The following is a 44,264-nucleotide window of genomic DNA, read 5'->3' as shown; positions in this document are numbered from 1 at the left end:
CAACAGCTCGCCGGCGAGGGCCACATCCCGTTGGCGGCCACCCCGCAGCCGGCGTCGGCGGCGCCGATCAGCGGCGGGCCGTAATTGGGGGGCGGGGCGCCGTAATTCGGGGGCTGCGGGTAGCCCGGAGGGTTGTGCTCGCTGCCGTGGGGATCGGCCGGGGTGCCTGGATACTCGGGAGGCTGGCTCATGTCCGTCCTAGCTGTTGACTCAACCTGTGGGCACGCGCACACGGGAACTTAGCAAAGATGAGTGCCCGGCGCCCGGATTCGTTTTCGTGGTATGCCTGAAGCCGTGTCCGACGGTCTTTTTGACCTGCCCGGCGCGCCGCCGACAAGCGATCACGCCCTGGGCGTGTCGGCCGGTGCACCGCTGGCGGTGCGCATGCGGCCGGCCTCGCTGGACGAGGTGGTCGGCCAGGAGCACCTGCTGGCGCCCGGATCGCCGCTGCGCCGCCTGGTCGAGGGATCGGGCGTGGCGTCGGCCATCCTCTACGGCCCGCCCGGCAGTGGCAAGACGACGCTGGCCGCACTGATCTCCCAGGCCACCGGCCGCCGGTTCGAGGCGCTGTCGGCGCTGTCGGCCGGCGTCAAGGACGTGCGCGCCGTCATAGACACGGCACGGCACGCGCTCCTGCGCGGGGAGCAGACGGTGCTGTTCATCGACGAGGTGCACCGCTTCTCCAAGACCCAGCAGGACGCCCTGCTGTCCGCCGTGGAGAACCGGGTGGTGCTGCTGGTGGCGGCGACCACCGAGAACCCGTCGTTCTCGGTCGTCGCGCCGTTGCTGTCCCGGTCGCTGATCCTGCAGTTGCGCCCGCTGGGCGCCGACGACATCCGCACCGTGGTGCAGCGGGCGATCGACGACCCCCGCGGGCTCGACGGTCGGGTCGCGGTTTCGCCCGAGGCCGTCGACCTGCTGGTGCAGCTGGCCGCCGGCGACGCCCGCCGGGCGCTGACCGCGCTGGAGGTCGCGGCCGAATCGGCTCAGGCGGCAGGCGACTCCGTCAGCGTCGAGACCATCGAGCAGTCGCTGGACAAGGCCGCGGTGCGCTACGACCGCGACGGCGACCAGCACTACGACGTCATCAGCGCCTTCATCAAGTCGGTGCGCGGTTCCGACGTCGACGCGGCGCTGCACTACCTGGCCCGCATGCTCGTCGCGGGCGAGGACCCGCGGTTCCTCGCGCGCCGGCTGATGATCCTGGCCAGCGAGGACATCGGCATGGCCGATCCGAGCGCGCTGCAGATCGCGGTGGCGGCCGCCCAGACCGTGCAGCTGATCGGCATGCCCGAGGCGCAGCTGACGCTGGCGCACGCCACCATCCACCTGGCCACCGCGCCCAAGTCGAACTCCGTTACCACCGCGCTGGCGGCCGCGATGGACGACGTCAGGGCGGGCAAAGCCGGCCTGGTGCCGCCCCATCTGCGCGATGGGCACTATTCGGGCGCGGCAGCGCTGGGACACGCGCAGGGCTACCAGTACTCGCACAACGATCCCGACGGCGTCGTCGCCCAGCAGTATCCGCCGGACGAGCTGGTGGGCGTGGACTACTACCGGCCGACCGGCCGCGGCGGCGAGCGGGAGATGGCCGGGCGGCTGGAACGGTTGCGGGCGATCATCCGCAGGAAGCGGGGACGGTGATGAAAACCTTCACTGACGAGGAAATGGGCCGACTGCTGGCCACCACCAAGCCCTACAGCGTCGTCATCCTCAAGCAGGGGCCGCGCTTCGGCGAGGACACCACCCCGGGGACCGTCTGGGAGCACGGGCGCCGCAATTTCGGGCTGCGCGACGACGGCGTCATGCCGATCGTGTTGCCGGTCACCGACGGCTCCGACGTGTGCGGTGTCGCGGTGTTCGCGGCCACGGTGGACGACGCCGCCGCCATCATGGCCGACGACCCGGGTGTGGCGAGCGGCGTCTTCACCTTCGAAGTGCACCCCTGCCGCGGCTTCCCGGGCGACGCCCTGCCGTAGCGCGTCGAGCAAGCTGCGGGCCGCACACTCAGCGCTCGCTGTGCGGCTGGCCGCACACTCGGCGAAAGAGCCGACCCGCGCTAGACCAGCTCGGGCACCCGCAGGTGGGCGATCGCCAGCTCGAATTCGGCGACGTCAACGACCTCGGCGCCCAGCTCCCGCACCCGCCTGCTGCGCAGTTCGGTGGCGCGGTCGCGGTTGCGGGCCATGGCGTCCATCGAGTCGAACGTCGAGCAGGACACCGCCCGCCGGCACGCGGGATGGTCGACCAGCAGGCTGGCGCTGCAGAAGCCGTCGAGATCCTCCATCTCCGGCAGCACCGAGGACCGGTAGAAGTCCAGCGATCGGCTGAGCTGATCCGGCACCACCTTGAGCCAGGTGGCCCGCACGCATGCCCCCGGACGGGACGGATGGTCGCGGTGCAGCAAAGCGATGTCCCACTCCTCGACCCGCGCGCTCCCGTCGAACATCAGCGCGGCCTGATCGCGAATCGGCGCGACCCGTTCGGCGCTGGCGCGCATGGCGTCGATGCTGTCCCACGAGCTGGTGGCGATGCAGGTTCCGGACTGCCGGTCGACCAACAGCGACAGTCCGACACACCCGTCGATCTCCGTGAGGGCCGGCATGACGATGTCGCGAACGTGCGCGATGCCGATGTCTACCGATAAGGGTTGCGCCTGGATGGTGGTGGAGCGTGCGTACACGGCCGACCTCCTCAGTTGGGCTGGTACCAAGGGGCCCGGTGGGCCACCGGCCCCACCAGTTACCTTCCTCCTGCCCGTTGCGCGCCGCAATGCCTTGATGTGGTCGCGATCACAAACGATTGGCTGGTCGCAACAGGTGCGCCGTAGGCTGGTTCGGATGCATACCGATGTGCTCGACGTGGACACGACACGGCGCCGCATCGTCGATCTGACCGAGGCGGTACGGGGCTTCTGCTGGTCGCGGGGCGACGGCTTGTGCAACGTGTTCGTCCCGCACGCGACGGCGGGCGTCGCCATCATCGAGACCGGGGCCGGCTCCGACGACGACCTCGTCGACACGCTGGAGCGGCTGCTGCCGCGCGACGACCGCTACCGGCACTCGCATGGCTCCCCGGGCCACGGCGCCGACCACGTGATGCCGGCGCTGGTCGCGCCGTCGGTGACGGTGCCGGTCTCTGCCGGCGAGCCGATGCTGGGCACGTGGCAAAGCATCGTGCTGGTCGACCTGAACCGGGACAACCCGCACCGCTCGGTGCGGTTGAGCTTTCTGGAGGGTTAGCGGCCCGGTAGCCAGCTATTCCGGCGAATACGCTGGAATAGACGTCCACGCAGAAAAAGCAAACAGGAAGAAGCGGACCAGAAGTGCAGACACACGAGATCAGGAAGCGATTTCTTGATCACTTCGTGAAGGCGGGTCACACCGAGGTGCCCAGCGCATCGGTGATCCTCGACGACCCCAACCTGCTCTTCGTCAACGCCGGCATGGTCCAGTTCGTGCCGTACTTCCTGGGCGCGCGCACACCGCCGTACTCGACGGCCACCAGCATCCAGAAGTGCATCCGCACGCCCGACATCGACGAGGTCGGCATCACCACCCGGCACAACACCTTCTTCCAGATGGCCGGCAACTTCTCGTTCGGCGACTACTTCAAGCGCCGCGCCATCGAGCTGGCGTGGACCCTGCTGACCAATCCGGTGTCCGCGGGCGGCTACGGGCTGGATCCCGAAAGAATATGGACGACGGTCTATTTCGACGACGACGAGGCTGTGCAGCTGTGGCAGGAGATCGCCGGACTGCCGGCCGAGCGGATCCAGCGCCGCGGCATGGAAGACAACTACTGGTCCATGGGCATCCCCGGTCCGTGTGGCCCGTCGTCGGAGATCTACTACGACCGCGGCGAGGAGTTCGGCATCGGCGGCGGCCCGGTGACCAACGAAGACCGTTACATCGAGATCTGGAATCTCGTGTTCATGCAGAACGAACGCGGCGAGGGCACCGGCAAAACCGACTTCGAAATCCTGGGGCCGTTGCCGCGCAAGAACATTGACACCGGCATGGGCGTCGAGCGGGTCGCGTTCATCCTGCAGGGCGTGCACAACGTCTACGAGACCGATCTGCTGAGGCCCGTCATCGATGCCGTGGCCGCCCGCGCCCCGCGCGGGTACGACGCCGGCAACCACGAAGACGACGTGCGTTACCGGGTCATCGCCGACCACAGCCGCACCGCGGCGATCCTGATCGGCGACGGCGTCACTCCCGGCAACGACGGGCGCGGGTACGTGCTGCGCCGGCTGCTGCGCCGGGTGATCCGATCGGCCAAGCTGCTCGACATCGAAGGCCCGATCGTCGGCGAGCTGATGGCCACCGTGCGCGACGCGATGGGGCCGTCGTATCCCGAACTGGTCGCCGACTTCGACCGGATCAGGCGCATCGCCGTCGCCGAGGAGACCGCGTTCAACCGCACGCTGGCGGCCGGCTCGAAGCTGTTCGACGACGTGGCCGGCACCACGAAAGCGTCTGGTAAGAAAGCGATTTCCGGCTCCGACGCCTTTACGCTGCACGACACCTACGGGTTCCCGATCGAGCTGACCCTGGAGATGGCCTCCGAGGCCGGCCTGCAAGTCGACGAGATCGGCTTCCGGGAGCTGATGGCCGAACAGCGCCGCCGGGCGAAGGCGGACGCCGCCGCGCGCAAGCACGCGCACGCGGACCTGAGCGCCTACCGCGAGCTGGTCGACGCCGGCCCCACCGAATTCACCGGCTTCGACGAACTGGCTTCCGAGGCAAGGATTCTGGGTATCTTCGTCGACGGGAAGCGGGTACCGGTGGTCACCCACGGCACCGATGGCTCCCATCAGGTCGAACTCGTGCTGGACCGCACCCCGCTCTACGCCGAATCCGGCGGGCAGATCGCCGACGAGGGCACCATCAGCGGGACGGGAGCCTCAGAGTGCGCCCGGGCGGCGGTCACCGACGTGCAGAAGATCGCCAAAACCCTTTGGGTGCACCGGGTCAACGTCGAATCCGGCGAATTCGTGGAGGGCGACACCGTCGTCGCGGCGGTCGACCCGGAATGGCGCCGTGGCGCCACCCAGGGGCACTCGGGCACCCACATGGTGCACGCCGCGCTGCGACAAGTGCTGGGCCCCAACGCCGTTCAGGCCGGGTCGCTGAACCGCCCGGGTTACCTGCGCTTCGACTTCAACTGGCAGGGTTCGCTGTCCGACGAGCAGCGCACCCAGATCGAAGAGGTCACCAACGAGGCCGTCCAGGCCGACTTCGAGGTGCACACCTTCACCGAGCAACTCGAGAAGGCCAAGGCCATGGGGGCGGTCGCGCTGTTCGGCGAGAGCTACCCGGAACAGGTGCGGGTGGTGGAGATCGGCGGCCCGTTCTCGCTGGAACTCTGCGGTGGGACCCACGTGCACAACTCGGCGCAGATCGGGCCGGTGACCATCCTGGGCGAATCGTCGGTCGGTTCCGGGGTCCGCCGGGTCGAGGCCTACGTCGGGCTGGACTCGTTCCGCCACCTGGCCAAGGAGCGCGCCCTGATGGCGGGGCTGGCGTCGTCGCTGAAGGTGCCGTCCGACGAGGTGCCCGCGCGGGTGGCCGGCCTGGTGGAGCGGCTCAAGGCCGCTGAGAAGGAGCTCGAACGCGCGCGGCTGGCCGGGGCGCGCGCCGCCGCGACCAACGCCGCGGCCGGCGCGGAGCGTATCGGTAACGTCCGTGTGGTGGCGCAACGGATGTCCGCGGGGATGACGGCGGGCGACCTGCGTTCCCTGGTGGGCGACATCCGCGGCAAGCTGGGCAGCGACCCCGCCGTGGTGGCGCTGATCGCGGAGGGCGAGGGCGGCACCGTGCCGTACGCGATCGCCGCCAACCCGGCCGCCCAAGAGCTCGGCATCCGCGCCAACGACCTGATCAAGCAGCTGGCCGCGACCGTCGACGGCCGCGGCGGGGGCAAGCCCGATCTGGCGCAGGGTTCCGGAAAGGACCCGACCCGCATCGACGCCGCGCTCGAGGCCGTCCGCTCTGAGATAGCGCGGGTCGGCTGAGTGGTTTCCACAGAGCATCGCTTGCCCGACCGGCCCGGCGACCCTGGCCGGGGACGGCGTCTCGGCATCGACGTCGGCAGCGTGCGCATCGGCGTCGCCTGCAGCGACCCCGACGGCATCCTGGCCACCCCGGTGGAAACCGTGCGCCGCGACCGCTCCGGCAAACACGTGCGGCGGCTGGCCGAGCTGGCCGCGGAGCTCGGGGTGGTTGAGGTGGTCGTCGGGCTGCCGCGGACACTGGCCGACCGCACCGGCCCGTCGGCGGTCGACGCGATGGAGCTGGCCGGCGAACTGGCCCGGCGCATCGCCCCCATACCGGTGCGGCTGACCGACGAGCGCCTGACCACCGTCAGCGCGCAGCGATCGCTGCGCGCGGCCGGCGTCCGCGCCAGGGAGCAGCGGGCAGTGATCGACCAGGCGGCCGCGGTGGCCATCCTGCAGAGCTGGCTCGACCAACGCCGAGCCACCCTGACCGCGGGGGAGTCCACCGATGGTTGACAGCGCACGGCGTGAACGGGCCGAACCCGAAGCGGTCGGCCCGTCGCGCAAAGGCGGCCGCGTGGCCCGCAATCGGGCCGAGCGGGGGCGCCGCCGGCGGCGGCTCGCCGGCACGATCGTGGTCGCGGTCGTCGCCGTCGTCGTGCTGGTCGGGGTTTTCGTCGGCGCCAAGCTGTGGCACACGATGTTCGGGGCCGACGACGACTACACCGGAAACGGCAAGCGCGACATCGTGATTCAGATCAAGGACGGCGACTCGACCACCATGGTCGGGGAGACGCTGCAGCACGAGCAGGTGACCAAGACGGTCCGGGCATTCGTCAACGCCGCGCACGGCAACACCAAGATCTCGTCGATCCAGCCCGGTTTCTACCGGATGCGCACCGAGATCCCTGCGGCCAACGCCGTCGAGCGGCTGGCCGACCCCAACAGCCGGGTGGGCCGGCTGGTCATCCCGGAGGGCCGCCAACTCGACGACACCACCGACATGAAGACCAACAAGGTGACACCGGGCATCCTGACGCTGATCTCCCGCGCCACCTGCGTCACCCTGGACGGCAACCAGCACTGCGTCGCGGTGGAGGAGCTGCGGGCGGCGGCGACCAACAGCACACCCGCCGCGCTGGCGGTGCCGCCGTGGGCGCTCGAGCCGTTCACCGAGCTCGGCAAGGATCATCGCCGGATCGAGGGGCTGATCGCGCCGGGAACCTTCAACGTCGACCCCTCCACGTCGGCCGAGACGATCCTGTCCGGGCTGATCAGCACCGGCGCCGTGGAATACATGAAGTCGGGGTTGGTGGACACCGCCCAGGCCATGGGCCTGTCGCCCTACGACATCCTGGTGGTGGCGTCGCTGGTGGAGCAGGAATCCAAGTCGCAGGACTTCGCGAAGGTCGCGCAGGTCATCTACAACCGCCTGCACGCACACCACACGCTGGAATTCGACTCGACGGTCAACTATCCGCTGGACCGCCGGGAAGTGGCCACCACCGATGCCGACCGGGCCCAGAAGACGCCGTGGAACACCTACGTGTCGCAGGGGTTGCCGGCGACCGCGATCTGTTCGCCCGGGGTCGACGCCCTGCACGCCGCCGAGCATCCCGAGCCCGGTGACTGGTTGTACTTCGTCACCATCGATGCCCAGGGAACGACGCTGTTCACCAAGGATTATCAGCAGCATCTGGCCAACATCGAGCTGGCTAAGCGCAACGGTGTCCTCGATAGCGCGCGCTGACGGCGCACCCCGAAAAGCGGCGGTGCTCGGCAAGCCGATCGCCCACTCGAAGTCCCCGCAACTGCACCTGGCCGCCTACCGGGCGCTGGGGCTGCACGACTGGACCTACGAGCGCATCGAGTGCGACGCCGGGCAGCTGCCCGCGGTGGTGGGCGGGTTCGGGCCCGAGTGGGTCGGGGTGTCGGTGACCATGCCGGGCAAATTCGCCGCGTTGCGGTTCGCCGACGAGCGCACCGAACGCGCCGAGCGGGTGGGGTCGGCCAACACGCTCGTCCGCACGTCGGCGGGCTGGCGGGCCGACAACACCGACATCGACGGCGTAGCGGGGGCGCTGGCGTCAGAAGTGGAAGCGGCCGGGCCTGCGCTGGTGTGCGGGTCGGGTGGGACCGCGCCGGCGGCCGTGCTGGGGCTGGCCCAGCTGGGTGTCACCGCCATCACCGTCGTCGCGCGCGATCCGGATAAGGCTGCCCGGCTGGTGGATCTCGGCACGGGAATCGGGGTGCGGACGCGGTTCGTGGGGCTGGACAGCGACGAGCTGCCCGCCGCGGTGGCCGGCGCGGGGGTGCTGGTCAGCACGATCCCCGCGGAGGTCGGGGCGCGGTATGCGGACATCTTCGCGGCCATCCCGGTGCTGTTGGACGCCGTCTACGACCCGTGGCCCACGCCGCTGGCCGCCGCGGTGGCCGCCGCCGGCGGCCGCGTGATCAGCGGCCTGCAGATGCTGCTGCATCAGGCCTTCACCCAGGTCGAGCTATTCACAGGCCTGCCGGCGCCGCGAGAGGCCATGGCCGCCGCCTTGGGCTAGCGTCCCGCGGCATGGGGGTGACGGCGGCGGTCGCGGTGCTGGTCTGGCTGGCGGTGTTGAGCGGTTACGACATCCGCGAGCGCCGGTTGCCCAACCTGCTGACGCTGCCCGGGGCGGCGATGATCCTGCTGGCGGCCGCCGTGGCCGGGCGCGGCTGGCCCGCCGTCGCGGGGGCGACGGCGTTGACCGCGGTCTATCTGCTGGTGCACTCCCTGGCCCCGGCGGGAATGGGAGCGGGAGACGTCAAGCTCGCGATCGGCCTGGGCGCGCTGGCCGGCTGCTTCGGCGCCGGGGTGTGGTTCTTGGCGGCGCTCGCGGCGCCGCTGCTGACCGTGTCGTGGGGCCTGCTCGGCCGGCTTCTCGGCCGCGCGTGCTCCGCGCGTGTGCCGCACGGCCCGTCGATGTGCGCGGCCACCGCCGCCGCAATCGGCCTGGCCCTCGGGATTTAAGCCCGCCCGGGCGCACATGGGAAGATGATCGGGTGTTGCGTTGGATCACCGCCGGGGAGTCGCATGGTCGTGCGTTGGTGGCCATGCTCGAGGGCATGGTCGCCGGCGTCGAGGTCAACTCGACCGATATCGGCGACCAGTTGGCCCGCCGGCGGCTCGGTTACGGCCGCGGCGCGCGGATGAAGTTCGAGCGCGACGCGGTGACCGTGCTGTCCGGGGTGCGCCACGGCATCACGCTGGGCGGCCCCATCGCCATCGAGATCGGCAACACCGAGTGGCCCAAGTGGGAGACCGTGATGGCCGCCGACCCGGTCGACCCGGCGGAACTGGCCAATGTCGCGCGCAACGAACCGCTCACCCGGCCGCGGCCCGGCCACGCCGATTACGCGGGCATGCTCAAGTACGGCTTCGACGACGCCCGGCCCGTGCTGGAGCGGGCCAGCGCCCGGGAAACCGCCGCCCGCGTCGCGGTCGGCACCGTCGCGCGGTCCTTCCTGCGCCAGGCGCTGGGTGTCGAGGTGCTTTCGCACGTGATCGCGATCGGTCCGTCGGCGCCCTACGACGGCCCGCCGCCGCGCCCGGAGGACCTGCCCGCGATCGACGACAGCCCGGTGCGCGCCTTCGACAAGGGCGCCGAAGAAGCGATGATCGCCGAGATCGAGGCGGCCAAGAAGGACGGCGACACCCTTGGCGGCGTGGTCGAGGTGGTGGCCGTGGGCCTGCCGGTCGGGCTGGGTTCGTTCACCAGCGGCGACAACCGGCTCGACAGCCAGCTCGCCGCCGCGGTGATGGGCATCCAGGCCATCAAGGGCGTGGAGATCGGCGACGGCTTCGAAACGGCCCGCCGCCGCGGCAGCCGCGCCCACGACGAGATGTATCCCGGACCCGACGGCGTGGTCCGCTCGACCAACCGCGCGGGCGGGCTGGAGGGCGGCATGACCAACGGGCAGCCGCTGCGGGTGCGCGCCGCGATGAAGCCCATCTCCACCGTGCCGCGGGCGCTGGCCACCGTCGACATGGTGACCGGCGACGAGGCCGTCGCCATCCACCAGCGCTCGGACGTGTGCGCGGTCCCGGCCGCCGGCGTCGTCGTCGAGGCCATGGTGGCGCTGGTGCTGGCCCGGGCGGCGCTGGAGAAGTTCGGCGGCGATTCGCTCACCGAAACCCGCCGCAACATCGAGGCGTATCGGCGCGCGGTCGCCGACCGGGAAGCGCCGGCCGCCCGGGGTACCGCCTGATGGCGCCCAGGGCGGTACTCGTCGGGTTGCCGGGATCGGGCAAGTCCACGATCGGGCGGCGCCTGGCCAAGGCGCTGGGCGTCGGGTTCCTGGACACCGATGCGGCGATCGAGCAGCAGACCGGGCGCAGCATCGCCGACATCTTCGCCACGGACGGAGAGCAGGAGTTCCGCCGCATCGAGGAGGGCGCGGTGCGCGCCGCGTTGGCCGACCATGACGGCGTGTTGTCGCTCGGCGGTGGGGCCGTCACCAGCCCGGGGGTCTGCGCGGCGCTCGCCGGCCATACCGTCATCTACTTGGAGATCGGCGCCAACGAGGGCGTGCGGCGCACCGGCGGCAGCGCCGTGCGGCCGCTGCTCGCCGGCCCGGACCGCGCCGAGAAATACAAAGCGCTGATGGCCGAGCGGGTCCCGCTCTACCGGCGCGTTTCGACGATCCGCGTCGACACCAATCGCCGCAATCCCGGGGCGGTCGTGCGCTACATCGTGTCCCGGCTGCAGACCCCGGACAACGCCCACGCGGAGGCGGCGACATGACCCACACCGTGCAGGTGGCCGTCGACCCGCCGTACCCGGTAATCATCGGGACCGACCTGGGCGACCAGCTGGTCGAACTGCTCTGCGACCGGCACCGGGTGGCCGTCGTGCACCAACCGGCGCTCGCGCAAACCGCAGAAGCGATCCGAAGCCGCTTGGCGGACAAGGGCGTCGACGCGCACCGCATCGAAATCCCCGACGCCGAGGCCGGAAAGGACCTACCGGTCGTCGGATTCCTCTGGGAAGTCCTGGGCCGCATCGGGATTGACCGCAAAGACGCGTTGGTCAGCCTCGGCGGCGGCGCCGCCACCGACGTCGCCGGGTTCGCGGCGGCCACCTGGCTGCGCGGCGTCGACATCGTCCACATTCCCACCACGCTGCTCGGCATGGTCGACGCGGCCGTCGGCGGCAAGACGGGCATCAACACCGACGCGGGCAAGAACCTGGTGGGCGCGTTCCATCAGCCGCTGGCGGTGCTGGTCGACCTGGCGACCCTGGAAACGTTGCCGCACAACGAACTCGTCGCGGGGATGGCCGAGGTGGTCAAGGCCGGCTTCATCGCCGACCCGGTGATCCTCGATCTCATCGAGGCCGACCCGCAGGCCGCCGTCGACCCCACCGGCGACGTGCTTCCGGAGCTGATCCGGCGCTCGATCGCCGTCAAGGCGCAGGTCGTCGCCGCCGACGAGAAGGAGTCGGAGCTGCGCGAAATCCTGAACTATGGCCACACATTGGCGCATGCGATCGAGCGCCGGGAGCGCTACGAGTGGCGCCACGGCGCCGCGGTGTCGGTGGGCCTGGTGTTCGCCGCGGAGCTGGCCAGGCTGGCCGGCCGGCTCGACGACGCGACCGCGCAGCGCCACCGCACCGTCCTGTCGGCGCTCGGCCTGCCGGTCGGCTACGACCCCGACGCGTTGCCGCAACTCCTGGAATACATGGCCCAGGACAAGAAGTCGCGCGCCGGGGTGCTGAGGTTCGTGGTGCTCGACGGGCTGGCCAAGCCGGGGCGGCTGGCCGGTCCCGACCCGTCGTTGCTGGCGGCGGCTTACGCGGGGCTGTCCGACGAAGGGGACGCCCGATGACCGGCAACGTCACCGTGCAAGTCATCAACGGCCCGAACCTGGGCCGGCTGGGCCGCCGCGAGCCCGAGGTGTACGGGGACACCACGCACGATCAACTCGCCGCGCTGATCGAGCGGGAGGCCGCCGCGCTCGGCCTGAAAGCCGTTGTGCGCCAGAGCGACAACGAAGCGCAACTGCTGGACTGGATTCATTCGGCCGCCGACGCGGGCGAACCGGTGATCCTCAACGCCGGCGGGCTGACCCACACCTCGGTCGCGCTGCGCGACGCGTGCGCCGAGTTGCGCGCGCCCCTGATCGAGGTGCACATCTCCAACGTGCATGCCCGCGAAGACTTTCGGCGCCACTCGTACCTCAGCCCGGTCGCGACCGGGGTAATCGTCGGGCTGGGAATCCAGGGCTACCTGCTCGCCCTGCGCTACCTGGCGGAAGCCGCCACGGGTTAGCCCTTGCCGGGCTCGTGGCCGGGCGTGGTCGGCTCGTCGCCGGCCTTGCGGATCACCTCGGTTTTGGGCTCGGACTCGCTCTTGGCGATCGTCTCGGTCGGTGCCTCGCGTTCGGTGGTGCCCATCGTTTCGGTCGGGGCGTCCCGCTCGGCCGTGGCGACCGCCGCGGTCCGCTCCTCGTGCTGCGCTCCAGCCGTGGGGATCTCCCCGGTCGGCGCGTCGTCAGCGCGCACCGCGGAGAACACATCCGTGTCGGCCCGCTCCTCGTCCGTTCCCGGCCTGCGGGGCGGCGGATTGCGGTCGACGCGCCAGCGGCCGATGGTGACGCCGATGATCCCGGGCAGGAACACGCACAGGGCGGTGAACGCCGCGAACGTGGTCAACTCGTTGATCAGGCCGCCGGTGTAGAGGCCGTTGTACACCAGCGCGATGAGCCAGGACACGGCTCCGGACAGGACGCCGGCCACCAGGCCGGCCAGCAGCCAGGTCATCGCCAGGTCGCCCCGCCGGTCCGGGTCGGGGTTCGCTTTCGCGTCGGCCCGGCCGTCGAGCACCCCCCACACGGCTACGCCGATGATGAACAAAAGCAGCAGCACCACGCTAAAAAGCCCGGCCTGCGTCTGCCACGCGTTTATCAACGCGCCTTGGAACAAGCGAACGATTACCATCGCCGCGGCGTAGACCAATCCGCGCAGCATCCAGGACCTCATGGGCAATCAGCGTAGCGAGTACCGTCAAGGGTCGTGACACATTCTCAGCGCCGGGACAACCTGAAGGCGCAAATCCGGGCCGGTGGACTCGACGCGATGCTGGTCAGCGACCTGAACAACGTGCGCTACCTGTCCGGTTTCACCGGATCGAACGGCGCGTTGCTGGTTTTCGCCGACGACCGCGGCCCGGTACTGGCCACCGACGGCCGGTATCGCACCCAGGCCGCGGAGCAGGCGCCGGGGATCGAGATCGCCATCGAACGCGCCCTCGGGCGCCACCTGGTCGGCCGGGCCGCCGACGACGGCGTCGGGAAGCTGGGCTTCGAGAGCAACGTGGTCACCGTCGACGCCTTCGACGTCCTGACCAGCGAACTCGGCGAACGCAAGGCCGCCACCGAGCTGGTGCGGGCCGCCGGGACCGTCGAGGCGCTGCGCGAGGTCAAAGACGACGGCGAGGTGGCGCTGCTGCGGCTGGCCTGCGAGGCGGCCGACGCCGCCCTCGCCGAGCTGGTGGAGCGCGGCGGCCTGCGGCCCGGACGAACCGAACGCGAGGTGAGCCGCGAGCTCGAGGCGCTGATGCTCGACCACGGCGCCGACGCGATCTCGTTCGAGACCATCGTCGCCGCCGGGCCGAATTCGGCGATCCCGCATCACCGCCCCACCGACGCCGCGCTCGCGGCCGGGGATTTCGTCAAGATCGACTTCGGCGCGCTGGTGGCCGGCTATCACTCCGACATGACCCGCACCTTCGTGCTCGGCAAGGCCGCCGACTGGCAGCGGGAGATCTACCAGCTGGTCGCCGACGCCCAGCGGGCCGGGCGGGAGGCGTTGCGGGCGGGCGCCAACCTGCGCGACGTCGACGGCGCGGCGCGCCAGCTCATCGTCGACGCGGGCTACGGCGAGCAGTTCGGCCACGGGCTGGGGCACGGAGTGGGGTTGCAGATCCACGAGGCGCCGGGGATCGGGGCCACGTCGACCGGCACGCTGCTGGCCGGCTCGGTGGTGACCGTCGAGCCGGGCGTCTACCTGCCGGGTCGCGGCGGCGTGCGCATCGAGGACACCCTGGTCGTGCCCGGCGAGGCGGCGGCGACCCGCGGGCAGGCGCCGGAGTTGCTCACCCGGTTTCCCAAGGAGTTGGCGGTTCTCGCCTAGACGAACCGCGCGGTTCAGTCGGCCGGGCCGCCGGGGTAAAGTCGGGTGGCGTGAATGGGGTGGAGCCAATCGAACGTGGGCTGGCGCGCCTACGGGATTTTCGGTGGGAGCTGGACGCGCAACCCCTGCGGGAGCTGCGGCTGGAGATCGACATCGTGTATATCCCCATCCCGGTGCCGTTTTCCGGCGGGAAAAAGCTCAACGTCCCCTTCTTGACGATGATCAAGCCCCTGCGGCCCGCGCCGAGCGAGCCGGCCGAGACCGGCCCTTAACGCGGAGCTTCCCGCCACCCGACGCGCGGGCGTCGGCCGCGCCGCGCTTTAGACTGACCGACAAATTGCAGACAGGTCGCGACCGACTGTCCATCCTCTAGGAGATACACCGAACCGTGGCAAGCACCGCCGATTTCAAGAACGGACTGGTGCTGGTGATCGACGGCCAGCTCTGGCAGATCGTCGAGTTCCAGCACGTCAAACCGGGCAAGGGCCCGGCTTTCGTGCGCACCAAGCTGAAGAACGTGCTTTCCGGCAAGGTCGTCGACAAGACGTACAACGCCGGCGTGAAGGTGGAGACGGCCACCGTCGACCGGCGCGACACCACCTACCTGTACCGCGACGGCTCAGACTTCGTATTCATGGACAGCCAGGACTACGAGCAGCACCCGCTGCCGGAGTCGCTGGTCGGCGACGCCGCCCGGTTCCTGCTCGAGGGGCTGCCGGTGCAGGTCGCGTTCCACAACGGGGCCCCGCTGTACATCGAGCTGCCGGTGTCGGTCGAGATGGAGGTCACCCACACCGAACCGGGCCTGCAGGGCGACCGGTCCAGCGCCGGCACGAAGCCCGCCACCGTGGAGACGGGGGCGGAGATCCAGGTGCCGCTGTTCATCAACACCGGCGACAAGCTGAAGGTGGACACGCGCGACGGCAGCTATTTGGGGCGCGTCAACGCGTGAGCAGGCCCGTCAGGGGGCGCCATCAGGCCCGCAAGCGTGCCGTCGACCTGTTGTTCGAGGCGGAGGCCCGCGGGATGGGGCCGGCCGAGGTCGTCGACGGGCGCGCCACGCTGGCCGCGGCGAACTCGGAGGTGGCGCCGCTGCAGCCGTACACGGTCGCGGCCGCCCGCGGTGTCGGCGAGCACGCCGCCCACATCGACGACCTGATCAGCTCGCACCTGCAGGGCTGGACGCTGGACCGGCTGCCCGCCGTCGATCGCGCCATCCTGCGGGTCGCGGTGTGGGAGCTGCTCTACGCCGACGACGTCCCGGAGCCGGTAGCCGTGGACGAGGCCGTGCAGCTGGCCAAGGAGCTGTCCACCGACGACTCGCCGGCCTTCGTCAACGGCGTGCTGGGCCAGGTCATGCTGGTGACGCCGCAGATCCGGGCGGCCGCGGCGGCGGTTCGTTCGAGTGCGGCCGGCGCGCCGGAAACCGAGGAACGCCAGGCGTGACGCGGCTGGAGCTGCGCGCCGTCGTCGCGGGGTTGCTCGCCGCGACGGTGGTGCTCGGTGCGGTGGTCTGCGCCGCCTTCGGCTGGACAATCGTCGCGTCGGCGCTGTCGATCTACGCGCTCGCGGTGGGCGCCTGGTTGTATCACTGCGTCGAGCGGCTGATCGTGGCCCGCCGCATCAGCACGGTCCGCACCGCCGCGCGGCCGCTGCAGCCGCTGCTGCCCGTGATGGCCGCGATCATGGGACTCACGCAGTCCGTGGTGCGATCGCTGTCCGACGTCACCGAGTTGCCGGCCCGCCGCTGGGAACTTCCGGTCCTACGCTGGGTGGACAGCACGCGGGCGAACCGGCGCATCCTGGACGCCGAAGAGGGTGACGACGAGCTGAACAGCTGAGGAGAGCTCACGCGAAACGATCACGTGGGCAGCGCGGCGGGGTGAGAATACAAGTCGCTCAGAAGAACAGGTGAGGTCATGACTCGATACACCACCCAGCCGCGACGACTCCGCGTCTCCGCGCTGGCGGCGGTGGCCAACCCGTCCTACGCCCGCGTCGACACGTGGAATCTGCTCGACGACGCGTGCCGCCACCTCGCCGAGGTCGACCTGGCCGGGCTCGACAAGACCCACGACGTGGCCCGGGTGAAACGCCTGATGGACCGCATCGCCGCCTACGAGCGGTACTGGCTGTACCCCGGCGCGGCCAACCTGGCGACCTTCCGCGCGCACCTCGAGAGCCTGTCCACGGTGCGGCTCACCGAAGAGGTTTCCATGGCGGTCCGGCTGCTGAGCGAATACGGCGACCGCGCAGGGCTTTTCGACACCTCGGCGCCGCTTGCCGACCAGGAGCTGGTGGCCCAGGCCAAACAGCAGCAGTTCTACACCGTCCTGCTCGCCGACGACGCGCCCGCGACAGCCCCGGACTGCCTGGCCGAATGCCTGCGGGACCTGCGAAACCCGTCCGACGATGTGCAGTTCGAGATCCTGGTGGTGCCCAGCGTCGAAGACGCCATTACCGCGGTCGCCCTCAACGGCGAGATCCAGGCCGCGATCATCCGCGACGACCTGCCGCTGCGGTCCCGGGACCGGCTGCCGCTGATGAACACCCTGCTGGGGCCCAACGAGGACGCGGGTGACGTCATTCCCGACCGCGCCAACGACTGGGTGGAGTGCGGCGAGTGGATCCGCGAGTTGCGGCCCCACATCGACCTGTATCTGCTCACCGACGAGTCCATCGCGGCGGGCGATGACACCGAGCCCGACGTGTACGACCGGACGTTCTACCGGCTCAACGACGTCACCGACCTGCACAGCACCGTTCTCGCCGGGCTTCGAAACCGTTACGCCACACCGTTTTTCGATGCGCTGCGGGCGTACGCGGCGGCACCGGTCGGCCAATTCCACGCGCTGCCGGTCGCGCGCGGCGCCAGCATCTTCAACTCGAAGTCGTTGCAGGACATGGGCGAGTTCTACGGCCGCAACATCTTCATGGCCGAGACCTCGACCACCTCCGGTGGCCTGGACTCGCTGCTCGACCCGCACGGCAACATCAAGAAGGCGATGGACAAGGCCGCGCACACGTGGAATTCCGACCACACGTATTTCGTCACCAACGGGACGTCGACCGCCAACAAGATCGTCGTCCAGTCCCTGACCCGGCCGGGCGACATCGTGCTGATCGACCGCAACTGCCATAAGTCGCATCACTACGGGCTGGTGCTGGCCGGCGCGTACCCGCTGTACCTGGACGCTTATCCGTTGCCGCAGTTCGCGATTTACGGGGCGGTGTCGCTGCGCACGATCAAGCAGACGCTGCTGGATCTGGAGGCGGCCGGTCAGCTGGACCGGGTGCGCATGCTGCTGCTGACCAACTGCACCTTCGACGGCGTGGTCTACAACCCGCTGCAGGTCATGCTGGAGGTGCTGGCCATCAAGCCGGACATCTGCTTCCTGTGGGACGAGGCGTGGTACGCGTTCGCCACGGCCGTGCCCTGGGCCCGGCAGCGGACGGCGATGGTGTCGGCCGAGCGCGTCGAGCAGATGCTGGCATCGCCGGAATACGCTGCCGAATACCGGGATTGGGCGGCATCGATGGAGGGTGTCGATCGGTCGGAGTGGGTCGACCGCCCGCTGTTGCCCGACCCCGCCCGCGCGCGGGTCCGCGTGTACGCCACACATTCGACGCACAAGTCGCTGTCGGCGCTGCGGCAGGCGTCGATGATCCACGTCCGCGACCAGGATTTCAACGCGCTGGCCCGCGACGCCTTCGGTGAGGCGTTCCTGACGCACACCTCCACCTCACCGAACCAGCAACTCCTGGCCTCGCTGGACCTGGCGCGCCGGCAGGTCGACATCGAGGGCTTCCAGCTGGTCCGGCAGACCTACGACATGGCGTTGGTATTCCGCCACCGGGTGCGCCGAGACCGGTTGATCAGCAAGTGGTTCCGCATCCTCGACGAGTCCGATCTGGTGCCCGAGGAGTTCCGGGCATCCTCGGTGAGTTCCTACCGCGAGGTTCGGCAGGGGGCGCTGGCCGAGTGGAACGAGGCGTGGCGGTCCGACCAGTTCGTGCTGGACGCGACGCGGGTGACCTTGTTCGTCGGCAAGACGGGGATGAACGGATACGACTTCCGCGAGAAGATCCTGATGGACCGATTCGGCATCCAGATCAACAAGACGTCGATCAACAGCGTGCTGTTGATCTTCACCATCGGTGTGACGTGGTCGAGCGTGCATTATCTGCTTGACGTATTGCGCAGGGTGGCAATCGATTTCGACCGCGCCGAGAACGCCGCCAGCGTCGCCGACCGGGCGTTACAGGAGCGCCACGTCGAGGAGATCACGCAGGACCTGCCGCACCTGCCCGACTTCAGCGAGTTCGACGTGGCCTTCCGGCCGGTGGACGCGTGCATTTTCGGCGACATGCGGTCGGCCTTCTACGCCGGCTACGAGGAGTCCGATCGCGAGCACGTGCTGATCGGCATGGCGGGCCGGCGGTTGGCGGAGGGAAAGACGCTGGTGTCCACCACGTTCGTGGTGCCCTACCCGCCGGGCTTCCCGGTGTTGGTCCCCGGTCAGGTGGTGTCCAAGGAGATCATCTACTTCCTGGCCCAGCTCGACGTGAAGGAGATCCACGGCTACAACCCCGACCTGGGGCTGTCGGTGTTCACCGAGGCGGCGCTGGCGCGGATGGAGGCCCAGCGGAACGCGGCGCTGGCGGCCGTCGGTACCGCGTATCCCTCGTTCGAGTTGCCGTCCGATGCCTCGGGCATGAACGGCAACGGCGACCGCGCCGCGCGAGCCGTCAGCGAAGGCGCCTGAGGCTAGGGACGCGGCGGGGCAGGCGTTTGTGGTGCAGGTGGCGGCCAGCCAAGTTCGCCTGCCCGGATCCCTCGGGTGATCTCGTCGCTCCGGACCGGGCTGCCGCCCGGCGCAGTCTCCGGACAGCTGCAGCTGAGGGTGCTGAACGGGCTCGAGCCGGCGCCCGCGGGCGCCGCTGCCACCAGCCCCGAGCCGACGGCGATGGCGGCGTAGACCAGCATTCGTGTCGTCGCGCGGTTCTTGTGACGCGCCGGGCGTGCGGTACCTCTCATGACGGTGTCAGCCTAGGAGCCGATCGCTGAGAAGCCGCTGAGAAGCGCGCTGAGCTCGGTGTTTCCCGGCGGTGTGCGGCCCTGCAGAATCGGGAGTGTGCAGTTGCGTCGTCTCCCGCACTGGGGCATCGCCGCCCGCTCGGCCGCCGTGTCGGCGATGGTGGTGCTCTGTGCGCTCCTTCTGGCCGGCGCAGCGCTGGACGCGTTCCTGTATCGGTCGCTACTGGTGGGCGTCGATTATGCCGCCGCCGAAAGGGTTCGCGACCTGGCGAAGGCGCTGCAGACCGAGCCGCCGGCCGGCCTCGACAACGCCCTCTTCAGCACCGACCAACGGGTGGTCGCCGTCCAGGTGGTTGCCGCGGACGGCACGGTGGTGAAGCGGTCGCGCTCCGCGCCGCGCACATCGCTGGTGCCCGTCACCACCTTCGGCGCCGCTCTGCGTCGGGGCCTGTCGGACGACGCGGTGGCGGGTGACGACATGCGCGTCAGCGGTCAGCGGGTCGCCACCGCGGCCGGGGATTACGCGGTGATCGTGGGAGGGGGAAGCCAGGCGGTCGAGGAGACCGCGCGGACCGTCGCCCTGCTGCTGGCGGCCGGCGCGCCCGTCGTCATCGCGGGGGCGGCGGTCGCGACGTTCCTGCTGGTTCGCCGGTCGCTGCGATCGGTGGACGCGATCCGCGCGCACGTGGCCGAGATCTCGACCTCCGATCTCGCCGAGCGGGTACCGGTGCCCAACGGCCGCGACGAGATCGCGGCCCTGGCGGTGACCATGAACCGGATGCTGTCCCGTATCGAGGCGGGCCACCGCGCGCAACAGCGTTTCATCGGCGACGCGTCGCACGAACTCCGTAGTCCACTGGCCACCATCATCTCCGGACTGGAAGTCGCCGAGGCCCACCCAGATCTGCTCGACGCCGAGTTGGCGGTCAACACCCTGCTTCCCGAAGCACAACGCATGCACGCGCTGATTGAAGACCTGCTGCTGCTGGCCCGCGCCGACGAGCAGAGCCTGGTGCGGCGCACGGAAGTACTCGCCCTCGATGAGATCGCCGACGTCGAGGTCGCCCGCGCGCGACGCGAGGCAAGCTGCGCGATCGACACCGACATCGGCCCGGTGCGGTGCATCGGCGACCCGATGGCCATCTCGCGGATGATCCGCAACCTGGTGGAAAACGCTGTCCGCCATGCCACTTCGCGTGTCGCCGTGGAAGTCGGCAGCGTTGACGGGACGGCGATCGTTACCGTCAGCGATGACGGCCCGGGGATCGGCCCGGGTGACCGGGCCCGGGTGTTCGAGCGCTTCGTGCGCCTGGATACCGACCGTGCCCGCAGCGGCGGGGGAGCGGGTCTGGGGCTCGCGATCGTCGCCGAGGTGGTCGGCGCTCACGGCGGCTCGGTCACCATCGAGGACCGGCCGGGCGGCGGAACCCGGATGGTGGTGTCCCTGCCGCTGGGCGACCCTCAGCACAGCAGCCGGTAGCCGACGCCCCGAATCGTTTCGATTGTGTTGGTGCCGAAGGGAATATCGATCTTGCGGCGCAGATACCCTACGTAAACCTCGACCACGTTGTCGGGACCGCGGTAGTGCGCATCCCACACGTTGTGCAGTATCTCGGCCTTGGTCACGACCATGTCCTTGTTGCGCATGAGGAATTCGAGCACCCCGAATTCCCTGGGGGTCAACGCGATCGGGGTTGAGTCACGGTGCACGGTGTGCCGCGCGGGGTCCAGGCGCAGCGACCCCGCGGTCAGCACCGCGGGCCGCTCCGGCACACCGCGGCGCATCAGCGCGCGCAGCCGCGCCACCAGCACCCGAAACGAGAACGGTTTGGTCAGGTAGTCGTCGGCTCCGAGGTCGAAGGCGTCGGTTTCGTCGTACTCGCCGTCCTTGGCGGTGAGCATCAGGACCGGCGTCCAGACGTTCTGCGCCCGCATTCGGCGCAGCACCTCGTATCCGCTGTGGCCGGGCAGCATGATGTCGAGGATCACCACGTCGAAGCCGGTGTCGACCGCCTCCCGTAGGCCGTCGACGCCGGTGCCCACGGCCACGACGACGAATCCCTCCGCCTTCAGCCCCCGAGCGAGGGTGGCCGACAGCCGCGCTTCGTCCTCGACGAGAAGGACTCTCATGCGATTACGCCTCTTCGTGGGCCGCGCCCGGGTGGTGTCCCGGACGCTGCGGCAGGACGACGATCAACGCCACGATGATCGCCGCGAGCACGGCCGAGGCCAGCGGGCGGCTCAGGTTGAGGCCGCCGTCGGCGACCGGCTTGTCGATGAAGTCGCCGATCGTCGCGCCCAGTGGACGGGTCAGGATGAACGCGACCCAGAACAAGGCGACACGGGATAAGGCGGTCCAATAGTAGAGCCCGATGACCACGGCAAGGCCGGCGGCGAACACCAACGCCCCGCGCTCGTAACCGAACCCGCGCGTGTCGGCGAGCCAGTCGCCCAGCGCGGTGCCCAGGGTCTGCGAGAACGTGATGGTTGCCCAATAGAAGGCCTCGACTTTCGGCGTCGAGACGGTGGTGACCGACACGGTGCCCTCCGACCAACGCCACAGGCCCAAGGTGGCCAGCAGGCAACCCAGGAGCAAGAGCGACCCGCCGGTGTAGCCGATGCCGAGCGATCGGTCGGCGAAGTCGGCCAGCGTCGTGCCGAATGTCGTCGAGGCCACGATCGTCGCCCAGTACAGGCTCGCATGGAAGCGCTTGGCGAAGATCTGAGCGGCGACCAGCACCACCAGCGCGACCCCGAAGAGGGCGACCCCGGCCGCGTAGCCCCAGTTCAGCGTCATCGTGACGGTGTCGCCGCCCGTCTCGCCCAACGTGGTCGCCAAGATCTTGATGATCCAGAAGCCCAGGGTGACCGCAGGCACTTTGGTCAACGCTTGCCGCGAAACGTCACTCATCCACAGTCATCTTCCGCTGTCGTCGTTGATGCATTCCTAGGGTAGTCGCGCTGAGAAATCGCTGAGCGCGCGGATAAGAAACCACTGTGTCCACACTATGAATCGCCGTCTCGGATGGCCGTCCCGTCGAGATGCCAAACATCAGGGTGCACAAAGCAGTTCGCAGTTGAGGCCACGGCGGCCAGCGCGTGAAAGCTGAGTCCTGGATGTCAATTGCCTTAGCGGGCAATAAGTTACAGCGCTCTCGGCGTCGAGCGCCGGATGAACGTCGTGTCACGATGGTCTACATGCTTTCCGGGGCCGGTAGCGCGAGTCAACTGGGCGCGGGTGCGCGCTGGTCGGTCATGGTCGTCTCCTTGGGCGTGACGGCAACGTCGTTCCTGTTCATCAATGGCGTTGCGTTCCTGATCCCGTCGCTGCAGGCGCGCCGCGGCATCCCGTTGACCGAAGCCGGCCTGGTGTCGTCGATGCCGAGCTGGGGGATGGTGATGACGCTAGTGCTCTGGGGCTGGGTGCTGGACCGCGTCGGCGAGCGGCTGGTGCTGACGGCGGGCTCGGCGCTCACGGCGGCCGCGGCCTACGCCGCGGCGTCGGCCCATTCGATGGTGGCCATCGGGGTCTTCCTCTTTCTCGGCGGGATGGCCGCGGCCAGCTGTAACACCGCCGGTGGGCGGCTGGTGTCCGCGTGGTTCCCGTCGCACCAACGGGGCCTGGCGATGGGAATCCGCCAGACTGCGCAGCCGTTGGGGATCGCGTTGGGCGCGTTGGTGATCCCGGAGCTGGCTGAGCGCGGCCCCCGTTCGGGGCTGATGTTCCTCGCGCTGATGTGCACGCTGGCGGCAGCGGCCAGTGCGCTGGGTATCGTCGACCCGCCGCGGAAATCCCGCCGGGCAGCCACCCACACGGAATTGGCGAGCCCGTATCGCGGGTCGTTCGTGCTGTGGCGGATTCATGCGGTGGGCGCCCTGCTGATGATGCCGCAAACGGTGACCGTGACGTTCATGCTCGTGTGGCTGATGAATCGCCATGGCTGGTCGGTCGCGGCGGCAGGCGGTCTGGTCACCATGTGTCAGCTGTTGGGCGCGGTGGGGCGAATCGCGGTCGGGCGGTGGTCGGATCGCGCCGGCTCGCGGATGCGGCCGGTCCGCAGCATCGCCATCGCCGCCGCGCTGGCGCTGTTCCTGCTCGCCCTCACCGACGGCGCCGGCTCGGGCTACGACGTGTTGCTCATGGTCGCCATCGCGGTGATCGCGATGCTCGACAATGGGCTCGAGGCCACCGCCATCACCGAGTTCGCCGGCCCATTCTGGAGCGGGCGCGCGCTGGGGGTGCAGAACACCACTCAGCGGCTGGTGGCCGCCGCGGGGCCGCCACTTTTCGGCGCGCTGATCGCCGCAGCCGAATACCCGCCCGCCTGGGCGCTTTGCGCGCTGTTCCCCTTGGCGGCCGTCCCCCTGGTGCCCACCCGGCCGGCCGGCCCGGACGCCGGAGGCGGTTCCGCTCACGGGGATTGGAAAGAGGAGGTCGTCGCCGGGGTGGCGCAATGACCCCGCGGGCCGCCATTTCTGCTGGTCGCCGTCGAACGACGCCCGGCGCAATGCGCCGAGGGGGCGTCGCGCACCCGCATCGCGCGCCCAAAAAACGCCCGTGAGCTGGGTTAGCGTGGCCGCGTGGCACAACCGATCAGCAGCGGACCCCGGGCCGATCGCGCCCGCCGGGTGGCCGACGTGTTGCGCCAGCAGATCCACGCCGACGCCTACCCCGACGGCTTGCCGGCCGAGCAACAGCTAGCGACCGAATTCCTGGTGTCGCGCAACACCATCCGCGAGGCGCTTGCCGTGCTCAAGCACGAGGGGCTGATCGACCGCGGACCCAAGGTCGGCACGCACGTCGCCCAGCGCAAATACGAGCACGGCCTGGACACGCTGCTCGGCCTGAAGGAAACGTTCAAGAACCTCGGCGAGGTGCGCAACGAGGTTCGCGCCGCGATGCCCGTCACCGCGCCGCCGTCGGTGGCCCGCCGGTTGCGGCTGCAACCGGGCGAGCAGGCGGTGTTCATCGAGCGATTGCGCTACCTCGGCGACCTGCCGCTCAGCCTGGACCTGACCTATCTGACACCGGATATCGGGGCCCGGGTGCTGGGCCATCCGCTCGAGACCAACGACTTGTTCGCGCTCATCGAAGAGGTCAGCGGTCAGCGGCTTGGTTCTGCGGCCCTGGCGCTGGAGGCCATCCCGGCCGACGCGCACTCCGCGGCCACCCTGCAGGTGCCCGACGGCGCGGCGCTGCTCATGTTGGAGCGGGTCACCAGTCTCGCCGACGGAACCCCCGTCGATTTGGAGTACATCCGGATGCGTGGCGATCGAATCACCATGCGAGGCAGCCTGATAAGGAGCGACACATGACGTTGATCCACAACACCCGGGCCGACGTGCCGGTGACGATCGACGAGTCGTTGTGTATCGATGGCTGCACCCTGTGCGTCGAGGTCTGCCCGCTGGACGCGCTGGCCATCAACCCCGACACCGGCAAGGCGTACATGCATGTCGACGAGTGCTGGTACTGCGGACCCTGCGCGGCTCGCTGTCCGACCGGCGCCGTCACGGTCAACATGCCCTATCTGCTCCGCTGAACCCGAAGAATCCCCATGAAAAAGCAAGCCGTCCGGCTGCTTTCGGTGGCGCTCACGATCGCCGTGTCCGCCACCGGATGCTCGCTGGAATCCTTCTCGCAATCCTCCGGTGTGGTCGACGTCGTGGTGGGATACCAATCCAAGACCATCAACACCGTCACCGCCGGCACGCTGCTACGCGCGCAGGGTTACCTCGAGCACCGGCTGAACGACATCACCACCCGAACGGGGACCAGATACGCGGTCCGCTGGCAGGATTACGACACCGGCGCCCCGATCACCGCCCAGATGCTCGCCGAGAAGATCGACATCGGCTCGATGGGCGATTACCCGATGCTGATCAACGGCTCCAAGACGCAGGCCAGCCCCCTGGCCCGCACCGAGATGGTGTCGGTCACCGGCTACAACCCCAAGGGCGCGCTGAACATGGTTGTGGTGCAGCCTGATTCGCCCGCAACGGGCCTGGCGGACCTGGCCGGCAGCAAGGTTTCGGCCAGCGTGGGATCGGCGGGCCACGGGACGTTGGTCCGCGCGCTGGGCAGGGCCGGCATCACCGGCGTCGAGGTGCTCAACCAGCAGCCGCAGGTCGGCGCCTCCGCGCTGGAATCCGGTCAGGTGAAGGGGCTTTCGCAGTTCGTCGCGTGGCCCGGGCTGCTGGTCTACCAGGGCAAGGCGCGGCTGCTCTACGACGGGGCCGAGCTGAACCTGCCCACCCTGCACGGTGTGGTGGTGCGGCGCTCGTACGCGTCGGCGCACCCGGAGGTGCTGGCGGCGTTCCTGCAGGCGCAATTGGATGCCACCGATTTCCTCAACGGCAAGCCGCTGGAGGCCGCGCGCATCGTCGCGCAGGCCAGCGGGTTGCCGCAGGAGGTGGTGTACCTCTACAACGGCCCCGGCGGGACGTCGTTCGACCCCACGCTCAAGCCCGCGCTCGTCGAGGCCTTGAAAAGCGATGTGCCCTACCTGAAGTCGATCGGCGACTTCGCCGACCTCGACGTCACCAAGTTCGCGGTGGACGATCCGCTGCGCGCGGTGTTCGCCGCCCGCGGGCTGGACTACGCCGCGGCCCGGACCCGAACCGCCAACCCGTCCGTCCTGTCCGGCGACCCGGCGGTGGCCAGCGAGCTGTGGCTGGACGGGGCCGACACGACGCAAACGGTCGCCAACCCCACCGGCTTGCTGCGCGCGGTCGCCGACGCCACCGCCCGCGGGGGCAAGGTCCGGGCGGCCTACGTTCCCGACGCCGAACTGGGCACCCGGTGGTTCGCGGACAAGGCGGTCTGGGTCAAGGACGGTCCGAACTACCTGCCGTTCGGCACCCAGACCGGGGCGCAGCGTTATCTGGCGGGGCACCCCGGCGGCACCGTCATGAATTACCAACAGGCATTGGGAGGTTCGGTATGACCGCAGAAGTGGTGGCGGACCAAGTCCTTGGCGTGATCTCGGCACCCACGCCCGCACGGCCGCGACGATCGTCCTCGCCGTGGCCATCGCGGCTGCTTCGGCTGGTGTCGGTCGCGGCCGCGATCGGATTGTGGCAGTTGCTCACCGCCGGCAAGGTGCGGCTGTTGCTGCGGTTCGACACGTTGCCGACGGTCACGCAGATCGTGCACGCGCTGCAGCGCCGGCTCGGGGCGGGCGAGTACTGGCTTGACCTGGCGCAGTCGCTGATCCGCATCCTCACCGGCTTCGGCCTGGCCGCCGCGGTCGGCCTCGCCACCGGTGTGCTGCTGGGCCGTTCGCGGTTGTTCGCCGACCTGTTCGGTCCGCTGGCCGAGCTCGCCCGGCCCATCCCGGCGATCGCGATGGTGCCGGTGGCGATCCTGCTGTTCCCCACCGACGAGGCGGGCATCGTGTTCATCACCTTCCTCGCCGCCTACTTCCCGATCATGGTCAGCACCCGGCACGCGGTGCGGGCGCTGCCCACGCTTTGGGAGGAATCGGTGCGCACGCTGGGCGGCGGCCGGTGGGAGGTGCTCACCCAGGTGGTGCTGCCGGGCATCCTGCCCGGCGTGTTCGGGGGTCTGTCGGTCGGCATGGGGGTGGCCTGGATCTGTGTCATCTCCGCCGAGATGATCTCGGGCCGTCTCGGCGTCGGCTACCGCACCTGGCAGGACTACACGGTGCTGGCCTACCCCCAGGTGTTCGTCGGCATCATCACCATCGGCGTGCTCGGGTTCGCCACGTCGGCGGCCGTCGAACTCGTGGGCCGGCGGGTGACCCGCTGGTTGCCCCGCGCACAGGAAGGGCAGTGATGAAAGCCATCGGTTTGGAACTGGACGCGGTTCGGTTGTCCTACACCGGAACCCCCGTGATCGATGGGCTGAGTCTGACGGTGCGGCCGGGGGAGATCCTGGTGCTGACCGGACCGTCGGGCTGTGGCAAGTCGACGCTGCTGCGTGCCCTGGCCGGGCTGCTGCGGCCCGACCAGGGCCGGGTGCTGGCCGACGGCGTCGAGGTCACCGCGACCTCCGGCGATCGCGGCATGGTGTTCCAGGACAATGCGCTGCTGCCGTGGCGGACGGTGCGGTCCAACATCGAGCTGGCACTGCGGCTGCGCGGTGAACCCCGCGCCACCCGGCGCGCGCAGGCCGAGCGCTGGATCGACGAGCTCGGGCTCGCGGGTTTCGGTCACTTCCTGCCCAAGAGCTTGTCCGGCGGGATGCGCCAACGGGTCCAGCTGGCCCGCGGACTGGCGGGCGCGCCGCGCGCGGTGATGATGGACGAGCCCTTCGGCGCCCTGGACACCCAGACCCGGGCCGCCATGCAGCGGTTGCTGGTCGACACCTGGCGCACCCATCCCACGACGATCGTCTTCGTCACCCACGACGTCGACGAGGCGCTGGCACTGGGCGACCGGATCGTCGTGCTGGGCCGCGCCGGCGAGCCGTTGCGCGCGTCGATCGACGTGCCCGATCCCCGAAGCGACCGGCCCAGGGCCGATCTGCGCGCGGAAGTCATTGCGGGCCTTGGTGATTTGGTGGCGGCATGATGGATATCCCGGACCCGGCCACACCCGTGCGCCTCGACTGTGACGTGCTGGTCATCGGCGGTGGCACCGCGGGCACCATGGCGGCGCTGTCGGCCGCCGAGCACGGCGCGCAGGTGCTGCTGCTGGAGAAGGCCCATGTGCGGCACTCCGGCGCGCTGGCGATGGGGATGGACGGCGTCAACAACGCCGTCATACCCGGCAAGGCCGAACCCGAGGACTACGTCGCCGAAATCACCCGCGCCAACGACGGAATCGTCAACCAGCGCACCATCTATCAGACCGCCAGCCGCGGTTTTGCGATGGTGCAGCGGCTGGAACGGTACGGGGTGAAGTTCGAGAAGGACGAACACGGCGAGTACGCCGTGCGCCGGGTGCACCGGTCGGGCTCCTACGTGCTGCCGATGCCGGAGGGCAAGGACGTCAAGAAGGCGCTGTACCGGGTGCTGCGGCAAAGGTCGATGCGGGAGCGGATCCGCATCGAGAACCGGCTGATGCCGGTGCGCGTGCTGACGTCCGGCGGCCGCGCCGTGGGCGCCGCCGCCTTGCACACCCGCACCGGCGAATTCGTCGCCGTCGGCGCCAAGGCGGTGATCCTGGCCACCGGGGCGTGCGGGCGGCTGGGCCTGCCGGCGTCCGGTTACCTCTACGGCACGTACGAAAACCCGACGAACGCCGGCGACGGGTATGCGATGGCCTACCACGCGGGCGCGGAACTGTCGGGAATCGAGTGCTTTCAAGTCAATCCGCTGATCAAGGACTACAACGGCCCGGCGTGCGCCTACGTGGCCAACCCGTTCGGGGGCTACCAGGTCAACGCGCACGGCGAACGGTTCGTGGACTCCGACTACTGGTCGGGCCAGATGATGTCCGAGGTGAAAAGCGAGATCGACTCGGCCCGCGGACCCATCTACCTCAAGGTCTCCCACCTGCCCGACGAGACGCTGACCGCGCTGGAGAACATCCTGCACACCACCGAGCGGCCGACCCGCGGCACCTTCCACACCAACCGCGGGCACGACTACCGCACCCACGACATCGAGATGCACATCTCCGAAATCGGCTTGTGCAGCGGCCATTCGGCGTCGGGCGTGTGGGTCGACGAACACGCCCGCACCACGGTGCCAGGGCTGTACGCGGCCGGGGACCTGGCCTGTGTACCGCACAACTACATGATCGGGGCGTTCGTCTTCGGCGATCTCGCCGGCACCGACGCCGCCTCCTCGAGCGCGGACATCGCCGCGCCGCAACAACTCCCGGAAGACCAGTTGCGCGCCGCCCACGAGCTGATCTACCGGCCGCTGCGGCATCCGGACGGGCCACCGCAACCGCAGGTCGAATACAAGCTGCGGCGGTTCGTCAACGACTATGTGGCGCCGCCGAAGACGGCGGCAAAGCTGTCCATCGCCGTGCGCACCTTCGACCGAATGCGCGCGGAGATCGCCGAGATGGGGGCGAGGAACCCGCACGAGCTGATGCGCGCCGTCGAGGTGTCCTTCATCCGGGACTGCGCCGAGATGGCCGCGCGCTCCTCGCTCACCCGCACCGAATCGCGTTGGGGCCTCTACCACGATCGCGCCGACCTGCCGGTCCGGGACGACAGCGAGTGGGGCTATCACCTCAACCTTCGCAAAGACGGCGACGGCGCGATGGTGTTCCTCAAGCGGCCGGTGGCCCCGTATTTCGTGCCGGTGCCGGAGCTGGACGGCCTGCCGCCCGCCGACCAGACCGTGCAGGAGGTGGAGCAGCCGCCGCTGGTCGGTGGCCAGGCCCCGGCCACCAACCGGTCCCGAATCGACGTCGTCCCAGCGGGTTTCGAGCCGCCCTCGCCGCGCATCGCGGAGGTCCTCGCCCTCGAGGAGCCGACGATCGCCACGCTGCGGCCGTACCTGGCCGACCGGGATCCGGCGGTGCGCCGCACGGCCGTGGCCACGCTCACCGAGCACACCCCCGACGGGTACGCGCCCGCGCTGATCGCGGCGCTGGACGACGCGGATGCCGCAGTGCGGCGCACCGGCGCCGGCGGGATCCGCGAACTGGTCGAGGTGTTGCCCGAGCCGGGCGAGGTCCGGCCGGGGTTGAACTCCGGCGACATGGTGGTGCGAGCGGCCGCCCTCTACGTGCTGGCCGCGCGGCGGGTCGGCGACGCCGAGCACTACCGCCGCGCGGTGAGCGATCCCGACCACCGGGTGCGCATCGAGGCGGTGCGGGCGCTGGTGTCCGTCGACGACGTGGCCGGGGTGGTCGCCGCGACCCGCGACGAGAGCCGGGAGGTCCGGATCGCGGCGGCCGCCGGTCTGGCGACCCTGCGCGGCGGTGGCGAGGCGGTCAGCGCGCTGATCGCCGACCCGGACCCGTTGGTGCGCGCGGCCGCGCTGGCCGCACTGGGCGAAATAGGCTGCGGCGCCGACGATTTCCCCGCCGTGGCGACGGCCTTAAGCGCACCGGCCTGGCAGGTGCGGGAGGGCGCCGCGCGCGCCCTGGCGGGCGCGCCGGCCGACGTTGCGGTCCCGGCGCTGGCCGAGGCGCTCGCCGACGCCCACCTGGACGTGCGCAAGGCGGCCGTGCTGAGCCTGACCCGCTGGGCGGGCGAACCGGCCGCGCGGGACGCGCTCGGGGTCGCGCTCAAGGACAGCGACGCCGACGTGCGGGCCTACGCGCGCCGGGCGCTGGACGAAGCCGGGTAGCCGATCGAGTGTGCGCTCACGGCTTTGAGTGTGCGTTCGGGGCGGCGACACGCCGGTGACTCCCGCCCTGGACGCACAGTCTGCTCAGCGCAGAATCCTGGCGTAGAGCAGGCTGTCCTGCGGCTCGGGCCCCAGGTTGGGGTAGACGGCGTGGCGGGCCAGTCGCCCCTCCAACACGAAACCGGCGCGCTCGAGCAGCCGCGCCGAACGCTCGTTCTCGACATTGCAGGTGGCCCACACCCGATACACCGCCCGGTCGCTGTCGAGCGCGGTCAACAGCATGTCGATCACCTCGGCCATCACGCCCTTGCCCCACCACCGTCGGCCCAGGCAATACCCGATCTCGACCGAGTGCGGCACCGGGCGCCGGCAGCTGGCCAGCCCGACGACCTCACCGCTGTGCCGCAACTCGATCGCCCAGGTACGGTCGTCGGCCGTTGCGTTGAGCTTCTCGGTGATCACCCGCCGCGTCGCCGCCACGTCGGGATGCGGGGCCCACATCAGGTACTTGGTGACCTCGGGATCGCGGGCCACCCGCTGGAACAGTGCCCCGGCGTCGTCGAGCACGGGCCGGCGCAGCACCAGCCGGGGCCCGGTGATGCGATCGGGTGGGTAATCGGCCACGGGGCTAGAGGCCGAGCGCTTGATAGGTGCGGCGGACGAATTTCGGCTGCACCGATTGCAGCTTCGCCAGCGAGGTGTTACCGGCTACCGCCGCCGCCACGTCCGCGGACATGTCGGGCAAATTCTGGACGAGATAGATCAGGACCAGATCGGCGCTCGGATCGGCCTGCCACCACGTCCCGTACGCGCCCGGCCAGCTGAATGTCCCGAGCCCGCCGGGGCCGAACAGCGGCGCGCTCTTGGTGGGGTCGGTCACCACCGACAGATTCAGGCCGAAGCCACGGCCCACCCAGTACGGCGCCCCGAGAAAGTTGTGCCGCTTCTGCTCGTCGGTCAGCCGGTCGGTGCGCATCAGCCGGGCGGACTCCGGCGACAACACCCGCACGCCGTCGATCGTTCCCTCGCCGAGCAGCATCCGCACGAACCGCAGGTAGTCGTCGGCGGTCGACCACAGGCCGCCACCCGCGTTGGGGAACGACGGCGGCGTGATGTGCGGCGGACCCATCACGTCGTGGTGCAGCTGGCCCTGCCCGTCGAGCCGGTACATGGTCGCGGCGCGGCGGCGCGCCTCGGGGGACACGAAGAACCCGGTGTCGGGCATGCCCACCGGGCCCAGCACCCGTTCGTCGAGGACCTGGTGGAACGGCTTGCCCTCGATGCGTGCCGCGATGACGCCCAGCAGGTCGATGGAGTGGCTGTAGGTAAGTCGGTCGCCCGGCTGATGCACGAGCGGCAGCTTGGCCAGCTCGGCCAGCCAGGCGTCCGGGCCGTTGTTGAACGGCAGCCGCACGTAGGCCTTGGCGATCGGCCCGGACACCGAGAATCCGTACGCCATGCCGCTGGTGTGGGTGAGCAGATCCTCGATGAGGATGGCGCGCTGCGCCGGATGCGTCCGGTCCAGGGGGCCGTGCGGGTCGTCGAGGACCCGCACGTCGGCGAGCTCGGGCGCCCAGCGCACGATCGGGTCTTTCAGTGTCAGCTTGCCCTCGTCGACCAGGCTCATCACCGCCGCGACGGTGACCGGCTTGGTCATCGACGCGATCCGGAACAGCGTGTCGCGCTGCATCGGTAGGTCCGCGTCCACATCGCGGTAGCCGATTTCGTTGACCTGCAGCACTTCTCCGCGCTGCCACACCAGCGTCAGCGCACCGGCGAGCATGCCCGCGTCGCACACTTCGCGGACGGAGGCCGCATTGGCGTCGAGATTCACCCGAATCAGGTTAGCGTCGGGCCCGGGGGAGCCGCGGCCAAGGCTTCATCCACGGTGGGGTAGAGGTCGATGAACTCGTCGAGGCCCACGATGCGCAGCGGCCGGCTGGTTGCCGAGCCGTCGGCCGCCACCCGCAGTGACGTCGGGCTGTTCTCGGTCAGGCGATGCACCTCGACCAGCACGGTGATGCCGGCGGAGGACAGGAAATCGACCTCGGTGAGGTCGATGACGAGCACCGCGGGGGTGTCGGTGAGGGCAATGTCGATGTGCGTGGCGAGCGAGGGCGCGGTGATGATGTCCACCACACCACTGACCTGCAGCACCACCGCGTCACCTGCATCGCGGCGGCTGACCCAGAACTCCTCGCTCCTCACCATCCGAACGTACTGTCTTCTCCGCAACGGCCGATCACCCGGGCCGACTCTTGGCCGGGCGGGTTCGGTCAGCGCCGCTGCGCGCGGACGTACCAGAACGCCATTTCGACCTGCGCGCCCTCGACCTCGCGGCGCATCGTGGCGGGTTCCAGCGACGCGATGTCCCAGCCCGCGCCGCCGAGGACGTCGCGCAGGGTGGACTCCGAGACCGCGGGCCGGGGCCACCGCTCGTCGGGGGCGTTGGCGTCGGAGAAGCAGCTGATCAGCAGCGTGGCGCCCGGCCTGGTCGCCCGGTGCGCCGCGGCCGCATAGTGGCGCTTGCCGTCGTCGTCGAGGCAGTGGAACATCCCGCTGTCGACAACGGTGTCGAACGCCTCGGTGTAGCCCTCCAGCTTGGTGGAGTCAGCCACCGCGAACGTCACGTCGACCCCGGCGTCATGGGCCCGGCGCTGGGCGGTCACCAGCGCGGTGGGCGAGATGTCCAGCCCGGTGACCCGGAACCCGTTCTGCGCCAGGTAGATGGCGTTGTCGCCGAGCCCGCAGCCGATGTCCAGGACGTCACCGTGAACCCAGCCGCCGCCGTGCCAGGCGATGACGTTGTCCTTGGGCGCCTTGGTATCCCACGGGGGTGTGGCCATCGGCGGGATGCCCTCGCCGGGGCTCTCGCCGCGGTAGAGCGCGTCGAAGTCCATTTGCTGCAGTCTGGAGAAGCCCGAGCCGGTCATTTTCGCCAGGGTAGCGCGGCATCGTGTCCCCAGTGTGGCGGCCAAAATTTCATCCCGGTTTCGGTTGGGCAAAGGTACTGCAGCGTGCCCGCGATGCGCGGGCCGATATCGCCTGCTTGGTTTTAGTGTTGGCCGCATGGCCGAACTGAAGTATCGCGTGAAGCGCTGGCGCACAGCGCTTCACGCATCCGTGTCGGCAGTGCTGGTTGCCGCCCTCGGGCTCGCCATCTCCCCGGCGGCTCACGCGGCTGCGGCCTCGGCGACGTTGTCGGTGGAACATGCGTGGCAGACCGGTTTCATCGCCAACTTCACCGTCACCAACTTGAGCACGGCGCCGCTCACCGACTGGCGGCTTGACTTCGACATGCCGGCGGGACAGTCCGTCGTGCACACGTGGAACAGCAACGTCACCCAGTCGGGCACCCACTTCGTCCTGACCCCCGCGAACTGGAATCGCAGCATCGCACCGGGTGGCTCAGCCACCGGTGGGCTGCGAGGCGTGGTGATCGGTTCCTTCACGCCGCCGTCGAACTGTCTGCTCAACGGGCAAGTTCCCTGCACCTAGCGGCGGCTGCGCACCGAGACTCGCGGTAGGGCGCGCGTCGAAGCCCTCCGCCGCGGTGGGCGAAGCCCGAGCCCAGCGGGACACCTGGGACCGGTGGGGCTGGGCGGGCCTTCCTCGACGGCGCCACCCGTGCCTCACACCGGCGCGCTCGCGAAGAAGTGCTACGCTGCCGGGCAGTCGACATCCTTTAACGATCCGTCCGGCGAGGCGGAGAAGGAGGTCAAGTCTCGTATGGGTGCTTTGGGTGAGAGCGGCGTGGGCCGCGAATCCCGGGAATTGATGTCGGCGGCCGACGTGGGTCGCACCATTTCCCGTATCGCACACCAGATCATCGAAAAGACCGCTCTGGATGGTCCCGACGCGCCGCGGGTGGTGCTGTTGGGAATTCCGACCCGCGGCGTGATCCTGGCCAAGCGCCTGGCCGCCAACATCGCCGAGTACAGCGGTGTGCAGGTAGGTAACGGCGGCCTCGACATCACCCTCTACCGCGACGATCTGATGCAGAAGCCGCCGCGGCCGCTCGAGGCCACCTCGATCCCGGCCGGCGGCATCGACGACGCCCTGGTGATCCTCATCGACGACGTGCTGTACTCCGGGCGCTCGGTGCGCTCAGCGCTGGACGCGCTGCGTGACGTCGGCCGGCCGCGGGTGGTGCAACTCGCGGTGCTGGTCGACCGCGGCCATCGCGAGCTGCCGCTGCGCGCGGACTACGTCGGCAAGAACGTCCCCACCTCGCGCAGCGAGAGCGTGCACGTGCTGCTGGCCGAGCAGGACGGTCGCGACGGGGTGGTGATCTCGCGATGACGCGTCACCTGCTGGCGGCCGGCGACCTGAGCCGCGACGAGGCCACCGCCATCCTCGACGACGCGGACCGGTTCGCCGAGGCGCTGGTGGGCCGCGAGATCAAGAAGCTGCCGACGCTGCGCGGGCGCACCGTGATCACGATGTTCTACGAGAACTCCACCCGCACCCGGGTGTCGTTCGAGGTGGCCGGCAAGTGGATGAGCGCCGACGTGATCAACGTCAGCGCTGCCGGATCGTCGGTGGGCAAGGGGGAGTCGCTGCGCGACACCGCATTGACGCTGCGGGCGGCCGGCGCCGACGCGCTGATCATCCGCCACCCGGCGTCCGGCGCGGCACACCTGCTGGCCGAGTGGACGGGCAGCGCGAACGAAGGCCCCTCGGTGATCAACGCCGGGGACGGCACCCACGAGCACCCGACGCAGGCGCTGCTCGACGCGCTCACCATCCGCCAGCGCCTCGGCGGCATCGAGGGCCGGCGCATCGTGATCGTCGGCGACATCCTGCACAGCCGGGTCGCCCGCTCCAACGTCATGCTGCTGAACACCCTGGGCGCCGAGGTGGTGCTGGTGGCGCCGCCGACGCTGTTGCCGGTAGGGGTCGACGGCTGGCCGGTCACCGTGGCAGGCGACTTCGACGCCGAATTGCCCGCCGCCGACGCCGTGCTGATGCTGCGGGTGCAGGCCGAGCGGATGAACGGCGGCTTCTTCCCGTCCGTGCGCGAATACTCCTCCCGCTACGGGCTTTCCGACCGCCGCCAGGCCATGCTGCCCGGCCACGCCGTGGTGCTGCATCCGGGGCCGATGCTGCGGGGCATGGAGATCGCGTCGTCGGTGGCCGACTCGTCGCAATCGGCCGTCCTGCAGCAGGTTTCCAATGGCGTGCACGTGCGGATGGCGGTGCTGTTCCATGTGCTGGTGGGCGCGGAATCCGCCGGAGAAGAGGGCGTGGCATGAGCGTGCTGATTCGCGGGGTCCGGTTGTACGGCGAGGGCGAACGGGTCGACGTGCTCGTCGATGACGGCCAGATCGCCGAAATCGGTACGGGCCTGGAGATTCCCGACACCGCGGACGTCATCGACGCCACCGGTCACGTGCTGTTGCCGGGACTGGTCGACCTGCACACCCATCTGCGCGAACCCGGCCGCGAGTACGCCGAGGACATCGAAACCGGTTCGGCCGCAGCGGCGTTGGGCGGCTACACCGCGGTGTTCGCGATGGCCAACACCAACCCGGTCGCCGACAGCCCGGTGGTCACCGACCACGTGTGGCACCGCGGCCAACAGGTCGGCCTGGTCGACGTGCACCCCGTCGGCGCCGTCACCGTCGGACTGGCCGGGGCGGAACTGACCGAGATGGGCATGATGGCGGCCGGGGCCGGCCAGGTCCGGATGTTCTCCGACGACGGCATCTGCGTGCACGACCCGCTCGTGATGCGCCGCGCCCTCGAGTACGCCACCGGCCTGGGGGTGCTCATCGCCCAGCACGCCGAGGAACCCAGGCTGACCGTCGGCGCCGTCGCCCACGAGGGACCGACCGCCGCCCGGTTGGGGCTTTCGGGATGGCCGCGGGCCGCCGAGGAGTCGATCGTGGCCCGCGACGCGCTGCTGGCGCGGGACGCCGGCGCCCGCGTCCACATCTGCCACGCGTCCACCGCGGGCACCGTTGAGATTGTGAGATGGGCCAAGGAGCAAGGGATTTCGATCACCGCCGAGGTCACCCCACATCACCTGATGCTCGACGACGGCAGGCTGGCCAGCTACGACGGGCGCAATCGCGTCAACCCGCCGCTGCGCGAGGCCGCCGACGCGGTGGCGCTGCGCCAGGCCCTGGCCGACGGTGTCATCGACTGTGTGGCCACCGACCATGCCCCGCACGCCGAGCACGAGAAGTGCGTGGAATTCGCCGCGGCCCGTCCCGGCATGCTGGGTCTGCAGACCGCGCTGTCGGTCGTGGTGCAGACGATGGTGACGCCGGGGCTGTTGACCTGGCGTGACGTCGCGCGGGTGATGAGTGAAAACCCCGCGCGCATCGTCGGGCTGCCCGATCACGGCCGCCCGCTGGAGGTGGGAGAGCCGGCCAACCTGACAGTGGTGGATCCCGACGCCACCTGGACGGTCGCCGGGTCGGATCTGGCCAGCCGGTCCGCCAACACGCCATTCGAGTCGATGGCGCTGCCCGCCACCGTCACGGCGACCCTGTTGCGCGGCAAAGTCACCGCTCGAGACGGGAAGTGCCCGGCATGAACTCCGCCACGCTGGTGGGTTCGCTGATCTTTGCGGCCGTGCTGGTGGTGGTCATCGCGGTGGTGATCCAGCTGATGATGCGCGGCTGGCGGCGCCGTTCGCAGCGGCAGGCGGAGCTGATCGGCGAACTGCCCGACGTGCCCGACCAGGTGGGCGCGGCGATCGCCACCACCCGCGGCCACTACTGCGGTTCCATGATGGCTCCGGATTGGAACGAGCGGATCGCGGCCGGCGATCTGGGTTACCGGAGCAAAGGAGTGCTGACCCGCTACTCCGGCGGAATCATGGTGGAACGGCTACGGGCGCAACCGATTTGGATCCCAAACGACTCGATCAGCGCTATCCGCATGGAGCGCAGCATGGGGGGCAGGGCGCCGGCCCGGATCGGGATATTGGCGATTCGGTGGCGCCTGCCGTCGGGGGTCGAGATCGACACCGGCTTTCGCGCAAACCACCGCGACGACTACGCCGAGTGGCTGAAAGAGGAAGCAGCGTGACAGACAAGGCCCTACTGGTACTCGAGGACGGGCGGGTCTTCACCGGCACGCCGTTCGGCAAGGTCGGCGAAACACTGGGCGAGGCCGTGTTTTCCACCGGCATGTCCGGCTACCAGGAGACACTGACCGATCCCAGCTATCACCGGCAGATCGTGGTGGCCACCGCGCCCCAGATCGGCAACACCGGCTGGAACGGCGAGGACGCGGAGAGCCGCGGCGACAAGATCTGGGTCGCCGGCTACGCGGTGCGCGACCCGTCGCCGCGCGCGTCCAACTGGCGCGCCACCGGCACCCTGGAGGACGAGCTGGTGCGCCAGCACGTCGTCGGCATCGCCGGCATCGACACCCGCGCGGTGGTGCGCCACCTGCGCACCCGCGGATCGATGAAGGCGGGGGTGTTCTCCGGAGAGGCGCTCGCCGACCCTGACGAACTGGTGCGGCGGGTGCGCGGGCAGCAGTCGATGCTGGGCGCCGACCTGGCCGGCGAGGTCAGCACCCCGGAGCGCTACGTCGTGGAACCCGAAGGGCCGCAACGCTTCACGGTGGTAGCGCTGGACCTGGGCATCAAGACCAACACCCCGCGCAATTTCGCGCGCCGCGGCGTCCGCAGCCACGTGTTGCCGTCGTCGACGAGCTTCGAGCAGATCGCCGACATCGCACCCGACGGCGTGTTCTTGTCCAACGGCCCCGGCGACCCCGCGACCGCCGACCACGTCGTCGCGCTCACCCGCGAGGTGCTGGGCGCCGGGATTCCCTTGTTCGGCATCTGCTTCGGCAACCAGATCCTGGGCCGGGCGCTGGGCCTGTCCACCTACAAGATGGTGTTCGGCCACCGCGGCATCAACATCCCGGTGATGGACCACGCGACCGGGCGGGTGGCGGTGACCGCACAAAACCACGGCTTCGCGCTGGAAGGCGAGGCCGGCCAGTCCTTCGACACCCCGTTCGGGCAGGCCGTCGTCAGCCACACCTGCGCCAACGACGGGGTGGTCGAGGGCGTCAAACTCGCTGACGGGCGGGCGTTCTCGGTGCAGTACCACCCCGAGGCCGCCGCCGGTCCCCACGACGCGGAATACCTGTTCGACCAATTCATCGACCTGATGGCCGCCCAACAGAGCGAAAGGGGGCGCTAGTGCCGCGTCGCACCGACTTGCGTCACGTGCTGGTGATCGGCTCGGGGCCGATCGTCATCGGCCAGGCGGCCGAATTCGACTACTCCGGCACCCAGGCCTGCCGGGTGCTGCGGGCGGAGGGGCTGCAGGTCAGCCTGATCAACTCCAACCCGGCCACCATCATGACCGATCCGGAGTACGCCGACCACACCTACGTCGAACCCATCACCCCGGCGTTCGTGGAGCGGGTGATCGCCCAGCAGGCCGAGCGCGGCAACAAGATCGACGCGCTGCTGGCCACGCTGGGCGGGCAGACCGCGCTCAACACCGCCGTCGCGCTGCACGAGAACGGGGCGCTGGAGCGCCACGGTGTCGAGCTCATCGGGGCCGACATCGACGCGATCCAGCGCGGCGAGGACCGGCAGATGTTCAAGGACATCGTCGCCAAGGTCGGCGGTGAATCCGCCCGCAGCCGGGTGTGTTTCACGATGGAAGAGGTTCGCGAGACGGTCGAGGAACTCGGCCTGCCGGTCGTGGTGCGCCCCAGCTTCACCATGGGCGGCCTGGGCTCGGGCATGGCGCGATCCGTCGAAGAGGTCGACCGGATGGCCGGCGCCGGCCTGGCCGAGAGCCCCAGCGCCAACGTGCTGATCGAGGAATCGATCTACGGCTGGAAGGAATTCGAGCTCGAGCTGATGCGCGACGGCAACGACAACGTGGTCGTGGTCTGTTCGATTGAGAACTTCGACCCGATGGGCGTGCACACCGGCGACTCGGTCACCGTCGCGCCGGCCATGACGCTCACCGACCGGGAATACCAGCGGATGCGGGACCTGGGCATCGCGATCCTGCGCGAGGTCGGCGTGGACACCGGCGGCTGCAACATCCAGTTCGCGATCAACCCGGCCGACGGCCGGCTGATCGTCATCGAGATGAACCCCCGGGTGTCGAGGTCCAGCGCCCTGGCCTCCAAGGCCACCGGCTTCCCGATCGCCAAGATCGCCGCCAAGCTGGCCATCGGGTACAGCCTCGACGAGATCGTCAACGACATCACCAAGGAAACGCCGGCCTGCTTCGAACCCACCCTCGATTACGTCGTCGTCAAGGCGCCGCGGTTCGCGTTCGAGAAGTTCCCCGGGGCCGATCCGACCCTGACCACCACGATGAAGTCCGTTGGCGAGGCAATGTCGTTGGGCCGCAACTTCATCGAGGCACTCGGCAAAGTGATGCGGTCACTGGAGACCACCCGCGCGGGTTTCTGGACCAAGCCGGACCCGGACGGGGAGGTCGGTGAGGTGCTCGACCGGCTGCGCACCCCGACCGAGGGGCGGCTCTACGACATCGAACTGGCGCTGCGGCTGGGCGCCTCGGTCGAGCAGGTCGCCGAGGCCAGCGGTGTCGACCCGTGGTTCGTCGCCCAGATCGGCGAGCTGGGCACGCTGCGCACCGAGCTGCTCGACGCCCCGGTGCTCGACACCGACCTGCTGCGGCGGGCCAAACACAGCGGGCTCTCGGACCGCCAGATCGCCTCCCTGCGGCCGGAATTGGCGGGGGAGAACGGCGTGCGCTCGCTGCGCGAGCGGCTCGGTATCCACCCGGTGTACAAGACGGTCGACACCTGCGCGGCGGAGTTCGAGGCCAAGACGCCTTACCACTACAGCAGCTACGAACTCGACCCGGCGGCCGAGACGGAGGTGGCCCCGCAGACCGAGCGGCCCAAGGTGCTGATTCTCGGGTCGGGCCCCAACCGCATCGGCCAGGGCATCGAGTTCGACTACAGCTGCGTGCACGCGGCAACCACGTTGAGCCAGGCCGGTTTCGAGACCGTAATGGTCAACTGCAACCCCGAGACAGTGTCCACCGACTACGACACCGCCGACCGGCTGTACTTCGAGCCGCTGACTTTCGAGGACGTCCTCGAGGTGTACCGCGCCGAACAGCAGTCGGCCGGCGCGGGCCCCGGGGTGGTCGGCGTCATCGTGCAACTGGGCGGCCAGACCCCGCTCGGGTTGGCGCAGCGCCTGGCCGACGCCGGGGTCCCCATCGTGGGCACCCCGCCGGAGGCGATCGATTTGGCCGAGGACCGCGGCGCGTTCGGCGACGTGCTGACGGGCGCCGGGTTGCCGGCGCCGAAGTACGGCATGGCAACGACTTTCGCCCAGGCCCGCCGAATCGCCGACGAGATCGGTTATCCGGTGCTGGTGCGGCCCTCGTACGTGCTGGGCGGCCGCGGGATGGAGATCGTCTACGACGACGAGACGCTGGAGGGCTACATCACCCGCGCCACCGAGCTCTCGCCCGAGCACCCGGTGCTGGTCGACCGCTTCCTCGAGGACGCGGTCGAGATCGACGTCGACGCGCTGTGCGACGGCGCGGAGGTCTACATCGGCGGCATCATGGAGCACATCGAGGAGGCCGGCATCCACTCCGGCGACTCGGCGTGCGCGCTGCCGCCGGTCACGTTGGGCCGCAGCGACATCGAGAAGGTGCGCCACGCGACGGAGGCCATCGCGCACGGCATCGGGGTGATCGGCCTGCTCAACGTGCAATACGCGCTGAAGGACGACGTGCTCTACGTCCTGGAGGCCAACCCGAGGGCGAGCCGGACCGTGCCGTTCGTCTCGAAGGCCACCGCCGTCCCGCTCGCCAAAGCGTGCGCCCGGATCATGTTGGGCGCCACCATCGCCCAGCTGCGCGACGAAGGCATGCTGGCGCCGTCCGGGGACGGCGCCCACGCGGCCTGGAACGCCCCGATCGCGGTCAAGGAGGCGGTCCTGCCGTTCCACCGCTTCCGCCGCGCCGACGGGGCCGCCATCGACTCACTGCTGGGCCCCGAGATGAAGTCGACCGGCGAGGTGATGGGCATCGACCGCGACTTCGGCAGCGCCTTCGCCAAGAGCCAGACCGCCGCGTACGGGTCGCTGCCGGCCGAGGGCACCATCTTCGTCTCGGTCGCCAACCGGGACAAGCGGTCGCTGGTCTTCCCCGTCAAGCGCCTTGCCGACCTGGGCTTCCGCGTGCTGGCCACCGAGGGCACCGCGGAGATGTTGCGCCGCAACGGGATTCCGTGCGACGAGGTTCGCAAGCACTTCGAGCCCGCGCAGCCGGGCCGCCCGGCGGTATCCGCCGTCGACGCGATCAAGGCCGGCGAGGTCGACATGGTGATCAACACGCCCTACGGCAATTCCGGCCCACGCATCGACGGCTACGAGATCCGTTCGGCCGCGGTGTCGGTCAACATCCCCTGCGTCACAACGGTGCAGGGCGCGTCGGCCGCCATCCAGGGCATCGAGGCCGGCATCCGCGGCGACATCGGCGTGCGTTCCCTACAGGAACTGCACAGCCTCATGGGCCAGGGCACCGGCGAAGGCGCCCGGTGACGGGCTTCGGCGTCCGGCTGGCCGACGCCAAGGCGCAACGCGGCCCGCTGTGCGTGGGCATCGACCCGCACCCCGAGCTGCTACGCGCATGGGATTTGCCGACGACCGCCGACGGGCTGGCCGCGTTCTGCGACATCTGCGTCGAGGCGTTCGCCGGTTTCGCCGTCGTCAAGCCCCAGGTGGCGTTCTTCGAGCCCTACGGCGCCGCCGGGTTCGCCGTGCTGGAACGCACCATCGCGGCCCTGCGGTCGGCCGGCGTGCTGGTGCTGGCCGACGCGAAGCGCGGCGACATCGGCAGCACCATGGCGGCGTACGCCGCCGCCTGGGCGGGGGACTCGCCGCTGGCCGCCGACGCCGTGACGGCCTCGCCGTACCTGGGGTTCGGCTCGCTGCGGCCGCTGCTCGAAGCCGCCGCGGCGCACGATCGCGGCGTGTTCGTGTTGGCGGCCACCTCCAACCCCGAGGGGGCGACCGTCCAGCGCGCCGCGTTCGACGGCCGCACGGTCGCCCAGCTGGTCGTCGACCAGGCCGCGGTGGTGAACAAGTCCGCCACGCCGTCCGGACCCGGCTACGTCGGCGTGGTGGTGGGCGCGACGGTCCTGCAGGCCCCCGACCTCACCGCGCTGGGCGGGCCGGTCCTGGTGCCGGGGCTGGGCGTGCAGGGCGGACGGCCCGAGGCGCTCGCCGGGCTCGGCGGGGCGCATCCCGGCCAGCTGCTGCCCGCGGTGGCCCGCGAGGTGCTGCGCGCCGGGCCGGGAGTACCCGAGCTGCGCGCGGCCGGCGAGCGGATGCTGGACGCGGTGGCCTACCTGGGAGCCCCCTAGACGCCCCGCTGGGCGCCGAGCGCGGCCCCTACGCACTCCGAAACGCCACGGGCCGCGCCCGAGGCCTCAGGCGCGCGTCAGTCCGACGCGATCGACGTGCTGGGCCGGGCGGTCTCCACGATCACCGTGGTGGCCTTGACGACCGCCACGGCGACACTGCCGGGCCGCAGCTGCAGTTCCTCGGCGGCCTCCGTACTCATCAGCGAGACGACGGTGAACGGGCCGCACTGCATCTCCACCTGGGCCATCACCTTGTCGCTGGTGACCTTGGTGACCAGGCCGACGAAGCGGTTGCGGGCGGAGCTGCCGATGCTCAGCGGGTCCGGCGGCGGGGCGGGCGCGTTGGTCCGGGAAAACCGGGCCAGGTCCTCGCTGGCGATGACCTTGCGGCCGGCCGCGTCATGACTGACCGACAACGAACCTTGGTTGATCCATCGCCGGACGGTGTCGTCGCTGACTCCGAGCAGCTCAGCGGCCTGACGGATCCGCAGGTTCGACACCGCTAGATGGTAACCCGGCCGGTGTTAGCTGGAGCCGGTACCAGCAATCGTCACCTGGTCGAACCGCGCAGGACAGCATCAACGCGACACGCGCGACACGCGACGAAAAATGCGTGATCCCCGGCACGAGGGGTTTCCGCTCGCCGAGGCCGGCCTTCGCCGCCGCCCCCGCGACGCCGACCGCGCCGCCTCGACGTGCTAAAACCGCTGCTCAGGGCGCTGATTGCAGCGCTCGACAGGGCGATGCGGGCGCGCGGAAGGCACCGGTCGCCACCGCCGTCGCCGATGCCCGGCGAACCGGATTTTCGGGCCGCGCGCGGGGCTCATGCTGGGAGTTTGCCCCCCAAACCAGGGGGTCGGGTTAGATTTCGTCAGGAGGCCTGAGTACGGTCGTCTCCGCTGGCTGAAGTGCCGGCAGAGACAAAAAGCGATCGATTGAGATTGATTGATCAGATACGGAGGAATCGTGGCCCTTCCCCAGTTGACCGACGAGCAGCGCGCGGCCGCGTTGGAGAAGGCGGCTGCCGCACGTCGAGCGAGAGCAGAGCTCAAGGACCGGCTGAAGCGCGGCGGCACCAACCTCACGCAGGTGCTCAAGGACGCCGAGACCGACGAAGTCCTGGGCAAGATGAAGGTTTCCGCGCTGCTTGAGGCGTTGCCCAAGGTGGGCAAGGTCAAAGCGCAGGAAATCATGACCGAGCTGGAGATCGCCCCCACCCGCCGCCTGCGTGGCCTGGGCGATCGGCAGCGCAAGGCCCTGCTGGAAAAGTTCGGCTCCTAACCCGGCCTCGGCCAACCCGCCCTGTGGGCGCACCGGCCCGGGAGCGCCAGTGAGCGCCGGCGGGGGACCGGACGTCGAGCACGGGACGCGTCCCACACCACCTGGCAAGGGACGCGTGGTCGTGCTGTCCGGTCCCTCCGCGGTCGGCAAGTCGACAGTGGTCCGGTGCCTGCGCGAGCGGATACCGGACCTGCATTTCAGCG

At 69.9% G+C, this 44,264-nt stretch carries 45 protein-coding genes and 2 pseudogenes; 37 read left to right on the top strand and 10 right to left on the bottom strand.

Annotated elements, in window-relative coordinates; genetic code table 11:
- Positions 1-191: pseudogene (locus A5709_RS28215) on the bottom strand (hypothetical protein); the annotation flags it as partial.
- Positions 192-282: 91 nt separating this feature from the next.
- Between A5709_RS28215 and A5709_RS22510 the strand changes: the two are divergent.
- On the top strand, positions 283-1,644 hold the full coding sequence (locus A5709_RS22510) for a replication-associated recombination protein A (RefSeq protein ID WP_067944694.1): 1,362 nt from the start codon (positions 283-285) through the stop codon (positions 1,642-1,644).
- On the top strand, positions 1,644-1,979 hold the full coding sequence (locus tag A5709_RS22505; RefSeq protein ID WP_068122595.1) for a hypothetical protein: 336 nt from the start codon (positions 1,644-1,646) through the stop codon (positions 1,977-1,979). Before A5709_RS22510 ends, A5709_RS22505 begins: the two co-directional genes overlap by 1 nt.
- An 80-nt stretch (positions 1,980-2,059) precedes the next feature.
- Here the strand turns inward: A5709_RS22505 and A5709_RS22500 are convergent, their stop codons facing one another.
- Entirely contained in the window at positions 2,060-2,683 is a 624-nt protein-coding gene (locus tag A5709_RS22500; protein WP_068122593.1) for a hypothetical protein, read from the bottom strand.
- A gap of 169 nt (positions 2,684-2,852) precedes the next feature.
- Here A5709_RS22500 and A5709_RS22495 point away from each other — a divergent pair, with 169 nt between their 5' ends.
- The 10 genes from A5709_RS22495 (at position 2,853) to aroQ (ending at position 12,304) form a co-directional block, all read left to right on the top strand.
- Entirely contained in the window at positions 2,853-3,242 is a 390-nt protein-coding gene (locus A5709_RS22495; RefSeq protein ID WP_197501127.1) for a secondary thiamine-phosphate synthase enzyme YjbQ, read from the top strand.
- 83 nt (positions 3,243-3,325) lie between these two features.
- Positions 3,326-6,019, top strand: coding sequence for an alanine--tRNA ligase (gene alaS / locus A5709_RS22490; RefSeq protein ID WP_068122588.1), 2,694 nt, complete (start codon positions 3,326-3,328; stop codon positions 6,017-6,019).
- Complete coding sequence (ruvX, locus tag A5709_RS22485) at positions 6,020-6,517, top strand: Holliday junction resolvase RuvX (protein WP_067944689.1); 498 nt, start codon at positions 6,020-6,022, stop codon at positions 6,515-6,517. It abuts the gene before it with no gap.
- Positions 6,510-7,751, top strand: coding sequence for an endolytic transglycosylase MltG (gene mltG / locus A5709_RS22480; RefSeq protein WP_067944688.1), 1,242 nt, complete (start codon positions 6,510-6,512; stop codon positions 7,749-7,751). The genes ruvX and mltG overlap by 8 nt, the downstream gene beginning before the upstream one ends.
- Positions 7,738-8,556 carry a shikimate dehydrogenase gene (locus tag A5709_RS22475; RefSeq protein WP_197520217.1) on the top strand — a complete coding sequence of 273 codons (819 nt, stop codon included), beginning with the start codon at positions 7,738-7,740 and terminating at the stop codon, positions 8,554-8,556. Before mltG ends, A5709_RS22475 begins: the two co-directional genes overlap by 14 nt.
- Positions 8,557-8,567: 11 nt before the next feature.
- Positions 8,568-9,005, top strand: coding sequence for an A24 family peptidase (locus A5709_RS22470; RefSeq protein WP_067944686.1), 438 nt, complete (start codon positions 8,568-8,570; stop codon positions 9,003-9,005).
- A gap of 32 nt (positions 9,006-9,037) precedes the next feature.
- Positions 9,038-10,243, top strand: coding sequence for a chorismate synthase (gene aroC, locus A5709_RS22465; RefSeq protein WP_067944685.1), 1,206 nt, complete (start codon positions 9,038-9,040; stop codon positions 10,241-10,243).
- Positions 10,243-10,779 (top strand): shikimate kinase, encoded by a 537-nt coding sequence (locus A5709_RS22460; RefSeq protein ID WP_067944684.1) that lies wholly within the window; start codon positions 10,243-10,245, stop codon positions 10,777-10,779. The genes aroC and A5709_RS22460 overlap by 1 nt, the downstream gene beginning before the upstream one ends.
- Positions 10,776-11,861: a 3-dehydroquinate synthase gene (gene aroB, locus A5709_RS22455; protein ID WP_067944683.1), complete on the top strand. Its 1,086-nt coding sequence runs from the start codon at positions 10,776-10,778 to the stop codon at positions 11,859-11,861. Before A5709_RS22460 ends, aroB begins: the two co-directional genes overlap by 4 nt.
- A complete protein-coding gene (aroQ, locus tag A5709_RS22450) occupies positions 11,858-12,304 on the top strand; it encodes a type II 3-dehydroquinate dehydratase (RefSeq protein WP_067944682.1) in 447 nt (148 codons plus the stop codon). The genes aroB and aroQ overlap by 4 nt, the downstream gene beginning before the upstream one ends.
- Here the strand turns inward: aroQ and A5709_RS22445 are convergent.
- Complete coding sequence (locus tag A5709_RS22445) at positions 12,301-13,014, bottom strand: B-4DMT family transporter (protein WP_197520216.1); 714 nt, start codon at positions 13,012-13,014, stop codon at positions 12,301-12,303. The genes aroQ and A5709_RS22445 overlap by 4 nt on opposite strands.
- Before the next feature lie 33 nt (positions 13,015-13,047).
- Here A5709_RS22445 and A5709_RS22440 point away from each other — a divergent pair, with 33 nt between their 5' ends.
- From A5709_RS22440 to A5709_RS22410, 8 genes are all read left to right on the top strand, one after another.
- A complete protein-coding gene (locus tag A5709_RS22440; protein WP_067944680.1) occupies positions 13,048-14,166 on the top strand; it encodes a Xaa-Pro peptidase family protein in 1,119 nt (372 codons plus the stop codon).
- Between the two features lie 50 nt (positions 14,167-14,216).
- Positions 14,217-14,438: a hypothetical protein gene (locus A5709_RS22435; protein WP_067944679.1), complete on the top strand. Its 222-nt coding sequence runs from the start codon at positions 14,217-14,219 to the stop codon at positions 14,436-14,438.
- Positions 14,439-14,554: 116 nt separating this feature from the next.
- The gene (efp, locus tag A5709_RS22430; RefSeq protein ID WP_007171952.1) at positions 14,555-15,118 is read left to right on the top strand and encodes an elongation factor P; all 564 of its coding nucleotides are present in this window, start codon (positions 14,555-14,557) and stop codon (positions 15,116-15,118) included.
- The gene (nusB, locus tag A5709_RS22425) at positions 15,115-15,612 is read left to right on the top strand and encodes a transcription antitermination factor NusB (protein WP_067944678.1); all 498 of its coding nucleotides are present in this window, start codon (positions 15,115-15,117) and stop codon (positions 15,610-15,612) included. The genes efp and nusB overlap by 4 nt, the downstream gene beginning before the upstream one ends.
- Complete coding sequence (locus A5709_RS22420) at positions 15,609-16,007, top strand: antitermination protein NusB (protein ID WP_067944677.1); 399 nt, start codon at positions 15,609-15,611, stop codon at positions 16,005-16,007. The genes nusB and A5709_RS22420 overlap by 4 nt, the downstream gene beginning before the upstream one ends.
- A gap of 78 nt (positions 16,008-16,085) precedes the next feature.
- Positions 16,086-18,932: an aminotransferase class I/II-fold pyridoxal phosphate-dependent enzyme gene (locus A5709_RS22415; protein ID WP_067944676.1), complete on the top strand. Its 2,847-nt coding sequence runs from the start codon at positions 16,086-16,088 to the stop codon at positions 18,930-18,932.
- A 75-nt stretch (positions 18,933-19,007) separates the two neighbouring features.
- Complete coding sequence (locus A5709_RS28210; protein WP_156673464.1) at positions 19,008-19,145, top strand: hypothetical protein; 138 nt, start codon at positions 19,008-19,010, stop codon at positions 19,143-19,145.
- Positions 19,146-19,262: 117 nt separating this feature from the next.
- A complete protein-coding gene (locus A5709_RS22410; protein ID WP_067944675.1) occupies positions 19,263-20,684 on the top strand; it encodes a HAMP domain-containing sensor histidine kinase in 1,422 nt (473 codons plus the stop codon).
- Here the strand turns inward: A5709_RS22410 and A5709_RS22405 are convergent.
- Together A5709_RS22405 and A5709_RS22400 are read right to left on the bottom strand one after the other, a co-directional pair.
- Complete coding sequence (locus tag A5709_RS22405) at positions 20,666-21,334, bottom strand: response regulator transcription factor (RefSeq protein WP_067944674.1); 669 nt, start codon at positions 21,332-21,334, stop codon at positions 20,666-20,668. The two genes, A5709_RS22410 and A5709_RS22405, sit on opposite strands and share 19 nt — an antisense overlap.
- Positions 21,335-21,338: 4 nt before the next feature.
- The gene (locus A5709_RS22400; RefSeq protein WP_067944673.1) at positions 21,339-22,115 is read right to left on the bottom strand and encodes a hypothetical protein; all 777 of its coding nucleotides are present in this window, start codon (positions 22,113-22,115) and stop codon (positions 21,339-21,341) included.
- 287 nt (positions 22,116-22,402) lie between these two features.
- Here A5709_RS22400 and A5709_RS22395 point away from each other — a divergent pair, with 287 nt between their 5' ends.
- The 7 genes from A5709_RS22395 to A5709_RS22365 all read left to right on the top strand — a co-directional run bounded on the left by A5709_RS22395 (position 22,403) and on the right by A5709_RS22365 (position 30,423).
- Positions 22,403-23,662 carry an MFS transporter gene (locus A5709_RS22395; protein WP_156673465.1) on the top strand — a complete coding sequence of 420 codons (1,260 nt, stop codon included), beginning with the start codon at positions 22,403-22,405 and terminating at the stop codon, positions 23,660-23,662.
- A gap of 123 nt (positions 23,663-23,785) precedes the next feature.
- Entirely contained in the window at positions 23,786-24,520 is a 735-nt protein-coding gene (locus A5709_RS22390; RefSeq protein WP_067944672.1) for a GntR family transcriptional regulator, read from the top strand.
- Positions 24,517-24,747 carry a ferredoxin family protein gene (locus A5709_RS22385; protein WP_067265113.1) on the top strand — a complete coding sequence of 77 codons (231 nt, stop codon included), beginning with the start codon at positions 24,517-24,519 and terminating at the stop codon, positions 24,745-24,747. The genes A5709_RS22390 and A5709_RS22385 overlap by 4 nt, the downstream gene beginning before the upstream one ends.
- Before the next feature lie 15 nt (positions 24,748-24,762).
- Positions 24,763-26,151 carry an ABC transporter substrate-binding protein gene (locus A5709_RS22380; RefSeq protein WP_068122580.1) on the top strand — a complete coding sequence of 463 codons (1,389 nt, stop codon included), beginning with the start codon at positions 24,763-24,765 and terminating at the stop codon, positions 26,149-26,151.
- Positions 26,148-27,002, top strand: coding sequence for an ABC transporter permease (locus A5709_RS22375; protein WP_068122577.1), 855 nt, complete (start codon positions 26,148-26,150; stop codon positions 27,000-27,002). Before A5709_RS22380 ends, A5709_RS22375 begins: the two co-directional genes overlap by 4 nt.
- Positions 27,002-27,739 carry an ABC transporter ATP-binding protein gene (locus tag A5709_RS22370; RefSeq protein WP_067944670.1) on the top strand — a complete coding sequence of 246 codons (738 nt, stop codon included), beginning with the start codon at positions 27,002-27,004 and terminating at the stop codon, positions 27,737-27,739. Before A5709_RS22375 ends, A5709_RS22370 begins: the two co-directional genes overlap by 1 nt.
- The gene (locus A5709_RS22365) at positions 27,736-30,423 is read left to right on the top strand and encodes a fumarate reductase/succinate dehydrogenase flavoprotein subunit (RefSeq protein ID WP_156768129.1); all 2,688 of its coding nucleotides are present in this window, start codon (positions 27,736-27,738) and stop codon (positions 30,421-30,423) included. The genes A5709_RS22370 and A5709_RS22365 overlap by 4 nt, the downstream gene beginning before the upstream one ends.
- Positions 30,424-30,507: 84 nt before the next feature.
- Here A5709_RS22365 and A5709_RS22360 read toward each other — a convergent pair whose 3' ends face one another.
- The 4 genes from A5709_RS22360 to A5709_RS22345 form a co-directional block, all read right to left on the bottom strand.
- A complete protein-coding gene (locus A5709_RS22360; RefSeq protein WP_068012745.1) occupies positions 30,508-31,047 on the bottom strand; it encodes a GNAT family N-acetyltransferase in 540 nt (179 codons plus the stop codon).
- A 4-nt stretch (positions 31,048-31,051) separates the two neighbouring features.
- Positions 31,052-32,257, bottom strand: a complete 1,206-nt coding sequence (locus A5709_RS22355; protein WP_068012748.1) for a serine hydrolase — start codon at positions 32,255-32,257, stop codon at positions 31,052-31,054.
- 5 nt (positions 32,258-32,262) lie between these two features.
- Entirely contained in the window at positions 32,263-32,631 is a 369-nt protein-coding gene (locus tag A5709_RS22350) for an STAS domain-containing protein (RefSeq protein ID WP_231972190.1), read from the bottom strand.
- Positions 32,632-32,699: 68 nt separating this feature from the next.
- Positions 32,700-33,332: a class I SAM-dependent methyltransferase gene (locus A5709_RS22345; RefSeq protein WP_156673470.1), complete on the bottom strand. Its 633-nt coding sequence runs from the start codon at positions 33,330-33,332 to the stop codon at positions 32,700-32,702.
- A 160-nt stretch (positions 33,333-33,492) separates the two neighbouring features.
- Here A5709_RS22345 and A5709_RS22340 point away from each other — a divergent pair, with 160 nt between their 5' ends.
- From A5709_RS22340 to pyrF, 8 genes are all read left to right on the top strand, one after another.
- On the top strand, positions 33,493-33,921 hold the full coding sequence (locus A5709_RS22340; protein WP_067950173.1) for a cellulose-binding domain-containing protein: 429 nt from the start codon (positions 33,493-33,495) through the stop codon (positions 33,919-33,921).
- Positions 33,922-34,152: 231 nt separating this feature from the next.
- Entirely contained in the window at positions 34,153-34,725 is a 573-nt protein-coding gene (gene pyrR / locus A5709_RS22335) for a bifunctional pyr operon transcriptional regulator/uracil phosphoribosyltransferase PyrR (RefSeq protein WP_067950176.1), read from the top strand.
- Positions 34,722-35,678, top strand: a complete 957-nt coding sequence (locus A5709_RS22330) for an aspartate carbamoyltransferase catalytic subunit (protein ID WP_067950177.1) — start codon at positions 34,722-34,724, stop codon at positions 35,676-35,678. The genes pyrR and A5709_RS22330 overlap by 4 nt, the downstream gene beginning before the upstream one ends.
- Positions 35,675-36,967 (top strand): dihydroorotase, encoded by a 1,293-nt coding sequence (locus A5709_RS22325; protein WP_068122572.1) that lies wholly within the window; start codon positions 35,675-35,677, stop codon positions 36,965-36,967. The genes A5709_RS22330 and A5709_RS22325 overlap by 4 nt, the downstream gene beginning before the upstream one ends.
- On the top strand, positions 36,964-37,464 hold the full coding sequence (locus A5709_RS22320) for a transporter (protein ID WP_068122598.1): 501 nt from the start codon (positions 36,964-36,966) through the stop codon (positions 37,462-37,464). The genes A5709_RS22325 and A5709_RS22320 overlap by 4 nt, the downstream gene beginning before the upstream one ends.
- Entirely contained in the window at positions 37,461-38,597 is a 1,137-nt protein-coding gene (carA, locus tag A5709_RS22315; protein ID WP_068122570.1) for a glutamine-hydrolyzing carbamoyl-phosphate synthase small subunit, read from the top strand. Before A5709_RS22320 ends, carA begins: the two co-directional genes overlap by 4 nt.
- Positions 38,597-41,956: a carbamoyl-phosphate synthase large subunit gene (gene carB, locus A5709_RS22310; RefSeq protein WP_068122565.1), complete on the top strand. Its 3,360-nt coding sequence runs from the start codon at positions 38,597-38,599 to the stop codon at positions 41,954-41,956. Before carA ends, carB begins: the two co-directional genes overlap by 1 nt.
- Positions 41,953-42,780, top strand: a complete 828-nt coding sequence (gene pyrF / locus A5709_RS22305) for an orotidine-5'-phosphate decarboxylase (RefSeq protein ID WP_068012756.1) — start codon at positions 41,953-41,955, stop codon at positions 42,778-42,780. Before carB ends, pyrF begins: the two co-directional genes overlap by 4 nt.
- 77 nt (positions 42,781-42,857) lie before the next feature.
- Here pyrF and A5709_RS22300 read toward each other — a convergent pair whose 3' ends face one another.
- The gene (locus A5709_RS22300) at positions 42,858-43,280 is read right to left on the bottom strand and encodes a molybdopterin-binding protein (protein WP_066945151.1); all 423 of its coding nucleotides are present in this window, start codon (positions 43,278-43,280) and stop codon (positions 42,858-42,860) included.
- A 466-nt stretch (positions 43,281-43,746) separates the two neighbouring features.
- Here A5709_RS22300 and mihF point away from each other — a divergent pair, with 466 nt between their 5' ends.
- Both mihF and A5709_RS27765 read left to right on the top strand, forming a co-directional pair.
- The gene (gene mihF / locus A5709_RS22295; RefSeq protein ID WP_007171927.1) at positions 43,747-44,061 is read left to right on the top strand and encodes an integration host factor, actinobacterial type; all 315 of its coding nucleotides are present in this window, start codon (positions 43,747-43,749) and stop codon (positions 44,059-44,061) included.
- Positions 44,062-44,110: 49 nt separating this feature from the next.
- Positions 44,111-44,264 (top strand): annotated as a pseudogene (locus A5709_RS27765) (guanylate kinase); the annotation flags it as partial.

It is taken from the genome of Mycobacterium sp. E1386 (assembly GCF_001672745.1).
In the GTDB taxonomy this organism is placed as follows: domain Bacteria; phylum Actinomycetota; class Actinomycetes; order Mycobacteriales; family Mycobacteriaceae; genus Mycobacterium.
This window is presented reverse-complemented; position numbering and strand designations above follow the sequence as displayed.

Coding starts and splice junctions, on each gene's coding strand:
- aroB (WP_067944683.1), top strand. CDS start 10,776: ATGACCCACACCGTGCAGGTGGCCGTCGACCCGCCGTACCCGGTAATC.
- A5709_RS22380 (WP_068122580.1), top strand. CDS start 24,763: ATGAAAAAGCAAGCCGTCCGGCTGCTTTCGGTGGCGCTCACGATCGCC.
- A5709_RS22460 (WP_067944684.1), top strand. CDS start 10,243: ATGGCGCCCAGGGCGGTACTCGTCGGGTTGCCGGGATCGGGCAAGTCC.
- A5709_RS22385 (WP_067265113.1), top strand. CDS start 24,517: ATGACGTTGATCCACAACACCCGGGCCGACGTGCCGGTGACGATCGAC.
- aroQ (WP_067944682.1), top strand. CDS start 11,858: ATGACCGGCAACGTCACCGTGCAAGTCATCAACGGCCCGAACCTGGGC.
- A5709_RS22445 (WP_197520216.1), bottom strand. CDS start 13,014: ATGAGGTCCTGGATGCTGCGCGGATTGGTCTACGCCGCGGCGATGGTA.
- A5709_RS22470 (WP_067944686.1), top strand. CDS start 8,568: ATGGGGGTGACGGCGGCGGTCGCGGTGCTGGTCTGGCTGGCGGTGTTG.
- A5709_RS22330 (WP_067950177.1), top strand. CDS start 34,722: ATGACGCGTCACCTGCTGGCGGCCGGCGACCTGAGCCGCGACGAGGCC.
- A5709_RS22405 (WP_067944674.1), bottom strand. CDS start 21,334: ATGAGAGTCCTTCTCGTCGAGGACGAAGCGCGGCTGTCGGCCACCCTC.
- mltG (WP_067944688.1), top strand. CDS start 6,510: ATGGTTGACAGCGCACGGCGTGAACGGGCCGAACCCGAAGCGGTCGGC.
- A5709_RS22340 (WP_067950173.1), top strand. CDS start 33,493: ATGGCCGAACTGAAGTATCGCGTGAAGCGCTGGCGCACAGCGCTTCAC.
- A5709_RS22375 (WP_068122577.1), top strand. CDS start 26,148: ATGACCGCAGAAGTGGTGGCGGACCAAGTCCTTGGCGTGATCTCGGCA.
- A5709_RS22415 (WP_067944676.1), top strand. CDS start 16,086: ATGACTCGATACACCACCCAGCCGCGACGACTCCGCGTCTCCGCGCTG.
- A5709_RS22505 (WP_068122595.1), top strand. CDS start 1,644: ATGAAAACCTTCACTGACGAGGAAATGGGCCGACTGCTGGCCACCACC.
- A5709_RS22395 (WP_156673465.1), top strand. CDS start 22,403: ATGCTTTCCGGGGCCGGTAGCGCGAGTCAACTGGGCGCGGGTGCGCGC.
- pyrR (WP_067950176.1), top strand. CDS start 34,153: ATGGGTGCTTTGGGTGAGAGCGGCGTGGGCCGCGAATCCCGGGAATTG.
- A5709_RS22400 (WP_067944673.1), bottom strand. CDS start 22,115: ATGAGTGACGTTTCGCGGCAAGCGTTGACCAAAGTGCCTGCGGTCACC.
- A5709_RS22325 (WP_068122572.1), top strand. CDS start 35,675: ATGAGCGTGCTGATTCGCGGGGTCCGGTTGTACGGCGAGGGCGAACGG.
- A5709_RS22365 (WP_156768129.1), top strand. CDS start 27,736: ATGATGGATATCCCGGACCCGGCCACACCCGTGCGCCTCGACTGTGAC.
- A5709_RS22320 (WP_068122598.1), top strand. CDS start 36,964: ATGAACTCCGCCACGCTGGTGGGTTCGCTGATCTTTGCGGCCGTGCTG.
- A5709_RS22510 (WP_067944694.1), top strand. CDS start 283: ATGCCTGAAGCCGTGTCCGACGGTCTTTTTGACCTGCCCGGCGCGCCG.
- A5709_RS22370 (WP_067944670.1), top strand. CDS start 27,002: ATGAAAGCCATCGGTTTGGAACTGGACGCGGTTCGGTTGTCCTACACC.